Annotated in this window: 54 protein-coding genes, 8 tRNA genes and 1 pseudogene (1 of these 63 running past the window's edge); 43 read left to right on the top strand and 20 right to left on the bottom strand. The window is 40.1% G+C overall.

The window, feature by feature from the left end:
• A protein-coding gene (locus FTU77_RS08275; RefSeq protein ID WP_180055523.1) for an efflux RND transporter periplasmic adaptor subunit crosses the window boundary here: on the bottom strand, positions 1 to 309 show its 5' portion. The gene continues 795 nt to the left of window position 1, outside the view; the window shows 309 of its 1,104 coding nt (coding positions 1–309); the start codon lies at positions 307 to 309; the stop codon falls past the left edge of the window.
• A 46-nt stretch (positions 310 to 355) separates the two neighbouring features.
• Complete coding sequence (locus FTU77_RS08270) at positions 356 to 949, bottom strand: hypothetical protein (protein ID WP_373683064.1); 594 nt, start codon at positions 947 to 949, stop codon at positions 356 to 358.
• A gap of 343 nt (positions 950 to 1,292) precedes the next feature.
• On the opposite strand from FTU77_RS08270, the gene pilG reads away from it, so the two are divergent.
• The 6 genes from pilG (at position 1,293) to FTU77_RS08240 (ending at position 9,885) form a co-directional block, all read left to right on the top strand.
• Positions 1,293 to 1,676, top strand: a complete 384-nt coding sequence (gene pilG / locus FTU77_RS08265; protein WP_078191060.1) for a twitching motility response regulator PilG — start codon at positions 1,293 to 1,295, stop codon at positions 1,674 to 1,676.
• Positions 1,677 to 1,705: 29 nt separating this feature from the next.
• Positions 1,706 to 2,074: a response regulator gene (locus FTU77_RS08260; RefSeq protein ID WP_078191059.1), complete on the top strand. Its 369-nt coding sequence runs from the start codon at positions 1,706 to 1,708 to the stop codon at positions 2,072 to 2,074.
• A gap of 6 nt (positions 2,075 to 2,080) precedes the next feature.
• Entirely contained in the window at positions 2,081 to 2,617 is a 537-nt protein-coding gene (locus tag FTU77_RS08255; protein WP_078191058.1) for a chemotaxis protein CheW, read from the top strand.
• 44 nt (positions 2,618 to 2,661) lie between these two features.
• Positions 2,662 to 4,737, top strand: a complete 2,076-nt coding sequence (locus FTU77_RS08250; RefSeq protein WP_078192256.1) for a methyl-accepting chemotaxis protein — start codon at positions 2,662 to 2,664, stop codon at positions 4,735 to 4,737.
• Positions 4,738 to 4,899: 162 nt separating this feature from the next.
• Positions 4,900 to 9,414 (top strand): Hpt domain-containing protein, encoded by a 4,515-nt coding sequence (locus tag FTU77_RS08245; protein ID WP_180055522.1) that lies wholly within the window; start codon positions 4,900 to 4,902, stop codon positions 9,412 to 9,414.
• Positions 9,415 to 9,417: 3 nt separating this feature from the next.
• Positions 9,418 to 9,885, top strand: a complete 468-nt coding sequence (locus tag FTU77_RS08240; RefSeq protein ID WP_180039701.1) for a hypothetical protein — start codon at positions 9,418 to 9,420, stop codon at positions 9,883 to 9,885.
• 69 nt (positions 9,886 to 9,954) lie between these two features.
• Here the strand turns inward: FTU77_RS08240 and dapE are convergent, their stop codons facing one another.
• From dapE to FTU77_RS08225, 3 genes are all read right to left on the bottom strand, one after another.
• A complete protein-coding gene (dapE, locus tag FTU77_RS08235; RefSeq protein WP_180039703.1) occupies positions 9,955 to 11,088 on the bottom strand; it encodes a succinyl-diaminopimelate desuccinylase in 1,134 nt (377 codons plus the stop codon).
• Positions 11,089 to 11,209: 121 nt separating this feature from the next.
• Positions 11,210 to 11,359 (bottom strand): entericidin A/B family lipoprotein, encoded by a 150-nt coding sequence (locus tag FTU77_RS08230; protein WP_180004989.1) that lies wholly within the window; start codon positions 11,357 to 11,359, stop codon positions 11,210 to 11,212.
• Positions 11,360 to 11,522: 163 nt separating this feature from the next.
• Positions 11,523 to 12,386, bottom strand: a complete 864-nt coding sequence (locus tag FTU77_RS08225) for a DUF1853 family protein (RefSeq protein WP_180055521.1) — start codon at positions 12,384 to 12,386, stop codon at positions 11,523 to 11,525.
• Between the two features lie 88 nt (positions 12,387 to 12,474).
• Here FTU77_RS08225 and FTU77_RS08220 point away from each other — a divergent pair, with 88 nt between their 5' ends.
• The 11 genes from FTU77_RS08220 to FTU77_RS08170 all read left to right on the top strand — a co-directional run bounded on the left by FTU77_RS08220 (position 12,475) and on the right by FTU77_RS08170 (position 15,312).
• Complete coding sequence (locus tag FTU77_RS08220; RefSeq protein ID WP_180039707.1) at positions 12,475 to 12,909, top strand: YbaN family protein; 435 nt, start codon at positions 12,475 to 12,477, stop codon at positions 12,907 to 12,909.
• Positions 12,902 to 13,396, top strand: a complete 495-nt coding sequence (gene elsL / locus FTU77_RS08215; protein ID WP_180039709.1) for a cell wall-recycling L,D-carboxypeptidase ElsL — start codon at positions 12,902 to 12,904, stop codon at positions 13,394 to 13,396. Before FTU77_RS08220 ends, elsL begins: the two co-directional genes overlap by 8 nt.
• Before the next feature lie 462 nt (positions 13,397 to 13,858).
• Positions 13,859 to 13,934: transfer RNA gene (locus FTU77_RS08210), tRNA-Val, on the top strand.
• 29 nt (positions 13,935 to 13,963) lie between these two features.
• Positions 13,964 to 14,040, top strand: a tRNA-Asp gene (locus FTU77_RS08205).
• A gap of 47 nt (positions 14,041 to 14,087) precedes the next feature.
• Positions 14,088 to 14,164: transfer RNA gene (locus FTU77_RS08200), tRNA-Asp, on the top strand.
• A 21-nt stretch (positions 14,165 to 14,185) separates the two neighbouring features.
• Positions 14,186 to 14,261 (top strand) — tRNA-Val (locus FTU77_RS08195).
• Between the two features lie 13 nt (positions 14,262 to 14,274).
• Positions 14,275 to 14,351: transfer RNA gene (locus FTU77_RS08190), tRNA-Asp, on the top strand.
• A 31-nt stretch (positions 14,352 to 14,382) separates the two neighbouring features.
• Positions 14,383 to 14,458: transfer RNA gene (locus tag FTU77_RS08185), tRNA-Val, on the top strand.
• 44 nt (positions 14,459 to 14,502) lie between these two features.
• Positions 14,503 to 14,579 (top strand) — tRNA-Asp (locus FTU77_RS08180).
• Positions 14,580 to 14,677: 98 nt separating this feature from the next.
• Positions 14,678 to 14,753 (top strand) — tRNA-Val (locus FTU77_RS08175).
• A gap of 97 nt (positions 14,754 to 14,850) precedes the next feature.
• Positions 14,851 to 15,312 carry a DUF2750 domain-containing protein gene (locus tag FTU77_RS08170; protein ID WP_180055520.1) on the top strand — a complete coding sequence of 154 codons (462 nt, stop codon included), beginning with the start codon at positions 14,851 to 14,853 and terminating at the stop codon, positions 15,310 to 15,312.
• A gap of 56 nt (positions 15,313 to 15,368) precedes the next feature.
• On the opposite strand, the gene FTU77_RS08165 is transcribed toward FTU77_RS08170, so the two are convergent.
• The 4 genes from FTU77_RS08165 to yccS form a co-directional block, all read right to left on the bottom strand.
• Positions 15,369 to 16,139 (bottom strand): YdcF family protein, encoded by a 771-nt coding sequence (locus FTU77_RS08165; protein WP_180055519.1) that lies wholly within the window; start codon positions 16,137 to 16,139, stop codon positions 15,369 to 15,371.
• 104 nt (positions 16,140 to 16,243) lie between these two features.
• Positions 16,244 to 18,946: a sulfite reductase flavoprotein subunit alpha gene (locus FTU77_RS08160; protein ID WP_180055518.1), complete on the bottom strand. Its 2,703-nt coding sequence runs from the start codon at positions 18,944 to 18,946 to the stop codon at positions 16,244 to 16,246.
• A 189-nt stretch (positions 18,947 to 19,135) separates the two neighbouring features.
• On the bottom strand, positions 19,136 to 19,696 hold the full coding sequence (locus tag FTU77_RS08155; RefSeq protein WP_180055517.1) for a YcxB family protein: 561 nt from the start codon (positions 19,694 to 19,696) through the stop codon (positions 19,136 to 19,138).
• An 85-nt stretch (positions 19,697 to 19,781) separates the two neighbouring features.
• Entirely contained in the window at positions 19,782 to 21,950 is a 2,169-nt protein-coding gene (yccS, locus tag FTU77_RS08150) for a YccS family putative transporter (protein WP_180055516.1), read from the bottom strand.
• Positions 21,951 to 22,085: 135 nt separating this feature from the next.
• On the opposite strand from yccS, the gene FTU77_RS08145 reads away from it, so the two are divergent.
• The 10 genes from FTU77_RS08145 (at position 22,086) to FTU77_RS08100 (ending at position 34,117) form a co-directional block, all read left to right on the top strand.
• Positions 22,086 to 23,312, top strand: a complete 1,227-nt coding sequence (locus FTU77_RS08145; RefSeq protein ID WP_180055515.1) for a multidrug effflux MFS transporter — start codon at positions 22,086 to 22,088, stop codon at positions 23,310 to 23,312.
• A 618-nt stretch (positions 23,313 to 23,930) separates the two neighbouring features.
• On the top strand, positions 23,931 to 25,217 hold the full coding sequence (locus FTU77_RS08140; RefSeq protein WP_180055514.1) for a DcaP family trimeric outer membrane transporter: 1,287 nt from the start codon (positions 23,931 to 23,933) through the stop codon (positions 25,215 to 25,217).
• 633 nt (positions 25,218 to 25,850) lie between these two features.
• Positions 25,851 to 27,092 carry a sodium/glutamate symporter gene (gltS, locus tag FTU77_RS08135; RefSeq protein WP_180055513.1) on the top strand — a complete coding sequence of 414 codons (1,242 nt, stop codon included), beginning with the start codon at positions 25,851 to 25,853 and terminating at the stop codon, positions 27,090 to 27,092.
• 59 nt (positions 27,093 to 27,151) lie between these two features.
• A complete protein-coding gene (locus FTU77_RS08130) occupies positions 27,152 to 28,627 on the top strand; it encodes a sodium:alanine symporter family protein (RefSeq protein WP_180055512.1) in 1,476 nt (491 codons plus the stop codon).
• Between the two features lie 242 nt (positions 28,628 to 28,869).
• Entirely contained in the window at positions 28,870 to 29,862 is a 993-nt protein-coding gene (locus FTU77_RS08125; protein ID WP_180055511.1) for a patatin-like phospholipase family protein, read from the top strand.
• A gap of 387 nt (positions 29,863 to 30,249) precedes the next feature.
• Complete coding sequence (locus FTU77_RS08120) at positions 30,250 to 30,426, top strand: hypothetical protein (protein ID WP_171262670.1); 177 nt, start codon at positions 30,250 to 30,252, stop codon at positions 30,424 to 30,426.
• 281 nt (positions 30,427 to 30,707) lie between these two features.
• Entirely contained in the window at positions 30,708 to 31,229 is a 522-nt protein-coding gene (locus tag FTU77_RS08115; protein ID WP_078191431.1) for an acyl-CoA thioesterase, read from the top strand.
• Between the two features lie 196 nt (positions 31,230 to 31,425).
• The gene (locus FTU77_RS08110; protein ID WP_180021243.1) at positions 31,426 to 32,022 is read left to right on the top strand and encodes a TetR/AcrR family transcriptional regulator; all 597 of its coding nucleotides are present in this window, start codon (positions 31,426 to 31,428) and stop codon (positions 32,020 to 32,022) included.
• Positions 32,019 to 33,224, top strand: coding sequence for an MFS transporter (locus FTU77_RS08105; protein WP_168379282.1), 1,206 nt, complete (start codon positions 32,019 to 32,021; stop codon positions 33,222 to 33,224). Before FTU77_RS08110 ends, FTU77_RS08105 begins: the two co-directional genes overlap by 4 nt.
• A complete protein-coding gene (locus FTU77_RS08100; RefSeq protein WP_180055510.1) occupies positions 33,224 to 34,117 on the top strand; it encodes a LysR substrate-binding domain-containing protein in 894 nt (297 codons plus the stop codon). The genes FTU77_RS08105 and FTU77_RS08100 overlap by 1 nt, the downstream gene beginning before the upstream one ends.
• Positions 34,118 to 34,236: 119 nt before the next feature.
• Here the strand turns inward: FTU77_RS08100 and FTU77_RS08095 are convergent, their stop codons facing one another.
• On the bottom strand, positions 34,237 to 35,145 hold the full coding sequence (locus FTU77_RS08095) for a DUF4349 domain-containing protein (protein WP_180055509.1): 909 nt from the start codon (positions 35,143 to 35,145) through the stop codon (positions 34,237 to 34,239).
• Between the two features lie 215 nt (positions 35,146 to 35,360).
• On the opposite strand from FTU77_RS08095, the gene FTU77_RS08090 reads away from it, so the two are divergent.
• Complete coding sequence (locus tag FTU77_RS08090) at positions 35,361 to 35,969, top strand: glutathione S-transferase family protein (RefSeq protein WP_180055598.1); 609 nt, start codon at positions 35,361 to 35,363, stop codon at positions 35,967 to 35,969.
• A 175-nt stretch (positions 35,970 to 36,144) separates the two neighbouring features.
• Here the strand turns inward: FTU77_RS08090 and FTU77_RS08085 are convergent, their stop codons facing one another.
• From FTU77_RS08085 to FTU77_RS08075, 3 genes are all read right to left on the bottom strand, one after another.
• Complete coding sequence (locus FTU77_RS08085) at positions 36,145 to 36,648, bottom strand: hypothetical protein (protein ID WP_180055508.1); 504 nt, start codon at positions 36,646 to 36,648, stop codon at positions 36,145 to 36,147.
• Between the two features lie 298 nt (positions 36,649 to 36,946).
• A complete protein-coding gene (locus tag FTU77_RS08080; RefSeq protein ID WP_078192235.1) occupies positions 36,947 to 38,551 on the bottom strand; it encodes a bifunctional 3-(3-hydroxy-phenyl)propionate/3-hydroxycinnamic acid hydroxylase in 1,605 nt (534 codons plus the stop codon).
• A 343-nt stretch (positions 38,552 to 38,894) separates the two neighbouring features.
• Positions 38,895 to 39,116 (bottom strand): hypothetical protein, encoded by a 222-nt coding sequence (locus tag FTU77_RS08075; RefSeq protein ID WP_078191424.1) that lies wholly within the window; start codon positions 39,114 to 39,116, stop codon positions 38,895 to 38,897.
• Positions 39,117 to 39,684: 568 nt separating this feature from the next.
• Between FTU77_RS08075 and FTU77_RS08070 the strand changes: the two genes are divergently transcribed.
• From FTU77_RS08070 to FTU77_RS08055, 4 genes are all read left to right on the top strand, one after another.
• Positions 39,685 to 40,698, top strand: coding sequence for a GTP-binding protein (locus tag FTU77_RS08070; protein ID WP_180055507.1), 1,014 nt, complete (start codon positions 39,685 to 39,687; stop codon positions 40,696 to 40,698).
• A 65-nt stretch (positions 40,699 to 40,763) separates the two neighbouring features.
• Positions 40,764 to 41,294, top strand: coding sequence for a YaeQ family protein (locus FTU77_RS08065; RefSeq protein WP_180055506.1), 531 nt, complete (start codon positions 40,764 to 40,766; stop codon positions 41,292 to 41,294).
• 505 nt (positions 41,295 to 41,799) lie between these two features.
• Positions 41,800 to 42,138, top strand: a complete 339-nt coding sequence (locus tag FTU77_RS08060; protein ID WP_180055505.1) for an FKBP-type peptidyl-prolyl cis-trans isomerase — start codon at positions 41,800 to 41,802, stop codon at positions 42,136 to 42,138.
• Positions 42,139 to 42,277: 139 nt separating this feature from the next.
• Complete coding sequence (locus FTU77_RS08055) at positions 42,278 to 44,122, top strand: diguanylate cyclase domain-containing protein (protein ID WP_373685818.1); 1,845 nt, start codon at positions 42,278 to 42,280, stop codon at positions 44,120 to 44,122.
• 126 nt (positions 44,123 to 44,248) lie between these two features.
• On the opposite strand, the gene FTU77_RS08050 is transcribed toward FTU77_RS08055, so the two are convergent.
• A complete protein-coding gene (locus tag FTU77_RS08050; RefSeq protein ID WP_180055504.1) occupies positions 44,249 to 44,695 on the bottom strand; it encodes a GNAT family N-acetyltransferase in 447 nt (148 codons plus the stop codon).
• A gap of 436 nt (positions 44,696 to 45,131) precedes the next feature.
• Here FTU77_RS08050 and FTU77_RS08045 point away from each other — a divergent pair, with 436 nt between their 5' ends.
• Positions 45,132 to 45,620, top strand: coding sequence for a hypothetical protein (locus FTU77_RS08045; protein ID WP_168379275.1), 489 nt, complete (start codon positions 45,132 to 45,134; stop codon positions 45,618 to 45,620).
• Here the strand turns inward: FTU77_RS08045 and FTU77_RS08040 are convergent.
• Genes FTU77_RS08040 through FTU77_RS08030 form a run of 3 tightly spaced genes read right to left on the bottom strand, consistent with a single transcriptional unit; the run spans position 45,602 to position 47,946 of the window.
• Positions 45,602 to 46,165 carry a TetR/AcrR family transcriptional regulator gene (locus FTU77_RS08040; RefSeq protein WP_180055503.1) on the bottom strand — a complete coding sequence of 188 codons (564 nt, stop codon included), beginning with the start codon at positions 46,163 to 46,165 and terminating at the stop codon, positions 45,602 to 45,604. The two genes, FTU77_RS08045 and FTU77_RS08040, sit on opposite strands and share 19 nt — an antisense overlap.
• A gap of 50 nt (positions 46,166 to 46,215) precedes the next feature.
• Positions 46,216 to 47,106, bottom strand: a complete 891-nt coding sequence (locus tag FTU77_RS08035; RefSeq protein ID WP_180055502.1) for an alpha/beta fold hydrolase — start codon at positions 47,104 to 47,106, stop codon at positions 46,216 to 46,218.
• Between the two features lie 54 nt (positions 47,107 to 47,160).
• Entirely contained in the window at positions 47,161 to 47,946 is a 786-nt protein-coding gene (locus FTU77_RS08030) for a crotonase/enoyl-CoA hydratase family protein (RefSeq protein WP_180055501.1), read from the bottom strand.
• A gap of 222 nt (positions 47,947 to 48,168) precedes the next feature.
• Between FTU77_RS08030 and pnuC the strand changes: the two genes are divergently transcribed.
• The 4 genes from pnuC (at position 48,169) to FTU77_RS08010 (ending at position 50,402) form a co-directional block, all read left to right on the top strand.
• Positions 48,169 to 48,753, top strand: coding sequence for a nicotinamide riboside transporter PnuC (pnuC, locus tag FTU77_RS08025; RefSeq protein ID WP_180055500.1), 585 nt, complete (start codon positions 48,169 to 48,171; stop codon positions 48,751 to 48,753).
• A gap of 77 nt (positions 48,754 to 48,830) precedes the next feature.
• Entirely contained in the window at positions 48,831 to 49,130 is a 300-nt protein-coding gene (locus FTU77_RS08020) for a hypothetical protein (protein WP_180007552.1), read from the top strand.
• A 423-nt stretch (positions 49,131 to 49,553) separates the two neighbouring features.
• A complete protein-coding gene (locus FTU77_RS08015; protein ID WP_180011477.1) occupies positions 49,554 to 49,727 on the top strand; it encodes a hypothetical protein in 174 nt (57 codons plus the stop codon).
• Between the two features lie 177 nt (positions 49,728 to 49,904).
• Complete coding sequence (locus FTU77_RS08010; protein WP_078192225.1) at positions 49,905 to 50,402, top strand: DUF2505 family protein; 498 nt, start codon at positions 49,905 to 49,907, stop codon at positions 50,400 to 50,402.
• Positions 50,403 to 50,456: 54 nt separating this feature from the next.
• On the opposite strand, the gene FTU77_RS08005 is transcribed toward FTU77_RS08010, so the two are convergent.
• Positions 50,457 to 51,737, bottom strand: coding sequence for an MFS transporter (locus FTU77_RS08005; RefSeq protein WP_180055499.1), 1,281 nt, complete (start codon positions 51,735 to 51,737; stop codon positions 50,457 to 50,459).
• 742 nt (positions 51,738 to 52,479) lie between these two features.
• On the opposite strand from FTU77_RS08005, the gene def reads away from it, so the two are divergent.
• The 6 genes from def to FTU77_RS07975 all read left to right on the top strand — a co-directional run bounded on the left by def (position 52,480) and on the right by FTU77_RS07975 (position 56,419).
• Positions 52,480 to 52,962, top strand: coding sequence for a peptide deformylase (def, locus tag FTU77_RS08000; RefSeq protein ID WP_180055498.1), 483 nt, complete (start codon positions 52,480 to 52,482; stop codon positions 52,960 to 52,962).
• Between the two features lie 189 nt (positions 52,963 to 53,151).
• Positions 53,152 to 54,363 carry a GGDEF domain-containing protein gene (locus FTU77_RS07995; RefSeq protein WP_180055497.1) on the top strand — a complete coding sequence of 404 codons (1,212 nt, stop codon included), beginning with the start codon at positions 53,152 to 53,154 and terminating at the stop codon, positions 54,361 to 54,363.
• Between the two features lie 17 nt (positions 54,364 to 54,380).
• Positions 54,381 to 54,533 carry a hypothetical protein gene (locus tag FTU77_RS07990; protein WP_180055496.1) on the top strand — a complete coding sequence of 51 codons (153 nt, stop codon included), beginning with the start codon at positions 54,381 to 54,383 and terminating at the stop codon, positions 54,531 to 54,533.
• On the top strand, positions 54,523 to 54,759 hold the full coding sequence (locus tag FTU77_RS07985; RefSeq protein WP_180055495.1) for a hypothetical protein: 237 nt from the start codon (positions 54,523 to 54,525) through the stop codon (positions 54,757 to 54,759). The genes FTU77_RS07990 and FTU77_RS07985 overlap by 11 nt, the downstream gene beginning before the upstream one ends.
• A 90-nt stretch (positions 54,760 to 54,849) precedes the next feature.
• Positions 54,850 to 55,890, top strand: coding sequence for a molecular chaperone DnaJ (locus FTU77_RS07980; protein WP_180055494.1), 1,041 nt, complete (start codon positions 54,850 to 54,852; stop codon positions 55,888 to 55,890).
• A gap of 160 nt (positions 55,891 to 56,050) precedes the next feature.
• Positions 56,051 to 56,419, top strand: a complete 369-nt coding sequence (locus tag FTU77_RS07975) for an endonuclease domain-containing protein (protein WP_180055493.1) — start codon at positions 56,051 to 56,053, stop codon at positions 56,417 to 56,419.
• A 106-nt stretch (positions 56,420 to 56,525) separates the two neighbouring features.
• On the opposite strand, the gene FTU77_RS07970 is transcribed toward FTU77_RS07975, so the two are convergent.
• A complete protein-coding gene (locus tag FTU77_RS07970) occupies positions 56,526 to 57,563 on the bottom strand; it encodes an SIR2 family protein (protein ID WP_180055492.1) in 1,038 nt (345 codons plus the stop codon).
• A 19-nt stretch (positions 57,564 to 57,582) separates the two neighbouring features.
• Positions 57,583 to 57,671 (bottom strand): annotated as a pseudogene (locus FTU77_RS07965) (IS5/IS1182 family transposase); the annotation flags it as partial.

The raw sequence follows: 57,671 nt of genomic DNA, 5'->3' as shown, positions 1-57,671 counted from the left end.
ATTATTTAAATGCACCAATACTTGGCCTTTGCTGACACGTTGTCCGACCTCTGCATTAACATTGGTTGCAGTCGCAGTGACTTGGGCTTGAATACTGCTCTGATTGACCGCCCGAATGGTGCCTGTAAATGCAGTTTTGGAAATTGCGTTGCCTTGTTCGATCGTGACCAGATCTTGTTGAATCAATTCAATCTTATTTTCTAGTTTAACACTTTGCTGCGAATCTTCTTTTTGACATGCAGCCAAAGTCAGGCTTATGCAAAGCAGGCTAAGCTTTAAAAATGGGGATGATTGCTGTGCAGATTGCATAATGGTCCTTATATCAGCGGTCTACAAAAGCAATTGAATAACAAGTTTATTCCATCGCTTTTAAACGCGTAATAATTCTGTCGTATTCAGCTTCTGTATTTCGATAGCGAGTTTGTAACGATTGAATGTATTCTTTTTTCGCTACCATATTTTTTTGATTATTATCCAACATTGTTTTTAATTTTGCCGGAACGGTTTCACCTTTTCGAAAATGTTCACGTTCTTGGCGAACAAATAATACACGATCATTTTGTAATTGTTTTAATTGTTCTTGTTCAAACACGATCTGTTTACGTATACCAGTCAGTGCATCACGCTTTTTAATGGCCGCAGTTCGGCTATTGGTATAGGCTTTTTTAAGTTTGATATCTGAAGCTTGCTGACGTGCTTGGGCAGCACGCTGAGGAGCTTGTCTAACGTCCGCTTCAGCATTGTAGGGGCGGTTACGTTTAATCACTTGCATATTTTGATCAAGTGCTTCATAACCATAGCGGATGTGATTTGGTGTCACATTGGTACTGATGTTTGCTATGCCTTTACTGTCATAGTAACGATACCAAGTCGCCTTTTGTGGTTGCTGCGTATTGGTTGGTGCAGCAAATAAAAGCGGGGTATAAGCCAGTAAACAAGTCGTCAGAATGACTTTTTTTGAGAAATGTTTAAGGCCAATCAAGTGAATTTTTTTTGTAAACGGACTCAACCTTGTACTCCCCAGTTTAAAGTTGACTAAATTACTTATTTTAAAGTAATAATCTTGCTATAATATGCTTAATTAAGACAATTAAATACTATTCCAAGTTAAAAAAAAATCGTTGGTCATCGGAAAGTGTGAAGCAGTTAATAAAAACAAGAAATCTTGTGTGTTTGCGCAGAAAATGTTCATTGAAAACGCAAGTAAAGATATGTTAAAAATGTTCACAACTTGTAAATAATAATGCTGCTAACTTAATTGTTTGTACATCCTCAATGGGTAGGGTCAATAAATGGACGATAAATTCCAAAATCTAAAAGTCATGGTAATTGATGATTCAAAAACCATTCGTCGTACGGCCGAAACGCTGCTTCAGCGTGAAGGATGTGAAGTCGTCACTGCTGTAGATGGTTTTGAAGCACTTTCAAAAATTGCAGATGCGAATCCAGATATCGTATTTGTCGATATTATGATGCCACGTCTTGATGGCTATCAAACTTGTGCCCTGATTAAAAACTCTCAAAATTATCAAAATATTCCTGTGATTATGCTTTCAAGTAAAGACGGTTTATTTGATCAGGCGAAGGGTCGTGTTGTGGGTTCGGATGAATACTTAACGAAGCCATTCAGTAAAGATGAATTGCTGAATGCAATCCGTAATCACGTTACAGCTTAATTAGATTTTTTATTTTTTGGGGAAAAAGCATGGCACGTATCCTAATCGTTGATGATTCACCAACAGAAACATTCCGTTTTAAAGAAATTTTAGGTAAACACGGTTTTGAAGTGATTGAAGCTTCAAATGGGGCAGATGGTGTGACAATGGCTCAAGCTGAGTTACCTGATTTGGTCTTAATGGATGTGGTAATGCCGGGTGTGAATGGATTCCAAGCAACACGTCAAATTGCACGTGGTGCGACCACCAAACATATCCCGATTGTCATTGTAAGTACCAAAGATCAGGCAACTGACCGTGTTTGGGGTAAACGCCAAGGTGCTTCTGATTATCTGACTAAACCTGTAGACGAAAAACAATTAATTGATGTGATTAAGCAACACCTCAATGCAGGATAAAGCTCTATGGCAGCAAATGGATTTATCGAATTACTTCGAATCGCAAAACGAGGAAACAAAAACTACGTTTCCACTGAAAATGAAGTAAACCGATGGTCAGGCATTGCTTTTGAGATGATGGGGCAATATTACGTTGCTCCTTTAGGTGAAGTAGCTGAAGTGATCTACCCACCAAAATATACGCCAGTTCCCAACACCCAACCTTGGGTGATGGGATTAGCCAATATTCGGGGACGCTTACTTTCTTTGTCTGACCTAGCACAATATATAACCGGTCATCGAAGTAGTTTTTCACCCACTCAAAAAGTTTTATGTATTAGTCATAATGACCATTATGTCGGTTTGGTAGTCGATCAAGTTTTGGGTATTCAACACTTTAATAAGAAAAGTTATTTTTCTAAACATAATGAGTTGGATCGAAATTTGCAGGAATATTGTCAGGGGTATTTCCACCAGCATAACCAGCAGTGGAATGTATTTCTCTTCAGTCGTTTACTGCAAAATCCAAAATACATGAACGCATCTATAAAATTTATAAATTAATTGTCGCGCACGAACGAAAGAAGGCGTAATCGGGGAGAAGCTGAATGGGCTTTAAACTTAAAAAGAAAAATACGGGTGAAAGCACCAGTGGTCGTAAAGGCGGTAATGCTTTTCTGGCAAAACTGCAATCACAGACAGATCAATTATCTCGAGTTTTTGGTGATAGTGAAAAATCCAAACCATTTATTTATGGTGCGATTGGTTCATTAGTACTGGCAACGATTATTTTATTATACCTATTCTATAGCGTTCCTCGCGGTAACCAATTAACGCAAAGTTTGGGTGAACTCCGTCTTCTTTCGCAAACAATTTCGCGTCAAGCAACTGAGGCAACTGCTTCAGGTACTGAAGATGCAATGAAAAAATTAATTGCCTCTCAAGATTCGTTCAAAGAAAACTTAGAAACTGTAAAAGACATTCATGCAAATACAGATGCGCTGAAATCTGTAGATACGCAGTGGGCTGAGGTTTCAAAAAGTATTGACTTGATTACTTCGCAACAAAAAATCATTAATAAGTTATATGACACGAACATCGCGATTGGTGAAACCATTCCGGGGATTCAGGCGGAATATAACTTGATGGTCGACCAAATGGCACGTCAAGACATGCCTTCGAACCAGGTGGTGATTGCGAAAAACCAGGTATTCATTGCAGAACGTATTTTACGTTCGATCAGTTCGGTGCTTTCAGGTTCTGATAGCTCACGTGAGTCTGCAGATGACTTCAGTGCCGATACTGAAACCTTCGGTTTGTACTTAAATGCTCAATTGGATGGTAGTACAGAGCTTGGTGTACAACGTATTGAAAGCCCTGAATTACGTGAGTCACTTGAAGGCATTAAAGCTGAATATGACGATGTATTAAAATCAGCGGCTGCGACAATTTTGAAAAACTCAACGCAAATTGTGAACGTACGTAAAGCATCTTCACAAATTTTTGCTGAGTCAGACAAATTGTTGGACAACTTAAATCAATTGTCTTCTAGCACAGGCTTGAAAACCATTTTACCTGCGGTACTGTTGATTCTTGCTTTAACAGCCTTCTTGATCTGTGTGTTCAAACTTCTTTCTTTACGTGGTCAATCGGATAAATTCCGTGTAACCCGTCTTCAAGAAGAATATGACCGTAACCAGAACGCGATTTTACGTTTACTCGATGAAATTGCCGATCTTGCAGACGGTGACTTACGTTCGTATGCGACGGTATCTGAAGACTTTACGGGTGCGATTGCCGACTCGATTAACTTCGCAATCGACCAATTACGTGACCTTGTATCGCGTATTACAGAAACTTCTCAAGAAGTTGCACAATATACGGCGAATACGCAGGGTATTACCAACCAGCTTGCAGAAGCATCTGAGCATCAGGCGCAAGAGATTGCTGGTGCATCTGCCGCGATTAACGAAATGGCAATGTCGATTGACCAAGTATCTTCGAACGCTGAAGAATCAGCTGTCGTAGCAGAACGTTCAGTACAAATTGCTGCAAACGGTGCAGATGTTGTAAACCGTTCAATTGAAGGTATGGACACGATTCGTGAGCAGATTCAAGAAACTTCAAAACGTATTAAACGTTTGGGTGAGTCTTCTCAAGAGATTGGTAACATTGTCGCACTGATTAACGATATTGCCGACCAAACGAACATCTTGGCATTAAACGCAGCAATTCAGGCGTCGATGGCGGGTGAAGCAGGTCGTGGTTTCGCCGTGGTAGCGGATGAGGTACAGCGTCTTGCGGAACGTTCAGCGTCTGCAACCAAACAGATTGAAGGCTTGGTAAAAACCATTCAAACGGATACTAACGAAGCCGTAATTTCAATGGAACAAACGACTTCGGAAGTTGTACGTGGTGCGAACTTGTCTAAGGATGCCGGCGTAGCACTGGATGAAATTCAGTCTGTATCGGGTAACTTGGCGAAACTGATTGCAAACATTTCGGATGCTGCAAAACTTCAGTCTGCTTCAGCAGGTCATATTGCGACAACGATGAACGTTGTACAAGAAATTACCTCGCAAACCACCAGTGCAACATTTGATACTGCACGTTCGGTATCTGAATTGGCGAACATGGCTGAATCATTACGTGAATCTGTATCTGACTTTAAACTCCCAGAGTAAGTCAGGCGCAAACCTGCAGTACCTTAGCTACGGTTAGGGTACTGCACCGATTACAGATAACACATCGATAAGGTGAACTTAACGTCACAGTTAAGTCTTAGGTGATGGTTACAATTAAGTTTGAGCAACCTTCTTGGTGGCAAAACATAAGAAGCCTTAGCTATGAAAGAAATATTAAAAAATTTAGTTGAAACAACTACGCTTCCTGAAGATAGTTATCTTGATCAAGATGCAGAAATTTTAGAGATTTTTGTTGAAGAAATAGAAGAGATCTTTGAAGAGCTGGCGGGTTTATTTACAACTTGGTTGGAAAATCCACAAGATAAAGACACTTTAACGACGATTCGTCGTCATTTCCATACCCTGAAAGGTTCAGGTCGTATGGTCGGGGCAAAATCGGCGGGTGAAACTGCATGGGCAGTGGAAGATACGCTGAATCGTGTTATTGCAGGTTCAGTACAGTTAACGCCAACCGTTCAAAAGTTTGCACAAACAGTTTTAAATGTTTATCAATATAAGCTCTATCCACGGTTTAAAAATGTTGCCGAATTGGATGTTGACTTACGTCCATTGGTTTTAATGGGGCAACAATTACAACAAAATATTAGCCTTGAGCCTGCACTCGAAGAATTATTAAAACTGGCAGATCAATTAAAATCTGAAGATGCTGTCACTGGTTTAGAGCTGACTGAAGTTGAAACTACAGAACATGTGGAAGTAGTTGAAAGCACGATCGATGCAGTGGCCGAATCAGAAACAACTCTTGAGCAAGTGGATGCAGATGCATCACTGGTCGAAGAGACTGTGAGCATTTTTATTGAAGAAGCTGAAGAACATCTACAAACGATTGATCAGTTCCTCCAATCTGATGATAGTAAATCACAAGACTATAATGGCTTGATTCGCGCGCTACACACCTTACGTGGTAGTTCGTCGATGGCACAAATCGAAGAGATTTTTGAAGCCAGTTCAAAAGTTGAAAATTTATTCAAAACCTTATTGCAAGACGAAATCGTATCGAGCTCGAAAGAAGCTGCTTTATTGATTCAATATGCTGAATTTGTTCGTGATTATTTACACGTGCTGCGTTCAGGGGATAAGGCAAATCTTGCATCTATTTATGAAACCTTCAAAGCTGCTTGGGATGATTATGGTTTTGCTAGCCAAGATCAATTGGCGCCTGAAGATAATCCACAAGGTTTGGTTTCTAAACTAATCGAATTAAATATTGATCAGTTATTAGATGCTGAATTTGAGTTTGATAAACGTGCACTTGCTGAATTCCCAGACTATATTCAACAGCTTAGTCAGCAAGCTTTAGAGTTGATTAAACATACGGATAATCGTGCGTCTGTTGGTATTCATGATTTCACAACTCAACTGTGTGCAGCGTATCAGTCTTTAGTTGAAAAGCCTGAATTGCTCCATGCTGATTATGGCTATGAGTTATTTGCGCAAGCACATCAAGAGTTCATTCACTTATTTGACACTTTAGCTGCGGGTCAGCGTGTAGTGTTAAGTGAAGAGGTTCAGCGTTTCTTAAATGAGCTGACTGCATTTGTTCAACAAGACATTGAAGCAGTTGCAGCGACGACTACACCAGAAGCTCATGTAGTTGCTGAACCTGTTGCCACAGTAGAAGATAAAGCCGCTGTTGCAAATACAACAGCAGTAGACTTTGCACAATTAAGTCAGCGTATTCAACTTGATCATCAACAGATGCAAGCGGCTGATGCGAATAATGACTTTGATGAAGATCTTTTAGGGATCTTTATTGAAGAGGCAGAAGAATTATTGGTGGGGATTGACCAAGACCTCAGTACTTGGACACGTGATCAGACCAATACTTCAGCTTTGAATAATTTAATGCGCTATTTGCATACCCTAAAAGGTGGTGCAAATATGATTGCCGCGTCTCATGTGGGTTTAATTTCGCATGAATTAGAGTCGATTTATGAGCGCATTATTCGTCAGCAAATTTCGATTACGCCTGCGTTAATTCAAATTATTCGTTTAGTGCAGGATGATATTTCAGATCGTATTCAAACCATTCGTGACCAAGGGATCGACTACCCAGCGAATAATGTGATCGATATTCTCAAGAATATTCAGTCAATTGTGGCAGGAGAGCGTTCAGAAGCTGTTGCATTGGCTTCGGCCCCTATTTCTGCTGAAACTGAACAAACAGCAGTAGAACCAGATGTATCGGTGTCAGAGCCGATGGATGTTGCTGAAGACACTGCAGAAGCAGTGGTTGAAGCTCAAACGACGGCTCACACTGAGTCTGCTGTTGAACATCTTGAACATGCGGTTGCTGAACATGTTGAGCATCCAGATGACGATCTACGTTCTGTCATGGAAGAAACCTTCCTTGAAGAGTCTGAGGAAATTCTTGAACAAGCCGTTCAATTATTAAATCAATGGACTGAACAACGTAGTGACCGTAACGTATTGCTTCAATTACAACGTGCTGCCCACAGTATTAAGGGTGGTGCGCGTATGGTTGAAAATGAACCTGTTGCCGCAATTGCGTATCAACTTGAGACGACGTTTGAGCATTTCGCGGTTCATCATTTCAACTCAAATGCATATGACGGCTTACTCAAAACGACGTTGGCATGGTTAAAAGAAGCGATCTTCAACCACGACTATAGTAATTTTGACAGCATCAAATTGAGCCTAGAATCCATTCAGTATGTGGATGTTACGGTTCAATTGCCAAACCGTGTTGCAGAATTAGAACAAGGTATTGTCAGTAAAGGCTTTGAATTTATTCAAGGTGATGGTGTTGAACCTCCATCTATGTTGGGTGAATGGTCTGAAGCCAATTCGTCTGATAACAGCAATGAGATGATTCGTATCTCGGCTGATCTCGTCGAGAAGATGATTGACTTATCAGGCGAAAACTCGATTAACCGTTCACGTATTGAGATGGACTTAGGTCAGCTAGGCAATACCTTGAATGAAATGGAGTTAGCAATTAAGCGACTTGCTGACCAGTTACGTCGAATGGATGGTGAGCTTGAGTCACAAATTATTGCCAAACATGGTTCTGAAAATTCACGCTATGCGGATTTCGACCCATTGGAGATGGACCAATATTCATCGATTAACCAATTGTCAAAATCTCTAGCCGAATCTGCGTCGGATTTGGTTGACTTCAAGAGCACCTTGGCAGAAAAAATCCGTGATGCGGAAGGTTTGTTATTACAACAATCACGTATTCAGTCAGAAATTCAAGAAAGTCTGATGCGTACCCGTTTGGTGCCATTTGATCGTTTGTTACCACGTTTACAACGTATTGTGCGTCAAACCTCTTCGACCTTGAACCGTCCTGCAGAATTGATTGTTCAAAATACAGAAGGTGAATTGGACCGCACGATCTTAGAGCGTTTGGTGACACCATTTGAACATATGCTGCGTAATGCGGTCGACCATGGTTTAGAAGATCCTGCTGACCGTTTGGCTTTGAAAAAGCCAGAAGTAGGTAGCATCGTCTTGAACATTAGTCGTCAGGGTACTGATGTGCTGGTGTCTTTCAGTGATGATGGTAAAGGGATTGATGAAACCAAAATTAAAGACAAAGCCTTAAAACTTGGTTTAATCAAAGCGGATCAGTTCCTCGATAAACAAGAAATCTTGCAATTGATCTTCCATCCAGGTTTCTCAACGGCACAAGCGGTAACGCAAATTTCGGGTCGTGGTGTTGGTCTGGATGTGGTGCAAAGTGAAATTAAAGCCTTGGGTGGTCATGTTTCCGTTGAGTCTGAGTTAGGTAAAGGGACGACCTTTACCATTCGTGTACCAACCACAGTAGCGGTCAGCGATGCCTTGATGGTGAAAGCGGGCGATCAGCAATATGCGATTTCATTAGCGCAAATTGAACGTATTGTCCGTATTGCACCTACGGCACTTGAAACTTACTTCAATAGTAAGGATGACGTGTTTAAAATTGACAACACCAATTACAAACTACGTTATCTATCAGAGTTTGTGGGTAATCAGCCAATTCCACGTTTAAATAATGTCGGCCATTCATTGCCTGTATTGCTAATAAAAGGCAACAGTGGTCAAACCATTGCTTTATTGGTCGATCAGCTGGTGGGATCACGTTCTCAAATCGTGGTGAAACCAATTGGTCAACAATTTACCAGTGTGGCCGCGATTGCAGGTGCCACGATTCTAGGTGATGGTCATGTATGTTTGATTTTGGATGGGCAAAATATTGCACGTCAAATTCAAACTACACAGCGTGTTAAACATTCAGCTGAGCAGCGTGATTTGGGCCGTCAAGCCAATGCGCGTCGTTTAGTGATGATTGTCGATGACTCGGTGACAGTACGTAAGGTGACTTCACGCTTACTTGAACGTCAAGGTTATGACATCGTGACAGCGAAAGATGGTGTGGATGCAATTGAACAGCTTGAAAATGTCCGTCCAGACTTGATGCTACTTGATATTGAGATGCCACGTATGGATGGTTTCGAAGTGACTAACTTAGTCCGTCACCACGACATTCACCGTGACTTGCCAATCATTATGATTACATCGCGTACAGGTGAAAAACATCGTGAGCGTGCATTTAGCTTAGGTGTGACTCACTATATGGGTAAACCATTCCAAGAAGCTGAATTGCTTGCCAATATTGAAGCTTTAATTGCAGAAAAGCAGGGGTAATCTATGAGCCAAAATACTGTTTCTCAGGTTGTCAGCGATAAAATTGATCAACAGGAACTGCAACATCTTATTACGGTTTCTACCGGTTTTATAGATGCGTATATCATTGATTGTCATGGTAAAGAGCCAATGTTGTTGCCACAAAATATTGTGCTTTCAGCGCTCGATAGTGCAACCAAGGTTCCTTTTGTTGAATGGCATGAATTGAAATTGCCTGTTTTCTCGGTCAATGATCCTGCAAAAAATCAGGGCGTGGCTTTGGTGATTGAAGGTGATGATGTTGGACAGCGTTTTGCACTGATGTGTAATGAAATGCCGAAAACCATTCGTCTGCGTATTTCTGAAGTGGTTGATGAAGAAAAAGCTGTGAAAGACGCCAATATTTTCCAATATGTACGCCTGGCCGATCAGGTATTTCATATTCCAAATTTAGCCAATATTCAAAACAGTATTGGGCTTCAAGCGGCTTAATATTTGCAAAACGCGATATAAAAAAAGGAACTCAATGGAGTTCCTTTTTTTTGACTATGCAGGGAATATTTAAGCCAACAGGTTTTCTAAAATCTTTTCGTAAATTTCAGAAAGTGGCTCCAGTTCTGCCACATTGACGTGTTCATTGATTTGGTGAATCGTGGCATTTAAAACACCCAATTCAAGCACCTGCGCACCTGTAGGTGCAATGAATCGACCATCAGAAGTACCACCACTGGTCGAAAGTTCTGTTTCAGTCCCTGTAACATCTCGAATGGCATCACGTGCGGCATTCACTAACTCACCGACAGGGGTGAGGAATGGAAGACCAGATAACGTCCAAGAGATATCATATTCAACGCCATGACGATCTAGAATTTCCAAGGTGCGTGCTTTGAGTTCGTCCGCCGTCACTTCTGTTGAATAGCGGAAGTTAAAGAGTAAATTCATCGTGCCCGGAACAACGTTGGTTGCGCCTGTACCGGCATTGATATTGGAAATTTGAAAAGATGTTGCGGGGAAGTATTCGTTGCCATTATCCCACACGGTATCGCAAAGTTCAGCCAGTGCCTTTGATGCTGTATGGATTGGATTGACCGCTAGATGTGGGTAAGCAACGTGCCCTTGTTTACCCTTAACCGTTAAATTCGCATTTAGCGAACCACGACGACCATTTTTAACAATATCGCCAAGTGTGTTGGTGCTAGATGGTTCACCCACCAAACACCAAGTCATTTTTTCATTACGCGCTTCTAAAGTTTCAACAACTTTGACAGTCCCGTTGATCGAAGGACCCTCTTCGTCAGAGGTAATAAGAAATGCAATCGAACCTTTATGATTTGGATGCTTTGCAACAAAACGTTCTGAAGCAACAACCATAGCTGCCAACGCGGTTTTCATATCTGCGCTGCCACGACCATACAGTTTACCGTCGCGAATTTCAGGAAGAAATGGGTCAGAACCCCATGCATCCAAGTTACCCGTAGGTACTACATCCGTATGACCTGCAAAGCAAAATACTGGTGCTTCAGTCCCTTTACGTGCCCAAAGATTATCTACATCATCAAAACGCATATTTTCAATGTTAAAGCCAATTTTGGCTAAACGATCCGCCATAATGTTCTGGCAGGTATGGTCAATCGGTGTCACCGACGGTTGGCGCAGTAGTTCTAGGCTGAGATCAAGAGTTGCTGTTGAGGTCATGCTAAATACAGAAGTCAAAAATGTCGCAATATAATAGGCGAATCAACAAGCGAAGGGAAATTTAGACGTAAAAAACCCTATTAAAAAAATAGGGCTCTTTTATAAAATCTTGGGAAATAAATTAATTGCGGCGAATTTCTTCCGAAGTTTTCTCAGCAGTATTGGTTACAGCATCTCCAGCTTTAGATACGTCTTGACCCATACCCTTTACTGTATTACAACCTGTCAGTATAAAAGCGACCATAAGTGATGCAGCTAGAATTTTTTTCATTGACTGTATTCTCCATTATGAAAGAATAATTTTTAGAGGAATAAATTATTCTGATGTGAGATTTAGATTAAAAAATGGCCGTATTAAACAGTAGGTGGTTTTTATGGTGATTAAGTAAATTAATGTAATTTCTACTAAACTACAAATTTCGCCTTCCGTTATTTTAAGTGATTTGCGGTAAAACCAAGCGTGGTTGTCTATACATATAATAGCTTTCATCACTGCTTTTTTTATACAGGCCATCTGTCCACCAATGAGCGGTTTCACTTGTGGGTTGCTGCTGCACGCAGATCCATTCATGTCGTTGTAAGCGATAATAGCCTTGACTTGTGGATGGAATAGCGTGTCCCCATTGACCTATTCTGCGCGCAGGATTGACCCAGTTTGGCAATGTGTTGGTACGCTGAATAGGTAAATATAATTGACCTTTTAAAACACAATAGCGCTGTTGAATCTGCTGCCCAAGTGCTTCATCAAATTGGAATTGTTTTTGGGTAAAATGATTAAGCTTACGAGCCAAAGTATCACTACGATTTAAGCCATACCAATAGGGTAATTGAAAATCGCGCTCGGCTAGATAATATTTTAAAGCCACTTCCCAATGTTCAATTTCATCACTTTCGGTATTTTTTAAAACAAAATCCAGTTCACCAACTGTACGAGGGCCGTCAATTTTTTGAATGCTATGTCCGAGTAACTGGTATGGATGGTATGGGTGATCGAGAAGCCAAAACCATATAAACATTTCGAAACGTAAACCAAGGCGAGTACTTTTTAATTTTTGTAAAAATTCTACTAATTCACTTGGGTGTTGTTCGAGTTGTTTTAAACGGGGAAGATAGGCTTCAAAATATTTATGCCAAAGCTCGTTTGGATGAAAATGAAAGGGATAGCGGATTTCGAGTTCATTGGGAATTTGCTGCAGAATATTTGGGCTAGCAATACAGAAAGCCAATTGGCGAACTAAGGGCTGTTTAAATTGCAACCATGGCTCAAAATAAGACGACGTTGTCGGGGTTACAGCCATATTGAAACCTTTCGAATAATGCAGAATAACAACGGATAATTGTTAAAAACATCTTATACTACCTGAATTGAAAGTTCAGGGTAGCGGTATGAAGACGTTGTTTTGGCGAAGCTTAGTGGTTGTCTTTGTCATTTTAGGCTTTATAGGGGCTTTATTGCCGGGAATGCCCACGACAGTCTTCTTAATATTAGCAGCATGGGCAGCTTCAAAAGGCTGGCCACAAATGGATGCGTGGTTATTGAATCATCCTAAATACGGCCCAACCCTACGCGCTTGGCGCGAAAATGGCACCGTCCCCCGCAAAGCAAAATGGTTTGCATCGATCATGATGTTTGTGAGTGGTCTGATTATGCTTTTTACTTCTGCACCGATTGCCGTCAAGATTTTCACGGACTTAACCATGTTGATCGTTGGTATTTGGTTATGGACACGACCTGAGCCAAATCAGATGCGGACTATTGAACAATCGCCGCAGACTAAACAAGAAGATAAAGATAAGCAGAAAGAGCAAGAGCATGTCTGAATATACCCAAGATCAAGCCGATATCCTGATTAACTTGAAAGATCAAACTTTAACTTTGCCGAAGCTGAATAAGTTTTACCTGATTTCATCGGGTAAAAATGGCATTGGTGAGCAGGAAAATAGTGGTAAGACCCCACGAGGCTGGCATCAAGTCGCTGAAAAGTTTGGTGGACAACAACCTCAAAATGCAGTTTTTAAAGCACGTCAGTGGACCGGAGAGGTTTACGACGAGCAACTTGCTGCATCACACCCTGATCGGGATTGGATTTTATCTCGAATATTATGGCTCAGTGGTTTAGAACCCGGCTTTAATGCAGGTGAGGGCTGTGATACTTATAAACGTTATATTTATATTCATGGCACACCAGATCGCGAGCCTATGGGTATACCGATGTCACATGGTTGTATTCGCATGCGAAACAGCGATGTTGTAGAACTTTATCAATTGATTCCATTAAATGCGCTGGTTTACATCACTGAACATTGAACACGTCGTTAAAAGCACAAGCCATGAAAAACGAAGTTCATGGCATCAAAACAAAGATTTGAAAAATTAAAGTGAGTTTGAAAGGCGTTTTTTTGTCAGGACTTTTGTCAGGACTAATGCTCGCAAACTAACAGAAAATCGTGTTTGAATGTATTTTGTACACTGTGGTGTTTTAGAATGTAGTGTATGTGATGAATTAATCGTCGGTTCGCTGAATGATTAGTTATGAGTCCACGCGAAAAACTGTTTTTTATGTGAATGATGCAGAATATAAGTCATATTTTTAGTAATAAATTTACAGGTTTATAGCTAAAAAATGTTCAAAAATACTGATTTTTCCGCAATATAACTTATTTTTTAATCACTCAAACAGAAAAAGTGGAAAAGAGTTAGAAAAGCGTTTGACAGACCGTGAGGATTCTCTATAATGCACCTCATCAAACGATGAACATGTTTTGAAAAGGGCGCTTAGCTCAGTTGGTAGAGCGTCTGCCTTACAAGCAGAATGTCGGCGGTTCGATCCCGTCAGCGCCCACCAAGCCTTTTCAGTGTTAAGATATTTAGAGTGCAGCGGTAGTTCAGTTGGTTAGAATACCGGCCTGTCACGCCGGGGGTCGCGGGTTCGAGTCCCGTCCGCTGCGCCACTTTAAATCTTAATTCGTTTGAACCACAATAGCGACATTGTGTAAGTGCAGCGGTAGTTCAGTTGGTTAGAATACCGGCCTGTCACGCCGGGGGTCGCGGGTTCGAGTCCCGTCCGCTGCGCCATTTACATGATAGACCTTTTGAGGGCGCTTAGCTCAGTTGGTAGAGCGTCTGCCTTACAAGCAGAATGTCGGCGGTTCGATCCCGTCAGCGCCCACCATATTTTTTGCGATGCAGCGGTAGTTCAGTTGGTTAGAATACCGGCCTGTCACGCCGGGGGTCGCGGGTTCGAGTCCCGTCCGCTGCGCCATTTCAAAGAATATAATTGTTGTACCCTTTAAGGGCGCTTAGCTCAGTTGGTAGAGCGTCTGCCTTACAAGCAGAATGTCGGCGGTTCGATCCCGTCAGCGCCCACCATATCTTTTAAGATATAGGTTGTGTTTCGAAAGAAACTACGTGATGCAGCGGTAGTTCAGTTGGTTAGAATACCGGCCTGTCACGCCGGGGGTCGCGGGTTCGAGTCCCGTCCGCTGCGCCATTTATCTTAAAAATCTCTGTTCAAGAGAATGCCTTTAGAAAAATCTTGGATTTTTCTCTTGCGCTCAGACAAAGCTTCGCTTTGTTACTCTTCGCTCAGGGCGCTTAGCTCAGTTGGTAGAGCGTCTGCCTTACAAGCAGAATGTCGGCGGTTCGATCCCGTCAGCGCCCACCATATTCTTCTATAGAAACTTCTTTATCCAAAAGCTTGCCTAAATTTTCTGATTTACATAAAATCCGCTCTATAATAATTTTAATATTGTATGTGATCTATGAGAAATCCATATCAGCGCAAGGCAGCGTCTAAAACTCAAACTACAAATTACAATCCTCAACAAACCTATAAACAATTTATTGAAAATATGGTCGCTCAAGGTGGCGTGATTGCGTTATATCAAGATGGTTGGGCACTTTGTGCGACACCTACAGGTCAGCGTTCCTTCGCCATTTGGCAAAATCGTGGTTTGGCACGTTTATTAATTAAAGACAATTGGTCCAATTATGAAATTCAGGAAATTTCATTAAAAGACTTTATCGAAAAAGTCATTCCGTTTTTACGCAGCGAGAGCACTACAGTATCTTTAGATTTAACCCCAGAAGGGCAAAATATTTTGGTTGCGCCAGAAAAGATGCTATTAGATATTAAAAATTATTTATATCAAGTCTATCAACAGCGCCCAGAAATTTTTGAAAACCTTAAAATTCCTTTGCCACGTAGTATTCGTTTAAATTAATGGTTTATTTACAACATAAAAAAAGCCCTTGTTTACTGATTAAACAAGGGCTTTTTTTAATATTCGTTAAGTACAAAACCGCTCAAAAAGGCAAAATATTCACGTAACCAAGAGTTGTAGCGGATGTACAGCGGTGTAGGTGCTGCAATGGTATACACTTGTGTATAGCCTAACTTTCGTGCAATTGCTTTTGCACGTGGGAGGTGAAAGTCACTACTGGCAATTGCAATGGGGGCATCAAGAGAAATCTGATGTTGTTTTAAAATCATTTTACTGTTGATCAGGTTGAGTTCTGTACTGGTACTTTTACTTTCTTCATATATGCCTGCCGCTGAAATGTCATAGTGTTGAAGTAAATAGCGTTTCATGACGGAAGATTCGGTCATTTTTTCATTAAAGCCTAAACCACCGGTCATGATCACAATAGTATTGGGTTGTTGCAAGGCATACGGTGCTGCGGCATCGAGACGCGCCTTTAAGGTCGGAGAGGGTTGACCATTTTCAATACCACTACCCAAAACGATGATGGCTTGGACGGAAGTAAATGGCTTGGATTGCTGGCTATTGAAGTGTAAATACGCAAAAAACAGTAAAAGGCTCAATAGCCAAAGCCAAAACAACCACCATGCCGCACACCAGAGCCTTTTGAGTTTAGGGTATTGATCTAAAATATTGTGGATTTGCGTTGCAAATAGTCCAGATAAAAGAAAAATACACCCAATGACTAAGGGTAAAAGGATGCCTAAATGAATTTTATCTAATGTAAGTAACCAAATGGCATCTACGCAGAGCAGCAAGCCTACACAAAGCAGTAGTATTCTTTTCATTCAAAAAATTAAAGCAGTATCCGTATTTGGCCTAAGTATAGCGAAAAAAAAACCAGACACGAGGTCTGGTTTTTATTTGGGACTATTTATGAGTAAACATCTTATTAGTAAACATCACGACGGTAACGCCCAGCTTGACGCAGTTCAGCAACAACGTCTTCACCTAATATATCAATCAATGCGTGGTCAACGTCAGTTGCCATACCATTGATACTACCACAGACGTAAATCACGGCACCTTGTTCTACCCATGATTTTAATAAGGTCGCATGGTCACGTAGCTCATGATGCACATAGCGTTTCTCCGCTTGATCACGAGAGAAGGTGAGGTCTATGCGTTGAACTAAGCCTGTGTTTTGCCATGCTTCAATGATGTCTTGATAAAAGAAATCATATGCGCGTTGACGCTCACCAAAAATCAGCCAGTTTTGCGTATAGTCTTGACGAACGCGTGCATGTAAAAGACTGAGTAAACCTGCAATACCTGTACCGTTACCAATACAAATCACAGGACGATTATCTGCAATCAGATGGAATGATTCATTGGTACGAATACGCAGTTGTAGTGTGCTATTGATCGCTGCATGTTGTGTTAACCAACCAGAGCCTAAACCAAGCTCACCATCCGCATTGGATTGCTGACGCACCACTAAGCGTAATACTTGCTGACTTGGAATACTGGCAATCGAGTATTCACGAGTTGGAAGCGGTGGAAGCTGTTCAAGCAAATGATCAAGGTTGGCAAAGGGTTCAACATCCGTATTTAGGTTACGATCCCATAATGCATCTTCAATGCGTTGCTGAGTAGAATCAACCACTTGCTGACTTTGAATTTGGTACTTTTGCATGAAGTTTGCAATACGTTCAGCACTATTACCTGGTTGAATCTCTGCAATATCACCCGCTTGCCAATTGGCTTCATGTTGCGGTTTTAACTCAATATTAAATGCAGGTGCACCTAAACTGTTCGGGTTGAGTAAATCACGTTTGGTCAATGTCCATGCATCAAAAGTTTTTTCAATTTGCATGTGCTGAAGTTCAAGTTTAGTCGCTTTGGCTAAAGCGCTATTCCATGCTTGAATGGCTTGGGTGTCGCCATTATTGACTTCAATTGTGTCAAACAGGGGCTTCGCAGCATTACTCTGCATCCAACGATGAATCGCATGACCAAAGCTACAGAAAGTATCAGGATATTCTTTAGAACCTAAAGCTAATACGGCAAACTGAACATGACTCAAATCGAGGCCTTGTGCCATCAGTTTACGTTCAAAGCTTGAAGCGAGGTCAGGTGCTTCCCCAGTGCCATAGGTACTTGCAACAAATAAAACCTGAGCGGCTTGCGTTAAGTCATCTGCTGAAAGTTGCTGAACAGCTTTCACTGTGACAGGCTGACGAGCCTCTTGTAAGCTTGTTGCTGTACGCCATGCCAATTGTTCAGACTGACCTGTTTGTGATGCATAGCAAATTAACCAAGGCTGTGCATTTGGGTCGATGGTAACTGGTGCTAAGCTTTGACGGGCATGCTGTGTCAGTTTTTTCTGTTTACGACGTTTGAGATAGAGCATCCATCCTGTGACAAAGAACAGCGGCATCATGAGGGATGCAATAACCACAAAGAACTGATAAATCGGTCCGAAGAAACTACCGCGATGTACAGGCAACATGCTGGTCATGATTTTTTCATTTAGCTTTTTATCTTCGTATAACTCGATATCGGTGAGAGCAGACGTTTTGTAGTTATAAGTCGCTTTGTTGCGAGCACGTTCATGTTGAGGGACGGCATCCACAAAGTTAATTTCTAATTCACCATTGGCTTTTTTCGGAATATTAAAAGTGACACTTGAGTATTCACGACCAATATTTTGATTAAAGCCATTCCAACTTTGCGTAAGGGCAATATTCACTTGTTCTGGTTTTAGACCACGTTTTTCTCCGCGACCTTCAGCACCATGTTTATTTTCTTGAGCGCCGTGTTCAGAGGGACTCGACGTTGCAGGATTTCTTTCAGAACGTGCTTGGTGTTCGCCATGAGTTTGTTTTGCCTCAGTGGCTTGTTTTTCACCACCTTGCTTTGCACCCGCTTGTTCAGCAGGTTGTCCATTCGGTTTTGGACCTTCTTGTAACTGGGGCTGTGGACGTTCAACGCCCATGACTTTAAACATGCCATTACGCCACCAATCATAAGACCAGTACAGACCTGTACATGCCAAAATGAGATAAAAAACAATCACCCATGTGCCGACGACTGCATGTAAATCCCATAGGAAATTACGTCCTTTGAGTTTCGGTTTTACTGCAAGCCATTGTTTTACAGAATGTCTTTTTGGCCAACGCAGATACAAACCACTCAATACAAAATAAATCAGCATCAGTGTACATGCGCCGGTAATTTGTTTACCTACAGGGCCAACAGTTAAATTACGGTGTAGTTGCTGTACAAACTGGAAGAATTTTTGACCTTTGATTTCAGGTAAAACTTCGGCTGTATAGGGGTTAACCATCATGTTATAGCCACGACGAGCACCTTCCTTGACAATATTCACGGTACTTGAGGCGGTAGCATCTGAGGCAATAGAGATGCTGTTAATTTTCATGTCAGGATCAGACTGACTAAAGTGCTCATAAAGCTCAGCAGGGGTTAGTTTAGGCTGCTGTTGAACCTGAACTACATAACTGTCCTGATTGATTGCTTTAAGTATTTGCTGTTCATAGGAATAAATGGCACCTGTAACCCCCATGAGCGAGAGTATTAAGCCGGCACTAATCCCCAAGAACCAGTGAATCTGGAAAAGGGTTTTCTTAAACATGATGGATTTAATATTGATAAAAGGTTGCTGAATTGCGACGAATTATAAACGATGATGTAGTAGAGAATGTGGAAAAAGTAAGTAATATTCATTCTCATTATTGTAATTATCAATGATCATTCGAAAATTAAACAGATAAAAAAACCTCCAAAAAGTGGAGGTTTTTTTATACATAAATGTCTGTTTGGCTTAAATTACTTTAGCTGGGCCTACAGTTTCATTTAAGTGCTTACGAATGGTCGAAAATGGAAACTTCTTGCTATCCATACGTTTAGGCAAGATGTATGCACCGTCTTGACCCTTCACTTTAAAGTTTAAAAGGATGAAGTCTTTGGTGTCATACCATTCATGAATGTCTTTCCAACCGACAGTCATCGTCCCCATGTTTGCGCCCATACGTTGCTGCATTGAGATCCCATGCGGCTGAACACCCATACGAATGCCTTTAATTTCTTGTACAGGGACTTCGTTCAGTTTGCGTTTCGCATACCACTCGATACCGAATTTACGCACAAGGAAGTAAATCACAACACAGACAATAGCTACCCAGCAAAATACTGTTGAATAGTTCTTAATAAAGATAAGGCCCAAGAGTGCCAGTGCAAGAATTGCACCCATAATTAGCCATGCTTTTTTGCCAATTTTGAAGTTACTGCGAGACAGAACAAGTTGAGCATAACGTTGTTCTTCTTCAGAAATTTCATAAGCCACTGGCTCTAGCGTGTAGGCATATAAATTTTTTGCGGTCATAGTGAAAGTAACAGATTTAAAACTGTAAAAAGTTTAGCATTATTTATACCAATTCAGTGAGTATATTGTTCCAAAATCATCCAAATTATAGCGAAGCCAGTTCAGTCGATGCCTGATCATGCTCATGACTTAGATTTTGTTTCAATTGGCTAAATTGGTTCAACACATTAAACATCAAGGAAAGCTGTTGTAGCACGATCAAGGATTTCTGATCTTCCTCACTATTTTGTGACAAACGCTGACGGATTTCTTGCAACATATTTTGCGCCGTTAAGTCCGGTACTTCGTCACGTAGTAATGCACCTTGAATGTCATCCGTAGCTTTATCCAATAAGGTTAAGACTTGTTGATCTTGAATTTTTTCACGATGCGCACCTAAGGCTGCGATATAACTAATAAAGGTATGATTGAGACACAAAAACTCAAAGGCCAAAGCTTTTTGAGTCGGATCGGTATCGGGTTCGGTGGCTAAAGTGGAAATCAGTGAAGCCACTTCTGCATCGGTATTATGGGCTGCACGACGGACCACACGATAATTCAACCCGTTATTACGACCAGATTTATATTGTTCAACCACTTCGGCCAAATAATCACACTGCGCTTGAATCGAACGGCTGATGGTCCGAGGTAGGCGACGGAACTTCCAGTCTGGGAAAATGAAACTCATACCAAACCATGCCAAGGCACAACCAATCAGTGTATCAATCATACGCGGCATAGCTGCGGCAAAACCCATGCCATCTAAGTTAAAGTTGATCAGCGCCAAAATGGTAATAAATGCAGTGGCTTGTGCATATTGCTTACTGCGTAATTCAAAAAACAGCACGCCACTTAAAATGAGTAGCAGTAACTGACCTTCGACAGAAGGAACAAAATATAAAATCGCATAACCTAAAATAATTCCGACCAAGGTGCCAATGATACGTAAATAGAGGCGGCGCTTGGTGGCGTTAAAGTTTGGCTGGCTGACAAACAGGGCAGTCAATAAAATCCAATAGCCATAACTGATATTGGTCACTTGGACAAAAATATAACCAATAAATAAGACAGTCGATAAACGCACAGCATGACGGAACAGCACCGATTCAGGGCTCAAATGTTGTTTGAATCGAATGACGATGTCGTCCCAACCTTTTAAATCATCATCTTTTAAACGATTTTCAATCAGGGCTTGTCGGTCAATATAACGCTCGGTTTCGACATTACGTAATTGCGCATCGATGCCTTTTAGGTTTTGGTATAAAGCAAATAAAGAGTTGATCCAGACTTCATCGTATTTTTGTTCTTCACGCAGCTTTTCGAGTGACAATTTTAGATTGTGGAATGCATGTTTAAAACGTTGATTATGATGATAAGGTTTTCGCTGTAAGATACTGATACTCAAATCTTTACAAGCTTTACCTTGAATCGAAAGCACGCGTTGAAAGCGAAATAAAATATCACTATGTTCAAAAATACGGGTCAATTTTTGATAATCAATATGCGCGGAATCGGCACGTTCATGAATGTCTTGCGCGACAAAATAATATTGCAGGCTACGACGCGTATCTTTTTGTCCACGGTCACCTTTTAAACGCGTTAATAAGGCCGTTTTCATATCGTTGAAAATGCCAATCAATTTGCCATTTTCTAGCGATAGCTCAATCAAACTTTGCTGATAACTTTCCGGTGTCATATCGACATCAAACAAGTTAGATTTTGCAAATAAGAAGTCACCCAGAGACGAATAGCTTTGCGCCAATTTGTCCTGAACTTGGCGTACAGGAAACAGTAGAAAGCTCAAGGTAGAGAGCAGTCCATACCAGATCGCACCGATGACCAATAAACCTGCTTGTGTATACCAATTTTCAAAAAGTTCGACCCCAAGCATGGAATACACGGAGATCACCAAACAGCCATAAGAAATGGTGGCATAGCGACGACCCAATGAACCCAAAAGAATCCAACCGATACAAGAAACGATCAGCCCCAATGCAAATAAAATCGGATGCGGGAACAACAGATAAATGGATACCGCAGTAACAAAGAACCCAATATAGGTATAAATTTGATTGAGCACGCGGACTGAAAAGCGGTCATCGATATCACTTAGACCTGCGGCAACCACACCCAAAGTGAGGGGAATGGTCATCAATTGCTGATCTAAAAAATATGGGACAAAGGCTGTTCCTGCGAAGGCAATGACCATGCGCAAGTTATACATAAAGGTCGTGTTATAGGTTGCTTGTTTCAGTCGTGCGAGCCAGGCGTTCAAAATTTTTCCTTTGCTAAAGCGATGGGACAGTAAGCAATGTGTATCGTGTGAATTTTCACATTGAAGCCAAGAAATAATACTATGTGCAGTGTAAACTTGTCTGCAAAACTTGCTTGCGATAAATGAATTATTCTTATGAAAAGCGTCGAATCACAAAAGGAATTTTCTCAACGCTGGATCGTCTTGTTGGCGTTGCTGACTGCTTTAGGTCCACTTTCAATCGACATGTATTTGCCGGCTTTACCTCAAATGGCCGACGATTTTGGTGTGACAACGCAACAAGTGGCCAATAGTCTTCCAGCGTATTTCTTGGGTTTGGCGATTGGGCAGTTAATTTATGGGCCAGTCAGCGACCGTATTGGGCGTAAAACACCGCTATATTTCGGTTTGGTTTTATATATTTGTGCCAGTTTTCTGTGTGTCTTTGCCAATAGTGAATGGAGCTTGATCGCTGCTCGTGTTTTGCAAGCGTTGGGTGGCTGTGTCGGTGTAGTGATTGCCCGTGCTGCAATTCGTGATCGCTTAAGTATGCAAGCTTCTGCTCAAGCCTTTGCCAGCATGATGATCGTGACAACAATTGCACCAATCATTGCACCTACTTTAGGCGCATGGGTTTTGCAGGTGTTTGAATGGCAATACATATTTGCGGTATTGGCGCTTGTCGGTATTTTTTGTCTTTTCTGCGTACATTTTTTCTTTCAAGAAACCCTACCTGTTGAGCGGCGCTTAAACTTAAGTTTGAAACAAGTCTTAGGTTTATATAGTGCCATTTTGCAGGATGCAAGTTTCCGCAAGCCGATGCTCACAGGCTGTTTTTCTGGCGCGATTTTATTTTGTTATATCAGTGGTTCTTCTGCCATTTTGATGGATGGTTATGGTCTGAGCCAACAGCAATTTGCTTATGTATTTGGTGCGAATGCTTTAGGGATTATGGTGTTTTCGACCCTCAACAAGAAACTTGCCAATCGACTGGAGGTTCGACATCGTTTGCAATTGGGTAATGCACTTCAATTGTGTGGTGTGCTGATCTTATTGGCGGCAGGATTATTTAATCTTTCATCTATCGTTGTTGTAATGTTGGGCATGTTCTTATGTGTTGCATCAATCGGCTTCACTGGTCCAAATGCAATGGCTTTGGCGATGTCTGAACAAGGCTCACGAGCTGGCACAGCCAGTGCAATCATGGGAAGTATGCAATTTGCCTGTGGTCTATTGGCCGGAGTGTTTTTGAACTTTTTAGTATGGTCAGCGCTCATCAATATGGCTCTGATTATGTTGCTGTTTGTGGTTGTTGCAATGATTACTATGCGTAGTTTAAAAGCTTCAACGATGGGTGAGCTGAATGCAGGTGATGATGTTTAGGTCATTTGACTTAAACGTCGGTCATCAACGTACGTGTATTATTGATCAAGTATCCGCGTCACTCATTATAAATGTTCATCATCCATAACGATGAATGAGGGCGCTATTTTCCCATTATGAATTCTATTGCTGTTTACTCGAAACTTATATCTAAACAATCATCCACTTGGAAATAATTAGTGATACGGTGGATCGCTGTTGTCCCACTCGAATGAAATAGAGCAACTGATAAATAAGTATTATTTGCATTAAACACAGTGCTTTATGCTGGATAAATCCATATTGAATGTCTCTATCGGCAATATGTCGGATTTTGTAGTTTTTATTACATACCCTTAAGGTATGAGTTTTTACCTTTGAGGTATGGGTGTTGAACTTTTTTGCCATCTGAATCGGCTAAGTCTGAATTTTAACTAAATATTTCAGTCTATTTTCAGTGATGGATTCAGCGTTTTTGCTTTTTGCTTTCAAGTATTTCGTTATTGGGGGCAACAAGTTGGGGCTTTAATGCGACTAAAGCACGGATATGCAGCTTGAAATTTGTCCGCTCAAATAGGCGAATAACAAAGCGCCCAGAGTTAGGGCATACAACAATGACAGGACAATAGAGAGCTTAGGATGAAAACTCAAACTGTATTCCACCCAATGAAAACCCTTGTTGTTGCCATGAGTTTGGCAACGGTCTCAATGGCTCATGCAGGCAGCAATACTTCTGAAATTGAACAATTACGTGCAGAAGTTGCAGAACTGAAAAGTTTGATTAAAGCGCAGCAGCAAGTTCAACAACAGCAACAAACAGAGATTCAGCAAGTTAAAGCGCGTCCTGTTGCACCGCCACCAGCTACTCCAGCTGCAAGCTTAAAATCTAAAACAGGTGCAGATGTAAGTCTTTACGGTTTTGTTCGTGGTGATGCGAACTATATTATTGAAGGTGCGGATAACGACTTCAACAACGTACATACGTCTAAAGAAGAAGCACGAGATAAACTTCGCGCAACTGCAAAAACCACACGTTTTGGTTTAGATTTTACAGCACCTGTCGGTGGTGATAATAAAGTGGGCGGTAAAATTGAAGTCGACTTTGCAGATGCAAGTGGTTCAAATGATGGACTTCGCTTACGTCACGGTTACTTAACCTTTAATAACTGGTTATTTGGTCAAACGACATCTAACTTTTTGTCTAGCCATGCACCAGAAATGATTGATTTCAATACAAACGTCGGTGGTGGTACTACACGTATTCCTCAAGTTCGTTATAACTACAAATTAGCTCCAGATACTCAATTATTTGTTTCTGCGGAAGAAGGGGATAGTAAAGGGACTGTTGCTGCAGATCCGACGTATCGCCTTCCAAACTTAACTGCCAAAGTGACTCAAGGTTATGCGGATGGTAAGGGGAATGCATCTGCACGTGCGCTTGTGGAACATCATAAAGTTCAAGGCGGTAATGATGATGAATTAGGGTGGGGTTTGGCAGCTGGTACAACGTTTGATGTGACGAAACAGCTAAAAATTAATGGTGATGTATCTTATGTAGAAGGGAACAGCAACTATTTATATGGCTCAAATACCGCATATGTTGTTGATGCTAATGGGGATATTGAGCAGAATAAATTTACCGCAGTACAAATCGGTGCAACCTATAAGTTTAATGAAAAGTTGCGTTCAACTTTAGCTTATGGTGCATTATTTGCTGATGAAGATACAGATTATGCAAAAGCATTTAAAGATGTTGGAAATAACTCTGCAAACAAAGAAGTACAGCAAGCTTGGTTAAATGTGATTTATACACCAGTGAAACCAATTGATTTAGGTGTTGAATATGTGAATGGTAAACGTGAAGCGTTTACAGGGAAAACATATAAAGATAACCGCGTTGGCTTAATGGCTAAATATAGCTTCTAAGCTCAAATTCCGATTCTAATCGATCAAAAAAGCCTGACTCAGTTCAGGCTTTTTTTGTTTAAAAAGGTGGATGTTTCAACGCAAATGAACTCACAGTACTAAGTAGATGGATTCACGAAATCGCCTGAGTCATGATGTCGTACTGGTTAAGGCAGGCGTTGAACCACGTACAGTGTATAGATCACGCTTAAATGTTTAATATTTTATATAGATAAAAAATACGAATGCATTTAAATAAAAACAATTGGATATAACTTTAAATTATAGAAAAATTAACTTTTTGTAATAAAAAGTACTGAAATTTTATTGTTCAGGCTGCATAATGTGCGACTTTTCAGAAATAGTGCGAAACAGTACAGACATACACAATGTTCTGTCATTAAATTTGCTTCATTTGAGGCTGTTTCTCAATTTAAAACTTTTAGCGATTTGTTAGTCATTTTGAGTTGATTTTTAAAGCTCAGACTTACTTATTTGAATCAGATGATGAATATTTTTCAAACTCTTTAGCTTGAGTCGTTTAATTGCATTATTGATTTGAAATTACAAAATGTAGTTGTATTTCAGACCATAAAGGCAGCTAATGCTGATAGAAGAGCTTTAAAAATATTCAAATAATTTTGGACAAATTATATGGAATTTAGTTTTAATGCGTTTTATACCTTAATCGCAGCGGTAATTGTGCTTTTGTTGGGACGGTTTCTTGTTAATCGTATTGGTTTTTTAGGCCGATATAACATTCCAGAGCCTGTTGCCGGTGGTTTAGTTGCAGCGATTATTTCTTTAGTAGTACACAGTCTTTGGGGCTATAGCATTACAACGAGTAGTGAATTACAAACGAGTTTCATGCTGATTTTCTTCGCTTCTATTGGCTTAAGTGCAAACTTTGCCAAATTAAAAGAGGGCGGAATCGGCTTGGTCATCTTTATCGTCGCTGTTGCTTCATTCATCATGGTGCAGAACCTCGTAGGTATCAGTCTTGCGACGGTGCTAGGTATTGACCCTCTTATTGGTTTGATTGCAGGTTCTATTACCCTTACCGGTGGTCATGGTACTGCAGGCGCATGGGGTGAAATTTTAGAAGTTCAACATGGCATTCAAGGTGCATTAGCCTTAGGTATGGCAAGTGCGACATTTGGTTTGATTATTGGCGGTATTATCGGTGGTCCACTGGCTAAGCTATTAATTAACCGCTATCAACTTGCAACGCCTCGTACTCATGAACAAATTGAAAAAAGTGATAACACTCCTCTAGCAGATATTAATTCAACAGAATATGTGCCGTTTGAATATCCGCATCGAGTTCGTCTCATTACAGCAGATAATGCGATTACCACATTAGGTTTATTTGCAGGGTGTTTAGCATTTGCGGACTTCATGACCGATTTTAGTAAAGGTACTGTATTTGAATTACCGACATTTGTTTGGGCACTGGCTGGTGGTGTAATTTTGCGAAATGTACTGGAAGGTATTTTCCGTGTACAAATTTTCGACCGCGCTATCGATGTATTTGGTAATGCTTCATTATCACTGTACTTAGCAATGGCACTATTATCGTTGAAACTATGGCAGCTATCAGATCTTGCAGGACCATTAGTTGTGATTTTGGGAGCCCAAACATTAACAATGGCACTATATGCTGCGTTTATCACTTTCCGTGTAATGGGCAAAAATTATGATGCTGCGGTTTTAGCGGCGGGTCATTGTGGTTTTGGTATGGGGGCAACACCTACCGCAGTGGCAAATATGCAAGCGATTACCAATATGTATGGTCCTTCACATAAGGCATTTTTAATTGTACCGCTATGTGGTGCATTCTTTGTTGACTTAATTAATGCGACGGTTATTCAGTTAATTCTCAAATTTTTCGCTTAATTCTACAAAGGCTCTAAATTAGAGCCTTTGTTTTTGTATTCGCATTTTAGGTATTGATTATGGATGAACAATTAAATGCAACTCTCATGGGCTGGGTCAAAGTTTTTAATGATCCACTTTGGGATTTCTTAGTCGTATTTTTAGTGGCTGTTGGTATTTTCTATACCTTAATCACTGGCGCAGTTCAGATTCGTCTATTTTTTCATAGTATTCAAGTGATGAAATCTAGCCGTAAAGAAGGCGATGATGAACATGGGATTACACCATTCCAAGCCTTTGTGACAGGGTTAGCCAGTCGTGTCGGTGTAGGTAACGTTGCAGGTGTTGCAATTGCGATTGCGATTGGTGGGCCTGGTGCGGTGTTCTGGATGTGGTTTACCGCATTTTTAGGGATGAGTTCAGCATTTGTGGAATCTTCACTTGCACAGCTTTTTAAAGTGCGTGATACGCAAAATCAGCAATTTCGTGGTGGTCCAGCGTACTACATCACGCAAGGCTTGAAGCAAAAGTGGTTGGGTGTGGTTTTTGCCATCGCGCTGATTTCAACTTACGGTTTTGTCTTTAATGCGGTGCAAGCCAATGCGATTACAGGTGCGACCTCACATGCGTGGGGCTGGGATAAAGCCAATATCATTTTAGACTTAGGTGGTTTCGGTTTCGAAATCTCTTGGGTGGGCTTATTCTTGGTGTTTATTACCGCGCTGATTATTTTTGGCGGGATTAAACGAATCGCCAAAGTTGCAGAAAGATTTGTACCCTTTATGGCGTTGCTTTATCTCGCAGTTGCTTTCTATGTTGCATTTGCTAACTTTGCGATTCTCCCAGATATTTTCCAGTTAATTTTCAGTAAAGCCTTTGAATTTGATGCAGCAGCAGGTGGTTTTTTCGGTGCCATGGTTTCTATGGCAATGATGCAAGGGATTAAACGTGGTTTATTCTCCAATGAAGCCGGTATGGGTTCTGCACCCAATGCTGCGGCAGCATCAGATGTTAAACACCCGGTCAATCAAGGCCTGGTTCAGATGCTCGGTGTATTTGTCGATACATTTGTGGTGTGTACTTGTACGGCGATCATTATTTTGGCATCTGGCTTGTATGAAAATGCAGGCTTTGAAGGCGTTGCTTTGACGCAAATGGCGCTTGAAAGCCAGATTGGCGCATGGGGAGATGACTTCCTTGCTATTATCTTGTTCTTATTCGCTTATTCTTCAGTAATCGGTAACTATGCTTATGCTGAAGGTAATGTGCAGTTTATCAATAACAATCCTAAGGTCATGTTTGTATTCCGCGTATTCGTCCTCATGATGGTGTACTTTGGTTCAATCATGAGTGTGCCTCTGATTTGGAACTTAGCGGATCTCTTCATGGGCGTGATGGCGAGTATTAACCTTTTTGCGATTTTATTGCTGACTCCATTCTTATTGATGTTGATGAAAGACTACACCTCACAGTTAAAACGTGGTGTAAAAGAGCCAGTGTTTAAGATGGATGAACATCCAAAATATAAGGATCGTGTTAATTCCGATATTTGGTAAAGTCAAAAATTAACTTTAAAAAGCTCCGTTGTCGGGGCTTTTTTTGCTAGATAAGAGCTTAAATCCTGATGTGGAAATTCTGCTAGACATTGAAATTTTGACAGCCAATGACTTTCTAGGTTGTATGTCAATATAATGTGCATCGGTCAGAGGCATTAACGAATAATAACAGTGACGTGAATGCGGACTGATTAGACTACTTTTTCTCTTCAAATCTCGAGTTGCATTTGGAATATCTCTCAATGAAAAGCATAACTGTTTTGATGACTGCATTCGCAATCAGCCTTGTGGGTTGTCAAAGTGTGGGCTCAAAAACGGTCAGCGCTGAAACAACCTCACAAATTCGGACTTATACCGCAGCACCTGCTCAAGTGGCGAATAACCGCATTGACTTTAAAAAAGTGAAAAAGCAGGAAAAGCGTCCGATTGTTGCTTTGGTTTTAGGGAGTGGTGGGGCACGTGGTTATGCGCACATTGGCGCCATTCAGATACTTGAACAGCAGGGAATACACCCTGATTTTATTGTCGGAACCAGTGCGGGCAGTATTGTGGGTTCAATCTATGCATCAGGTAAAAGTGCCAATGAGTTAAGAGATATCGCTTTGAATATGAAAGCCAATGATGTTCGAGAAATACGTTTGGACAAAAAAGGCTTTTTTGACGGTAAAAAAGTTGAAGATTATATCAATGAGCAAGTTGATGACGTGCCTTTAGAGTTGCTAAAAACCCCAATGTATGTTGTGGCAACCGAGTTAAAGGATGGCAAAAAAGTCGTGTTCAACTATGGCAATACGGGGCAGGCTGTTCGTGCTTCGGTGTCGATTCCGAGCATGTTTATTCCAACGATTATTGAAGACACAGAATATGTCGATGGTGGCTTGGTCAGCCCTGTTCCTGTGGACGTTGCACGCGATTTAGGGGCGGATATTATTATTGCGGTGGATATTTTGGCACGACCGATTCATACCGAAACGTCGAATGTTTGGGGCTTGTTTAACCAAAATATCAATATTATGCAAAATCGTTTAGCTCAAGAAGAACTCAAGCGAGCAGACATTGTGATTCAACCTGATTTACGTGAAAAAGCACATATATTTGATGTAAAAGGTCGTGAAGCGACGATGCTTGCAGGTGAAGAGGCAACCTTAGAAAAACTTGGAGAGATTTCTCGGGTTTATGCTGAACATCAATATAGCAAGGGACATCATATTCCTTATTTAGCAGCCAAAGACTAGGTTGGTACGATTCGCAAATTTAAACGCATCCTGTTCACGTAATAGGGTGCATTTTTTATTTCAGCAAAGCATTTTAATTTTTGTTCTCAGCTTTTCCCATGCTCTATAGCATCCAGTAATCATTAATATATTGGGTAATGATTGGTTTTAGGTCTTAATCAAAAGATTTGCCAAATATAAAAATCGTAATAATAAGAAAATATACAGTTAATTATTTGAAATTAATTAAGAAAATCATATTAATTGGTTTTACGTAGATTTTAAGAGTATATACCTATATTAGCGTTTTTATTCATGTGCTTACGTTTACCAATACTGTTGAAGTGTTTAGAATATCATCAGGTTATTAATACTTAAAACCAATAAATATTTTAAAGGTGGCTGTAGATGAAAACGCTTGATGTAGGACAAAAAGTAAAGCTTGCGATGATGGAAGAGAGCGTGTTTATTGTCACTCATGTGCATGTAGATAATTCTTACACGCTAGAAAGTACCAATGATGGTGGACAAAAAACCAGCTATGACAACGTATCTTTCGAGATGTTAAAAGTCTTAGAAGATTAAGTTTAATGCCGTGCTATGTTGAATCGATGGAGCAACGCGTTTTAATGAATATGTTTTAAATATAAAACACAGCATAGCTTGGATTAAAAAATTGATAGATAGCGCGATAAATACTTGTTTATCGGGTGTATATCGTTATCGATATATATTTTACTGAATGATGGTATGATCACTATAAATAATAATGATGGTTTTTTTGCCGATTTGAACATTTAATCTTGATTAAAATCTATATAATAATCACATTAATCATTGTTATATCACGAGTCTAGAGAAACAAGATGTCCCCATTAGATCAAATTGCGAATGCACTAGACGACCAGTCAGAATTATCGATGTCAGTTTTAATGACTCCTGACATGGCGAATTTTTCGGGTAATGTGCATGGTGGAACGATTCTAAAATTGTTAGACCAAGTCGCGTATGCTTGTGCAAGTCGCTATTCTGGTAGCTACGTGGTGACACTATCAGTTGATAAAGTAAATTTTAAAGAACCAATTCACGTGGGTGAGTTAGTGACTTTCCTTGCAAGTGTGAACCATGTAGGTCGTACTTCTATGGAAATTGGTATTCGTGTTGAAGCGCAGAACATTCAAAAACGTACAGTGCGTCATACCAATAGTTGCTATTTCACAATGGTCGCAGTTGATGATCAAGGTAAACCGAAACAAATTCCGGCATTGAATCTAGATAATGACTGGAAACGTTGTCGTTTCGAAGCTGCGGAACATCGTAAAGTGGCACGTTTACAGGAAAATCATCATCCTTCTTGCAGTATTTATAAAAAGTCGACACAAAGCTAATCGCTTTGGTGGCTGAATATTTGAAAAGATCGCTTTGGCGATCTTTTTTTTATTCTGAAATTCGTCTGGAGAGTGCAGTTGGGATTTGAATTCCGAGTGTGCGACTAAAGTTTATTCTTCACAGCTCAGTTAATGATAGTCATTCAGTCCAATACTGTTTAATATAAAACGATACGTAGCGTTTCGTTTTTAAATTATGAGTGAAACTGAAAAAACTTCTCGGCGTAAGCAATGTATCTTACAAGCGGTCACAGATGCTTTGGCGGAAAGTGATTATCGAAGCATGACCATTGAAGATATTGCCGCTCGCGCAGGCGTTGGAAAATCGACGATTTACCGTTGGTGGAAGCATAAGTCCGATCTGGTTTTCGATGCTTTTAAAGCGCACACCGCCTCGGTGTTTGAACTCGATTTATCACAAAGTTTAGAGTTCAATCTAAATCAACAATTGCTCAAATTATCACGGGCTTTAAATCAGCACGTGGGTCGAGCATTGCTAGTGGTTTTGGCAGAGCATCGTGAAGCAGCAGGTGAGTTTTTTAAACAGTATTTGTTACCTCGACGTGAAGCGACACGTGAGCTGATCCAATTGGCCATTCAACGAGGCGAAATTCGCGCGGATTATCCTTTCGAACTCATGTTGGATATGTTGTATGGCCCGATTCATTATCAGATCATTTTCTTTAACACTCAGCCAGATGAAGACTATATCAAGCGACTGGTGCAGTTGGCGCTAAACCCGATTTTTACGCAGTCCCAAGCCACGCGTAGCAGCGAGGCAATGACCTCATGACTACTCAACATCAGGCATCGTTATGGAACAAGTCTTTTGTTTTTTGTCTGTGTAATAACTTGTTTTTATTTAGCTATTACTTTGCGCTGCTGACCATATTACCCATTTATATTATGAAAGAATTGGGTGGTTCGATTCAGCAAGCGGGTATGGCTTTAACGCTGTTTTTGGTGTCATCCATTGCGATTCGTCCCTTTTCCGGCATGATCATTGAGCGTTTTGGTAAAGCCAATTCTGTACGTATTTCAGGCTTTATTTTTGTCGTTTTTGCGCTGAGTTATTTGTGGATTGACAGCATGTGGTCGTTGTTGGTCATTCGTTTTTTACATGGTTTTTGGTTCAGTATATTAACCACGGTCAATGTTCCCATCGTAAATGATTACATCCCAGATCATCGAAAGGGCGAAGGCATGGGCTACTTTGTCATGTCGACCAACTTAGGCGTGGTGATCGGGCCATTTTTAGCGCTGAGTATGATTCAATTCAGCAGTTTTAGTACCTTATTTGCAGTATTAGCCTTATTGGTTGCAGTGGGCTATATTTTTACGTGGTTAGTTCAAATACAAGAATACGTACAGCATAAATCAAGTGATCAAGCGAGCCAATCCGCAGCCATCCAATGGCGTGATGTGATTGAAACACGAGTACTTGCCATCAGTTTTGTGGCACTACTAACTGCGTTTGCATATTCGAGTGTGATGAGTTTTATCACCGCTTATGCAGAGTTGAAGCATTTACTCGCTTATACCAGTATCTTTTTTATTGTCTTTGCTGTGTCGATGTTGATCGTCCGTCCTTGGGTTGGCAAAGTTTATGATCGCAAAGGCCCGAGTGCAGTCATCTATCCATCCTTTATTTGCTTTGCCATTGGTTTGGTGATTGTTAGTTTTCTCACGAATCAATGGCTGCTTTGGATATCGGCCGTTTTTATGGGCATCGGCTACGGTTCAGTTTTCCCATGCCTGCAAACGGTCGCGATTCAAACGGTAGAAAAAGCCCGAATGGGACATGCAATATCCACCTTTTTTGCCTTGTTTGATATTGGCCTTGCTGTCGGTTCGGTCATTATGGGTGTGCTGATTGCATACTTTGGATTTCAGGCAACCTATTTATTTTGTGCAGTGATGGTGCTGTTCACTTTGTGGATGTATCGTCTATTCGTGGCAAACCAATTTAAACGCAGTGCTTTAGGAGCTGAATAATGGAATTACGACATCTACGATATTTTGTTGCGGTTGCCGAAGAGCTAAATTTTACCAAGGCTGCGCAGCGAATGTGTACTGTGCAACCTTCTTTAAGTCAGCAAATTAAAGACCTAGAACAGGAAGTTGGGGTGCAATTATTGATGCGAACCAACCGAAAAGTTGAGCTGACTGCAGAAGGTCAGGCCTTTTTAAAAGAAGCGCGTTTGAGTTTAGAGCATGCTGAAAAAGCCATGATAGATGCGCGTCAAATTGCGCAGCTCAGTAAAGAACAACTGAATATCGGCTTTGTTCCTGTGGCTGAAATGAAGGTCTTTCCTTATATCATGCCAAATATTCGAGTTCAGTTTCCTGAGTTGAAAATTCATTTTCATAGTTTAATGGATGTCGATCAAATCAGTGCAGTGCGTAAAGGAGAGATTGATATTGCCTTTACCCGTTATGTCGAAGAAAGCCCTGATATAGAATCTGTTCAGATCTTTACTGAGCCTTTGGCGCTGATTGTACCGAAAAATTCGCCTGTTGCAGAACAGCGGCATATCAGCATTAAAAACATGAATAATCAGGATTTTATTATTAGTGATGAACATTCATCACCTGAGCTATACCGAATTATTCAAGATTTCTTTAAGCAAAATAAACTGAATGTGAACTTGGTACAGCATTCGACCAATATTTTGTTAAATGTCAATTTGGTCGGTATGGGTGTGGGGTGGAGTTTGGTGCCGTCTTATGTCATTCCATTGCTCGGTGATAAAATATTGGTTAAAAGTACCGTTGAACCTTTGCCGACCATTGGTTTGTATGCGAGCTATCGAAAAGATCGTAAAAATGATGCAATCGAATTGATTTTAAAAGTCTTAAAAGAGCAGTTCTATATGGGCTTTTTCTAAGCCTTTAAATATTGCCCTAAGATTTAAATAAAAAAATCCTGAATTAAGCGCTTCGGGATTTTTTATTTATCGTATTTTTAATCAAAGACTCAATGATAAGTTGCCTTTATCGCTCTGATTTATTTAAACCATTTTTGTAAATAGGGTTTCATCACGCGGTAGGCAATCAAACCGATAAAAATAATCAGATAGAGTGGCCAAATCGTAATGAGAATAACCAGTAGGTTCAACACAAATTGCCACCCTTTTTGTATACCGTACCATGCTCTTTGCCAGAAACTATCGCCATTTAATTGCGCAACAGCATCAAGGTTAATATCGATATGTTCACGGACAGTGGCAGGTTGAATAAATCCAATCACAATCGTGCTATAGCGGACACGATCTTGAACTTCTAAGCGGGTCAGTCGTGAGATTTCATTGACTTGCGCAGTTGCAACATGGTCGGGCACGACCTGTGTTTGTGACATTTTTTCTTCGAGTAGTTTTAGCTCATAGCGTTTTGCCGAATATTGCTGACGGTTCAAAAAATGCATAAGCGGCAACAGTTGATTGACGAAATGTGCAGCTTTTTCACTTGGCACACGAATGATCATTTCCGCTTGCGGATTTATTTTTTCAAAGATTTTAATTTTGCCGTCAGCAATCGGGTAGGATTGACTCTCTTGCACCACAAAGTCGATATTTTTCTGTTCAATAAAGCCACCTAAACTTAGCGTGAGTTTTTCAATTTCTAAGGCCGTTTTAACCACATCTTTCGACTCAAAACTGACATTGGCTTCTCGAACCATTTTACGAGAGGCTTCGGCTGGGTTGACCTGCTCATTTAAAATAGTTTCAGGTTTTTGTGTTGTTGCAGGCGTGGTAGACGGCTCATTGGAAGTGCTTTCCGCTGCTTGATCTTGCTGTGTACTGACTTGAGCAGGTTGTGCATCTGCGCTGGCTTCAGTTGCCATTTCTTCGGTTTTCTTGGAACAGCCTGAAATTAAAATCACCGTTAACATGACAATTAAATATTTATTTTTCATCGATGTAGAACTCAATTGTTTGATTATCAGAAAGTCTGGGTAAATATTTTTTGCTTTAAATATAAATTCAAATTTAGCGTAATTATTAGTCGGGCGTATTGTATCGGAAAGTGTTTAAAGCAGGGATGAACGCAACATAATTCTACATAAAGCCGCGTATAGTCATAGATAGAACAACAAGGATGAAAATAAGGATATCTACAATGAACCCAACAATGAAACTCTACAGCAATCCACGCTCACGCAGTAATACTATTCTGCCTTTATTGAAAGAATTAGACATCGAGTCAGAAGTTGAGATTATTGAAGTGCCATATGAAGAGATGCACCAAGCGGCATATCTCAAGATTAATCCCATGGGCAAAGTTCCCTGCTTGGTCGATGGTATTGTCGTGATCAGTGAGACCGCAGCCATCTTTAGTTATTTAGCCGATAAATTCAGTGACAAAGGTTTGGCACCCGCCTTGGATGATCCCAAACGTGGTGAATATTTGAAATGGATGTTTTTCTGTCATGGTCCGCTGACTGAATACATGGACATGAAAAATGTCGGCATTAGCACTGAGTTGATGGATGAGAAACGTGGCAGTTTGAGTTTTGGTAATGAAAAAATACTTTTAGATTTTATTAAAACAGGGCTTGCGCAGGCCCAGCCATATCTGTTGGGGGATAAAATTAGCGCAGCAGATTTATATTTGGCTTATTGGATGGTGTATGCCATTTCATTCAAAATATTGCCATATTTAGAGGAATTTAAACCTTTTATTCAGCAGATTCAGCAACGTGAATCGGTAAAAGATGTGCATTGGTTTCAGTCGGTTTAACTTGGATGCTTATTTGATTGTTGGCTGAACGTGGTATTGCTATATGTCTATTCATATAACTCTTTCTTTGAGAACTACAAAGAAAGAGTTTTAAATATCAATCACTAAGATGATAAAGCGATTTTAATTATTGCCTAGATAATGTATGGCATATATTGCGCTAAATTAAATAGACTCAATCGTTGTTGGGTCTATTTAAAAAATCATCGGCTTCATCATCAGATAGAGGTGGGCCTAAATCTCTTTCAAGTTTGGCATATATTTCAAGCAGTCTTTTTTGATGTGGATCCATATCTAAGGCACGATGCTGCTGATATGTTAATTGATCATTAATCCAATCATAATCCTGAATCGTAGACCCGGCGAAACTGGTTTTCAAATGGAGTTTGTAATAACCATAAAAGTTGTGTTTCTTGGTATCTAGACAGAGATAGGCGAAGGTAGACCAACCACTTTCGGGAAATTTAAGGCGAGTTCGGCAGGGCTTCTTTTCTAGTGTAAATGTGGGTGAATAGACTTGGCCTTTTAGAATGATATTTTTATCTTGACCAAAATATTGAGTTTGTAATGCAAATAAAGCAAGAATCACTGTGGTGAGAAAAAAGCTGGCAATGACTGCATAAAAAAATGAAATGTATAAATGGAAGGACAAAAAATTAGATTCTTCGTTTTTGTTCACATCTTTTTCTAAGCGTAATAAATAGCAATTCAAAGAAATAAGAAAACAGAGGCAAAAAACGAAAATAGCTAACCAACTATTGGCATGAAAATGATGTATCTCTACGAAAATGAGTGAACAGATAAAAATAAAGCCCAACAAACTATAAATGAATAATTTCTGAAATCTTTTTTGCATTTTGCGAAGCTTATAATTATGTATTGAACGATTATAGCATGCGATGTTTATAGTGATTATAGAAAAAATCACCATGCTTTATGCATGGTGATTTTTAATTCTTGCAGATCTATTTAGATTATTAAGCATGCAATTTTGCAAACAATTGTTGGCTCACGCTGTCTAAAGTTTGTGGAATTGCAATCGCTGCAACAAAACGGTCTGGGCGAAGAATCGTAACAGATTCAGTGGTTTTACCAAACCAACCACGAATATCGGTACCAATATCACCAATCGTAATCACATTGTCGTACTTGGTGCGATTTTCATTGCTAAGCTGAACAGCAGGCAATACTTGGATAAATTTAACGCCCAATTTTTGCCATTTTTTCATGGTCGCATCTGACAGACCCCATTTCGGATCGACGCCCCAAGCAATGATTGCAAAGTCGTTACCGATGACTTCATCAAGTAGGACTTTTTCGCCAGATTCAAGTTGAACATGTGGCTGAATGAACATTTTACCTACAGGTGAGTCTTTAACACCGTTATTGATCAATGCACCGTCGTTGTACTTCGGCATTGGCTTGAAGCGCATTTCCAATAGATATTGCTTGATCGGTTTGATGTAATTGAGTGCATAGGCAATACCATCACGGACGAAACCTTGCCATTTTTTCGGTGGAGCAAGGACATGACCCGCCATTACAGAAAGATCAATCATCGCTTTTGCATGATCTTTACGTTCAACTTGGTACGTATCTAAAAGTGCAGGGCCAGCTTTACCTTGTACAACCATTGCAACTTTCCACGCAAGGTTGAATGCATCACGCATACCACTGTTATACCCTTGACCTTGCCATACTGGCATGATGTGCGCAGCATCACCTGCAAGTAAAATACGGTCTACACGGAATTTATCTGCAATACGCGCATTGTGGGTATAAACACGCTGACGAATCACTTCAATACCATCGGTCGTTGGAAGTACTTTCGACAAAAGTTTGGCAATGTTTTCAGGTTTGCTTAATTCTTCTTGAGTCTCCCCAGGCATCACCATAAATTCGAAACGACGAATACCGTGTGGAAGCGCAGCAGATACATAAGGACGCACAGGGTCACAGCATAGGTAAATGTGTGGCGTTGCAAGTGGGTCATTATTGATGTCGATCACGATCCATTGGTTCGGTGCAGTTTTACCATCGAAGCCGATGTTGAGGGTACGACGGACCACTGAGTTACCACCATCACAAGCAATCAAATACTGCGCTTGAATTTTTTCAGCTTCACCGTCTTTATTTTGAATATTGAGCGTTACACCATTGGCATCTTGGCTAAAATCAGACAATTGACGAGAGAATAAAACATTTGTGGTTTCGTACTGTTTTAAACCTTGTAGTAGTACATTATCGACTTGCGGTTGAATAAAGGCATTACGACGTGAGAAACCAAATTCACGAGTGAGCGGTTGAATGTCAGCGAAACAACGACCTTTAGGGGTTAAGAAACGCATCGCGTGGTTCGGTGTTGTATGTGGTAATACTTGATCCACTAAACCTAATGATTGGATGGTACGTAATGATTCATCATCAATACCAATCGCACGTGGGTAGTCAATCAGGCTGTCCAGTTGTTCAATCACAGTGACATTGACGCCTTGCTTACTTAAGTAGTTTGCAATGGTTAAGCCGACAGGACCTGCGCCCAGAATGGCAACTTCCGTTGTGTAATTTGCTTTATTGCTCATGCGTAAACATCCAATCACTTCACATATGCCACTATTAAGTTCTAAACAGAGACTTTCAACAAGCTAGGCATAAGTCGAAACGATGAATCGAATTGTCGTGTTTTTTGCAGGGTTTTATTTTAAGTGGATGATATATATTTATTTATATGAAAATCATCAATCATTTTGAATGATTTATCGATCATTAAAATCTATTAATCAGTGGCTTTGAGCATAAAAAAGCCGAACCATTTTTCAATGATCCGGCGACTTTAATTCATTTAGCACAACATTTTATTAGTGAGGGATAAATGTTGAGCAGCAGACTAAATGAATTTAGCGTGTGGAGTACGCTATCCGTCTATTACTGAGCAGGTTGAGCTGGTGCAGAACCTTCAGCATTTGCTTCTGAAGCAGGTTGAGCAGCAGTACCTTCAGCAGCAGTTGTTTCAGTCGCTGGCTGTTCTTGAGTGCTAACCACGACTTTTTCTTGTTCAGGCGCTTCTTGTTTATCTTTGCTCGCAGCAAAACTTGTTGCAGCTGCAGCAGCTAGAGTAGAAGCAAGTAAAATTTGAGTTAATTTCATTTTGAGCATCCTTATATATTTTAGTAAGTCCTGAAAAGATCATCACGTCCATCAGGAGAGAGCTCATGCTAAATCGAGAAAACCGAGTGATCAATGCGAGCAACAAAGTGAAACAGACTGGTTAACTGGATGAATACATAACCGTCCATCCTGTGTTTTAAATGTAAAAAAAATATCGGAATCTTCATTTAACTTTGCAAGAAAAAATGACCAAATCGACTTTATGATTCATTCATTGTTTACATGATGATTACATCGATGTCCTAAATAAGCAGAATCCAGAAATTTCGATAAAATCCAAATGTAAGGATTCTTTTCGATATGACCATTTTTTTTAATATAAGGGTTAACTTTGCCAATAAAGTGTGACCAGATATGTCATGCATTCATGCAAATGGAATAACAGGCTGTTTAACAGCCAGATCATCATTCAATGCCTCGGATACTAGGCTGATCTATGCTTTAGAAAAATGAAGACAGAGAAATGAACACTAAGCTTGCAGCATTTTTTTGAAATCATTATGGTAAAGGCCATTAATCATTGGCTATTTATTTGAGTGACTCACTTTTGAAATTAGTTTCTACCCACGGTGCGATTCCTGTTCATATTATTTCTGGCTTTTTAGGTGCGGGTAAAACCACAGTTTTACAGCAGTTATTGAAGCAAAAGCCAGCGGGCGAAACTTGGGCCGTACTGATGAACGAGTTTGGACAAATCGGGGTCGATCAACAGATGTTGCCGCAAGATCAGGGCTTTGCGGTCAAGGAATTATTGGGTGGTTGTCTATGTTGTAGCAGTCAACTGCCGATGCAAATTGCGTTGTCACGATTATTGTCAGAGGTGAAACCCGACCGACTGTTTATTGAGCCGACAGGTTTAGGGCATCCGGGACAACTTTTGGAGCAATTGACCGAGCCACATTGGCATCCGCATTTAGCCATGCGAGCATTGGTGACCGTGGTCGATGGCTCACGCTTACATGATCAAGATTGGACGTCACAAAACCTGTATGCCGATCAACTCAAAGTGGCACAAATCGTTGTGGTGTCTCATGTCGATTGTATGAGTGATGCCGATCAAGCTGGTTTGGAACGACTCAAACAAGCATATTTACCGTATCAGCAGCAATGGATCAATGTTGTAAAAGGTGATTTAAAACTGGCAAATATTGATCTCGCCTATGTGGGAAGTCCGCGTAAAATTCAGCCTTTATTGGCGATACAAAAGCAAATGCTGGTCGATGTGCCCACAGAAATTAAACAGTTGCCTTATCATTATGTTGAATCCGCTCAGGGCTATAGTGTCGCAGGTTGGAAACTCCCAAAACGATGGACCTTCGACTTTTTTGAGTTGTTAGATTTACTCTGTGAGCAGCAAGATTGGCTACGGATCAAAGGTATTTTTCAGACAGACCAAGGTTGGAAAACCTTTAACTTTAATCCCGATCAGTTTAATTATCAGTCGAGCGAGGAAAGTATCGATAATCGTGTCGAAATTATTTACCAAACTGAACGTGAATGGCTCGAATTTGAAGATCGCTTAATGCAGTGTCGTATCGATGCCGAGAAAGCTGAGAAATAAGTAAATCAGCGCAGCAAAAGCTTGCTAAATCTTATATGCTAGGCGCCAAATTTGAGGACTTTACCATGGCGCTAAAAGCTACAATTTATAAAGCAGATTTGAACATTGCCAATATGGATGTACACCAATATGGTGATTATCAATTGACGATGGCTTTGCATCCTTCTGAAACGATTGAACGTTTGATGGTACGTGTCTTGGCATATGCACGCTATGCAGATGAAGCATTAGAATTTACCAAAGATCTTTTCGAAACAGACGAACCAGCGCTGTGGGAAAAAGATTTAACAGGTCAATTGGTGAAATGGATTGAAGTCGGTTGCCCTGACGAAGACAAAGTCAAAAAAGCCAGTGCACGTTGCCCACACGTTGCTGTGATTAGCTATGGTTCTTCAGTAGACGAATGGTACAAACGCAACAGCAAACTGAAAACCCTGAAGAATGTTGAAATTTGGCAATTATCTGAAGCGAGTACAGCTGCCATTCAAGAGTTATGCGAACGAACCATGTCTTTACAATTAAATGTGATGGATGGCGAATGGACTTTGATTGGTGATAAAGCTCAAGCGGTGATTGAATGGACACAATTGCAATAAGCATTTGATGTGATTTAACTCATCACGATGGATGTGAGTTCAGGCTTGCATCCTTGTTGCTATAACTATTTTTCAGCTAATACAATTCTGTTAATTTAAAAGTTGATTTGAAACTCAGTCAATCTAAAACCAAAATAAAAATTTAATTCGGGAAAATTTCCAGGCCTCAATTTATGTAATGCTCATGGATGAATCCTCTTTATTATCATTGTAAATAGCGTTGTTTTTACCGCATAAACGTCTTCATTCAATGAACGTTCAAACTTTTAGAGCGCTTTAAATTTTTTATTCGTTTCTTACCAATGCATCTTAGTGATAACGGAATACTCCTAAATGTTTCAAGACATGTGAGCTTTACTAGTAAATGTTTATTTGCATGCTGATCTAAATCATTGTGTTCTCAACTTTGAATCGGTAAGTTCTAACGCATTCAAGGGCATCATGTTCAGACTGATTCTGTTTATAATAGGGCTTTATTTTGATTGCGGCATTTGAGGTTGAGAGCATGAGCACGGAATTAGAAATTATTGACTTAGTGGTAGGCGAAGGTAAAGTGGCGGTTAAAGGTGCTTTGATTACAACTCACTATACTGGTTGGTTAGAAGATGGTACTAAATTTGATTCATCATTGGATCGTGGTAATTATTTTGAAACGGTGATTGGTACAGGCCGTGTAATTAAAGGTTGGGATCAGGGCATCATGGGGATGAAAGTCGGTGGTAAACGTAAGTTAATCGTACCATCACATTTGGCTTATGGTGAGCGTAAAATGGGTAATGTAATTCCTGCCAATTCAAATCTTATTTTTGAGATTGAATTGTATGACGTAAAAACTCGCGATTAATAGATCAATAGTTTTAGATCAATGACATGGACGTTATTGATCAATTGGATAAAATAGATGTTGTTATTTTTGTCTTTTACCGTAGATTAGAATAATTACTCGAGTATAAACGCAGGAATCAAAGCCATTGTATTTACAGTTGCCTTGTACCAGATTGTTCTGGGTTTTTACCTTTATTATTTTTACATTGGCATTCACTGTATCGACTGTTCAAGCACAGTATGAAACTGCGCCTAAATCATTTTATTTAAAGCATCAAAACGAAGTTAACCAAATCTACTTCACAGAAGATACCAGTAGCCTATTGCAAGGCAAATGGTTGTTTTATCCAAATCAATTTTTAACTTCTCCAAGTTCAGTTCTGGTCGGTCAAACGGTCTATCTTCCCGTATCATTTAAAGACATCACAGGGGATAGTAAAGGCTTTGGGACATTTACTGGACATTTCCAAATCCCCAAACAATTTATTGGCCGTCGTATCGCAATATTGATTCCAAATCAGTACGGTGCGTATCGGGTATTTTTAAATGGTGATGTGATCGTCCGTTTGGGTGAAGTGGGACAAACTGAAGCAGAACAAAAAACGGAAAATGCGCCGCGAATTGCCTATTTCGTCGCTCAAGATGAATATTTCACCTTAACCATTCAAGCTTCGAGTTTTAACAGTATGCATGGCGGTTTTGAAAACCCAATGCGCATTGGTATTGCCAAGACGGTAAACCGCCAGTTCCAACGACAAATGATGAGTATTGGGATGGTATCGGGAGCTGTATTGGGTGTTGGATTATTTACGATTCTATTTTCTGTTTTCCGAGGTTTACGCGGTCGCAATAGCCGAAGTAACTTGGTGTTTGGCTTATTTATTGTCTTTTTAGCACTCCATAATTTATTTTCAGCACCTTATGCCTATACCACTTTTACCGATATCAATTGGTTGTGGGGCACGCGATTAGAATACTTATTTACCTATTTGGCATCGATTTTCTTTTTAAGTTATATCCACTTGCTCAGTCGTCGCTATTTATTTACCTTAAATTATCAGATCGCGATTTTGCTGTTGTCGTTGAATATTTCAGTGACTTTTGTTTCGACGCCTGAAATTTTTCAACCTTTGGCAACTTACAGTTTTGCCTATGTGATCGTTGTTCTAAGTAATTTTGCTTATGGTTTTTACCTAACACTGAAAAAGAAAGAACCGTATTCAAAATTAAATTTAATCGCGGTTATTTTCCTGTGCATTACCTTTTTAAACGACTTTTTGCTGATGATGAATTTGATTGATTCAGTCAATTTATCGTTCATTTCAACCAGTTTGTATGCCTTGTTGATCATGTTTCAGCAATCGCACCATTATGCACAGCAGTCGATGCATACGGAACAGTTGAATAATAGTTTGCTTGAGCTAAACAGTTCACTCGATCAGAAAGTCAAAGAGCGCACCTTACAGCTCCATGAGCTGAATAAAAAATTAGAGCTACAAATTCGTATTGATGCCTTAACGGGGGCATTCAACCGCCGTGCACTGAATGCTGAAATTCAACGCTTATATTCGGAGGTCCGTTTTCATAGCCATCGAACATTGGTCTTTGCCATGTTAGATGTCGATTATTTTAAAAATTATAATGACCACTATGGACATCTCAAAGGCGATGAGGTGTTACAGCAGATCGTGAAAACCATGCAAAACACTCTGCCAAGTTCAGCCTATGTGGCTCGCTACGGGGGAGAGGAGTTTGCCATATTGATGCATGATGTTCCGTATGCGATTGCCCAAGAGCAATTACAATTGGTACTCGAAGCCATGCGTAATGAACAGCTTGAACATGTTAATCGGGGTGATGACAAAAATTACGTCACACTGAGTTTGGGGATGGCATGGATGGATAAGCAGAATGACTTCGACAGTATCGAAGCCTTAATGAAGCATGCAGACCATTATTTATATATGGCCAAACAGGCAGGACGCGATCAACTTAAGCCTTGATACTCCGTTGTAAACGGTGAAAACTTTGCGGTGCTATTGTTAGTACCATTGCCAATACTCATTTAAATTCATCTCTCAAATTCATGCTGTTTGAAAATCTATCCTTCTATGAACTTTATCTCTCTACTAACAGAGCTGTTTAACCAATTTGAGCGGAACATCAGCAGGCTCAAAATCCTGATGTGTGACAAAGCCATATTTTTGGTAAAAGGCGAGTGCCGTATGGGTACTTTCTAGACTGATCTCGGTAATATTCTTTTTCCGGACACAGTGCATCATGTTTAATAATAACGCCTTACCAATGCCTTGGTACTGACGTTCAGGGCAAATATAGTTCAGTAAAATTTGTCCCTGATCACTGACTAAAATAAAGCCGACCACTCGATTGTCACTGACGTAGACCCAACTATCGTTGTAAAGCATCCACATTAAGATATTTGATTGATTTGCCTCCTCAAGCCAAGTTTGAATCACACTTTCATTACGTTGATGGTCCTGGATACATGAACGAATGCTGTTGTGAATCACGTTAATAATTTCGGGTATGTCCTGGATTTGTGCTTCGCGTATCATAATTTTTTCTTTTTATAAAAAAACTCCAACAGCCTGCCATTTCAGAAGATATCGCCCTGTGCTTAAAGAGGCTTATTGTTGCGTTTTATGTTTTTTTGCTGCCATTGCGCCGTTGGGTTGGGTTTTTATTTCAAAATTGTTGCAAAATTTACAAATGTATATTTATAAATTAATCATTAAATATGGATAAATAACCACATAAATGCATCTAACTATACTGTTTTTAAAGTAATAATAGATCTTTTAGAAATGTATACATACTCAATGATTTCAGCAGGTGTAATAGTTTGAAATAAATTAGCAAAGAAAATAGGCCAAATTTCAGCTTTAAAATAATTTTGTATGAATTTTAAACGTTATCGTGCGTTATATTAGTCCATAAAAATATTCGATGATTCAAGATGTGCATGCGCGTCATCGGCAGTAGGTTGTTATTATGGTTAATTTTCTCATTGTGATATGTATTCTGATCGCGTTGTCTGCAGCGGGCATTGTGGTCAAAAAAATCCTAAAAACAGAAAAATATCGTCAAAAATATACGCGCTACCAAGCACCAGAAAAATCTAACAGTATCTCTTTAGCATCGAATGATGATGCTATACGCCAAGTCGATCAGGTCATTGAAGTTGATGAATATGAACAGCAACTTTTTGATGATATTGCGGAAATTTTCTTTCAACAACAATACAAATTAGATTCGCTACAGGCAGCCGAGCAGTTACAAGAAGTCTTTTTACGTCGCATGCCAGTGAATTGTAAAACTCAAATTCGCCAATTAGATTTGAATGAATGGTCGATTTATTGGAATTTTTACAATCAATCACTCGAGTATTATTTAGGCCGATACGGTGAGTTTTATACACATGTCGACCGTTTTGGCGAAGAACATAAAATTGAATATCGCTATCAAGACTCCGCAAGTTGAAGCAAAATGCGATCTTGGACTAAATCGAGATAACTCAAATCATCGGTTATTCGGGCCATTAAAATAGCGCCTTCATAATCCGCCAAGCTGACTTTGGCAAGTTGAGCGGCGTGTTCGATGGTCATGCATCGCTTAAAAAACACTTCAAAGGCGAGTTGCCACTCGTGAAAGATGGACTGCAATTTTGCAAAAATCTCGGTAGGCAAATGTTGCCGTTCCATACTTAATATCCCGACTAAACAACCTAATCCACCTTGGCTAAAAAACTGGATGGCGAGTTGATGGATGTGCGAGAAAGCCTGTTGAGGGGATTTAGTAGTTTGCTGTAATTGCTGAAAAATACTGTGTTGTAACTTTATATGCGTCAGGTTTAAAATTTCCATCAGTAAAGCGTCTTTATTCGGATAGTCATAATAAAACGCAGCTTTTGAGAGTCCACAGGCTTCAGCCAATTTCCCCATACTGCAGCCTATATAGCCATAGCGTTTAAAGGCGTGTGCTGACTGTAGTAATAGATGTTCTGAGGTATTTTTCCGTGGACGCATGTATCTCTCTATCCGAATAAATCAATGTGATGTGTATGAAGTAAATTGGTCTAGGCGACTAATAGTTCATCAAACCTTCCAATCACTTCCTGCCATAAGAGTTCAGCACCTTTGCGGAAATATCCCATATGACCAATCTGTTTTAGACCATAATCTTGCGCTTCAATATTGATATAGTGCATTGATGCTTGCGCATAATGTTGCATAAAAGCATGTCGTGAATTAGGTAATGCCCAGTCATCATCAAGTGCAGCGACCGCATAAATCGGCGTTTGAACTGCAGCATATTGTTGAGATAGCTCACTCAGCTCAGGGTCGGCAAAGAAATAGGTTGGGTTTTTACACCAACGGCGCCATTGTTTATAGACATCGACAGGAAGGTCAGCGCCCATATTGAGTTTGCTCCAAGGCAAATACCCTTTGATGGCAACCATCGGCGGAAAAACGATATTCCACATCACATGAACTTTCATTTTTTCTTTAAAGGGCATATAGCCATGCCAACCTGCGCCAGTGCCAAAACAATACATGGCACGTATCTGATCATGATTTGAGGTAAGTCCTAGTGCTTGGCCGCCATAGGAGTGTCCCACTAGAAAAGTTTCCTGACCGTGTTGTTGCATATAAGCTATGGCACCAGAAAGGTCATAACGTCCCCAGTCAAGATAAGACATCTTAAAGCCTTTAAGTTTTGACGGTGCAGAACGTCCTATACCACGATAATCAAAAGTCAGTACTTGATAACCGAGTCCTGCGGCATACTCGGCAAAACGACGGTAAAATTGTTGAGGTACACCTGTCGCACTTGAAATAATAATATTGGCCTTAGCGGCAGTATTAGGCCGATATTCAACGCCTGAAAGCGTATAACCATCGGTTGCAGGGAAACTCACGGGTGTACTATGTATTTCTTGCGCTGCTGGTTCTAAATCCGTTGACATAATTTTTCTCTTGATAGGCAGGACGTAAAGGGTTTATTCAGTTTAAATAAAGGGTTATTTGCCCTGAAAATTGGCTGCGCGACGTTGTAGCATGGCCATCACACCGTCTTGTACATCTTGTGTTTTTAGTAGTGGTTGTAAGTGCTGATCCAATTGAGCAAAGGCAGCATCGGCTCCCAAATGCACCCCTTGCTGTGCTGCAGCGAGTGTTGCCTGAACCGCCAGTGGTGCAGCCTGTGCAATTTGTTCTGCAAGTTCTATTGCACGAGATAAGGGCGCTTGCTCAGTGATTTCAGTCACCAAGTTCATGTCATATGCCGTTTGCGCATTGAAACGTTCACCTGTGAGTAAATAGCGCATGGCTTTATTCCAACCCGCTGCTTGCACAAAGCGAACTGTTGCGCCACCAAAGGGAAGAATGCCACGTTGCACTTCCATTTGAGCAAACTCCGTGTGACGCTGTGCGATCACGATATCGGCATTCAGCATGAGTTCAATACCCGCTGTAAAACAGAACCCTTGTACCGCGACCACAACTGGTTTTTTTCGTTGTCGTGAGTTGGTTCCCCACGGATTAATTTGCTGATCAGGAAAATTAAACAGTCCACTGCCAAGTTTGGGTTGTAGTTCGACCAAGTCTAGACCTGCAGTAAAATGATCACCATGAGCAAAAATCACTGCACAGCGTAAATTTGGATCATCTTCATATTCAGTGAGCGCCAGTGAAAGGTCATGAATTAAATGACTGTCAAACGCATTTCGTTTATCTGCACGGTCCAAACCGATTAAATAAAGATGACCATGGATTTCTCGACTTACACGACCTTGTTGTTCTGACATTTGGATGATTCCTTCTGATTATTCTTTAGGCATACCTAAGTTTTTAAACGATTGTTAGAAAACTGTCAAAACTGATGCGTTCAATACATCAAAATCAAAGTAAGTTGGATGAATGGTTTGATTTAAAATTTACAGAGTTGATATGAAATAGTGTGGGGTAGAGCTTGCCTTTGGGCTGATTTTTTCCATAATAGCTGCAGCTTTTTTAAGGCCCAATCAACCATGTCAAACTTAGAAATTTTTGCAGTCATTATTAGCTTAATCGGGGTGACTTTAACCATTAAGCGAAATATGTGGTGTTGGTGGTTTAACTTTGCAGCTTTTTTGCTGTATGCCTACCTGTTTTATACCTACAAACTTTATGGCGAAACCATTTTGCAGTTTTTCTTTGTAGTGGTGAACTTCTATGGTTTTTATCATTGGTTGAAGGGCAAACAACAAGACCACGACATTCGTATTGAACCGATTGCGACCAAAATTGTGATCGTTCAAATGCTCTTAGCTGCGGTGGGCGGTTTGATTTTTGGTTTAAGCCTGCACTATTTTACCGATGCAGCCGTGCCGATTTTGGATGCACAATTGGCCGCATTTAGCTTACTTGCAACGTATTGGACCAGTCGGAAACATATTGCCACTTGGGTGCTTTGGGTATTTGTCGATATTATCTATGTGGGTATGTTTATATACAAAGACCTGTATCTCACTGCGGCGTTGTATGCTGGTTTTGTGGGCTTGGCGGCATTTGGTTGGTGGCAATGGACACAAGTCAAAAATAAACAGCAGCAACAGGCGATGAAAGCTTTATAAGGATCATTGGGTGATGGCAAAGCTACTTTTAATAGCCGATTCCGAACCCGATGAATAAGTAAAGAGCGTGCAGAGTCATGATTATCGACTTTCAACTTGAGCAGCAACTGCGTTTTGATCGACAAGCTGGGTTTCTATTGCAGCAAAAAGCGAGCTTTTTTCAGTTTGAACAAATAGCAGATGTGTATAACGCTGAATGGCTCAATGCATTTCCACAAGGCACGCAATGTAGCATCAGCGGTTTGGATGATGGTGCAGATGAATACGGCATCCAAATCAGTTACAAACACCAAAGCGTTTTGATCGATTATTCACAAGTAATCAAATTGGTACACCGTGATCGGGATGGTGTGGTGCATAGCATGATCTTAAATTAACAACTGATGTTACGCACGTAAAAGTACTTATGCACTTTTAAAATGATTTTTAAGTCTATTCGACGGAGTCTTACATCTAAAGATTGAATAAAGGGATTAGCCTTCGGCTGGAGGTACTCTTACGGAACATTGTTTCTCATTCGGCAAAATGAGAAGCGTGCTTCGTAAAGAAACCATCTTGCGGTGCAATCACCTCACCGACAAAACTCGTTCACTACCGTCAAATTATTCAAAGCATCGCAAAAACATTTTTGATTAGAAGTAGTCCTGTCTCAAACACTTGCGGATGACCTTACCGCGTATCGTTCTTTTATTTGAAGTAAATTGCGCTTTGATGGTTACTGCATAACATCAGTTAATCAGCTATGTATTGAACTTTTTCATCATTATGGCTCGCACTGCACGTCTTATGAACCCAGCGCTTTGATACATGCAAAACCAATACAACAGCTGCCTGAACAAGCCAGCTTTGATATTTTTAGCCTCGGCTTCGGTCATTGGTACGCAAAGTTGTCCTATGCAGGGATGTATTTAAAAATCGATGCGGGCTGGGAATTTCAGCTCGAGTTTAAAGATAAGCATGGGCAAATCTATTAAAAAGTCCTTTAAGGCAGAGTCCAATGAGTTGCTGTATGGCAATTCTGTTTTTCTAGCTTGGTTTCAGGTCAATGACAGCCATAACGCTTTTCGATTTAATTAAAAGCACAGTTTTAGCAACTGTAGACTGGGCGAAATAAAACAATAAAACCAATATTGACCTTAAGGATTACGAGAATGGCACATCAATTTACCGTCAATGCCACAATTCATGGCGTTTCACTTGAAGATTTTAAACGACTAGCCGCAGATATCAGCTTGCATGAAGCGGTGTGCAAACGCATACCGGGTGAAAATCTAGAAATTTTAGAATCAAAAAAAACAGGCGATATGTATACCTTAAAACGTGCCTATAACCTTGATGTAAATATTCCAGATATTGCCAAGAAGTTTTTAAAAGATGCGTTTCGTCTGAAACGTACGGATATTAGTAATTTGGCGGCATTAACATCTGACGTCAAACTAGATCCGAACCTACCGCTCGAAGCCAGTTGTAAACGAAGTGTCAGTGGTGATGCAACACAAGTGAGTTTCAATTTGGACTGGACGGTGAAAGTCAAAGTTCCACTGATTGGTGGATTACTTGAAAAACATGCAGAAGGTGAAATTCGTCGTTTTAGTCAGCTTGAGATTGAAATTGTAGAAGATGAATTGCGTAAAAATTTAAAAGCCTGAATTGATTTGAAAGAGATTTAAAAAAAGCGGTCATTGACCGCTTTTTTTATTATTTTAATGAGATGTTTTTTCAAAACGTTGACGATAGAGCATCGCAGTAAAGAAGGTCACCAAACAGACGGTCCAAATATAATACATGGCGCCAATGTTGCTGTATAAACTCAACCATTGAACCAATGGCAAGGTGATACCACCCGCGATGGCATAGGCCAAATTGTATGAAAATGAAATGCCCGAGAAACGAATCTGTGCAGGGAACATTTTCACCATACTATAAGACACCATACCAACCGTACCTGATGCCAAACCGAGCAGCATATAGAGCGCAAACACGGTCGATGCTGCCACATGACCCAAGCTGTTATAGAACACGCCCGCGATTATTGCGACAAGGAGTGAACCGAACAGCATCACTTTACCCGCACCGAAGCGATCTGCCAAAAGACCTGCCAAGATACAACCGACCATTTGCATCACAATAGCGGCACTTTGCATTTTAAAGGCATCGGCACGCTCAAAACCAAAGGCGCCCGTGAGTAAATTTGGCATCGCTAAAATCAGCACAACAACACAGCCGGTTAAGAACCATGTAAACAGCATACCAATCACAACGCCTGTTTTGTGTTGTTGCAGCACTTGTTTTACTGGAAGCTCTTTAGCCAATTGTTTCTTTTCTTGCATGGCTTTAAATACAGGCGTTTCTTTTAAATAACTGCGGAGATAGAGCGCAACAAAACCAAAGATCCCGCCTAGAATAAATGGAATCCGCCATGCCCAGTCATGGATTTCTGACTCTGTAAATTGTAATGAAATAAACAATGACATCAGTGCGCCCAATAGGATACCCAAAGATAAGCCGGCAGTGAGTAGACCATTGGCAATCCCAATTTTTTGCTCAGGCACATGCTCTGAAACAAAAGTCCATGCCGCAGGGATTTCACCACCAATCGCGATGCCTTGAATCACACGCATCAGTAGGAGCAAAAGTGGTGCTGCATAGCCAATACTTTCAAAAGTTGGCATCACACCGATCATCAGTGTAGGCAGAGCCATGAGTAAAATAGACAAACTAAATAAACGCTTACGACCAATCAAATCGCCAAAATGCGCCATCACCACACCACCCAATGGGCGGAAAAAATATCCGGCTGCAAAAATACCGTAAGTATTCAGCATCGCCCAAAATGGACTGAGTCCAGTGGGGAAAAACAGTTCCGAAATAATTTTGGCGTAAAACACATAAATGACAAAGTCATAAAACTCGAGTGCGCCACCGAGGGATGACAGTCCGAGGGTACGTTTATCTTGACGAGTCAGGCGTGGCTGAGCTTCCATGCAAATATTTTCCAGCAGCAAATAGCATTTGAGGATTTTAGTGATTCAAATTTTTATTGAATAATCAAACTTTGTTGCCTTATTAAAAACTTATAGTTATGAAAATATCGTGAATTAAGAACAAAATAATATAGATAAAGTCGCATTAACTTAAAGAATGATTGGTGATGGATGGCGTTAAATCTTGGAATATAAATGATAAATATCAATAGTATAGGGTGGTGTGATCTGCTATTTTACTTTGTGCTCTATATAAACCATAAAAGATTCAAAGCCATAGCATGCCGTTGTTTTATACTCAGAACCGATAATAATGCATATTGCATGGTTGTTTTTTTTTAAATAACTGATGTTACGCAGTAACATCAGAAGCGTAATTTGATTCAAATGAAAGAATGATAAGCGGTAACGTCATCCGCAAGTGTTTGAGACAGGACTCCTTCTAATCAAAAAAGTTTTTGCGATACTTTGAATAATTTGATACTAGTGAACGAGTTTTGTCGGTGAGGTGCATTGCACCGCAAGATGGTTTCCTTGCGAAGCTTTGCTTCTCATTTTGCCGAATGAGAAACAACGTTTCGTAAGAGTACCTCCAGCCGAAGGCTAATCCCTTTATTTAAATCCTAGATGTAAGACTCCGTCGAATAAACTTAAATATCATTTTAAAATTGTGAAATTACTTTTACGTGCGTTACATCAGTTAAATAATTTAAGCCCGCTAGACTTAAAAAAGGATAAATACATGAGTCATATTGCTGCTGTTGCGCAGCGTGGAGAAGCGATTTTGACGCTAACTGCCGCAGAGGTGCAAGCGTCTGAAATAGGTTCTGCATGGTTAATTGCATTGAGCGAAACACTGCATGCCACCATGCTTGAGCGTCAAGGCGTAGGCATTGCGGCGCCGCAAATTTATGTTTCTAAGCGGGTGATTATCGTGGCTTCACGTGCAAATTTACGCTATCCCGATGCGCCTGAAATGGAGGCGATCGTGATGGTCAATCCAGTGATTACATCTCGATCTACGACCACGGTTTTGGGTGAAGAAGGCTGCTTAAGTGTGCCGAATGCACGAGGACAAGTCCCGAGAGCCGAGCAAATTCACGTGCGATATTTGACGCTTCAAGGTGAAGTCAAAGAGAAAACCCTGAATGGTTTTCCCGCACGGATCGTACAGCATGAGGTCGATCATCTGAATGGGATTTTATTCACCGAGCGTTTAGAATAATAAACCATGTTATTTCAAAATATAAAAATGACCAATTGAGCTAAAAAAATAGCGGAAAAGTAATTTGAATAGTGTTGCAAGTGAAGTTTAAAGGCTTCAAATGTTGCACTTATAACTGTGAAATAGGCTTTCTTTTTGAAGCTAAAACCTTGTATAACTAGCGAAATAATAAAATAAAAAAGAAGATTAATGGGGAAAAATTGGGGCAATGCTGTCTGTACGAAATGGGGCGTACAATGGCGTAAGTTGAAGCATCTTTTGTTTGAATCGGACTATCTCATTATCAATTGGTCTGACTACGATAAAGGGCGTTTACTTCTCATCTTTGGCATGCTGAGTCAAGTTAGCGTGTTGAAGTGGTGCATCATGAATTTTTATTATTCGACCAATCGGATTTGGTTTAATCCGAGTGAACTCAAGTTCAGGATCATCGTCGCTTGTATAGTCCTACTCAGTTATGGCGTATTGGCAGTACTCAGTCTTTATTTCAAAAAATATTTAAATTTTAGACTGTTTTTTAGCTATTTTGCGCCCGTCCTGTTTGGGATCGGCATGATCTATGGTGGCTATATGATCGGGATCTATAGTCCTGCCACCATGGCGGGAACAGTCAATTTGTTGATGGTCGGTTTAGTTTTTTATCGTCCTGCAATTATGCTCAGTATTACATTTCCGATCACACTGTTTATTGGCTACATTTGCTATCAAACTTCGATTGACCATCTAGAATATGCACCGATTTTCAGCCCGGCTTTAAAACAGAGTGAGTTTTACGACAATGCCTTTTGGCTCATGAGTATGGCGGAGTTGTATTTACCCATATTGATTGTGAGTGCAGTGTTTTTTCAGATTTTGCTTTTACAGTGGCGACACCGTGAACAAAAGATGGAAGTCCTCAGCCGTGTCGATGGCCTGACCAATGTGTTTAACCGTCGTTATGTCAGTCATGAACTTGATACGCTCAGCAAACAGACACGGCCTGAATTTGCAGTCGTTTTGCTTGATCTCGACCATTTTAAATTGATCAATGACCAATATGGACATGATGCAGGAGATGCCGTTTTACAACGTGTTGCTCAAATTTTAAATGACAATACTCGTGTACAAGATGTGGTTGGGCGTTATGGCGGTGAAGAATTCATTTTAATTCTAAAAAATCAGAGTTTAGAGCAGGCGATAGAGGTCGCTGAACGCTGTCGATTGGCCATTTCTGAAGCTGAAACTATGATAGCCAACCATCAAATGTTGAAGATTAGTGCAAGTTTCGGTGTAGCAACTGCGATTGAGGGGACACCGTCTGCTGTGGTCACGCGTATGGCCGATCAAGCGCTGTACATGGCAAAGCAACAAGGACGTAACCAAGTGCGTAGCTTTCGTGAGTTAAACTTGGCAGAAGATTAAAAACTTAAAAGATAGCGATGCAGCAATTACAATTTCAGCTCGGATTAGCGCAGCTCCACTTTCAGACTGAGCAACGGAATATTCATTTTGATCATGGCTTAGCGGCGTGGGTACAAAAATGTGTTCAACAGCGCTTCATCTGTAATGAGGCAGCGACTATTGCAGAATGAACCTGTTGCGAAGAACCATATCGTTTTAGACCTGACCAATATTTCTTTGATACACGATGTTGGTGTTCGAATGCTCTTTGAAGGCGTAGATCGTTTAATTGCAGATGGTCATCGCGTGGCAGTGATCGACTCAGAGCATCTCTTGGAGCAAAGTCGAAGTCATGCAGGACATGAGGTGGTTGTTCGAGAAGAGTTGAGTCAATATTTACAACGGTTTGAGCGTTAATGGATAAAAGTCCATTGTTGATTTATACAAGGTGCTCATAAGTTTAGTGCTTAGATCGGCTATAATTTTCTTTTTGCGTTAAATTTGCTTATGTCTTTTGAGCTAAAAGTCAGTCTACTCCCGAGTGCTGAAGCTTTATCCCCACAGCATAAAAAGCTGAATAAACTGATTGAGCAAATTGAACAGCAAAAACAAGATTTAACGCTTTGGAAAAATGCCAAAAGTGAAATTCAGAGTTATATTCAACTCAAACTTGTGCCGATCTATCGTGATTTGCATGTAGTCTACTTTCGTCAGCTTGGGCAGCTTTGGCAGCATCTACAGCAAGAAGACTTTGCTAAAGCGGATTTAGCTCAGCTCGATGTGAAGCTTGCGAAATTGGCAAAGCAGTTGAAAAAATCCAATTACTTAAATACAGCCGAACTTGAAAAAGTCACTGAAGTAGATGCTTTTTATCAGCAGCATCATGCACATAATCAAAAGCCAAATAAAAAGGGCAAGTCAGCACAAGCAGAACAGCTAAACACAAATAGTCATGTTGATATAGAACTGGACGCTGCAGAACAACATGAGTCTTATGAAGAATGGGACAGCGAACAATATCAACGTGAGAAAAAAGAGCATCAGCGTAAACGACTTGCGCAAAAACGTGAGCAAGCTGAAAAGTTAGTGAACCAATCACTGAAAACTGTGTATTTAAAAATCACTGCCATGATTCACCCTGACCGTGAGCCTGATGAAGCTAAAAAAGCAGAAAAAACAGAGTTGCTGCAAGTGGTGAACCAAGCTCATGAAGCACAGGATTTGTTTTATTTATTAAAGCTGCAATTACAGCTTGAAACCAATAAAGGCAAAAGCCCTAAAGCCTTAACTGATGAACATTTAAAGTTTTATCAAATGGCGCTAGAAGCACAAAGCCAACGCCTAGCCAGTCAGATTGATGACATCACGGATAGCTTTCACTGGAGTGAAAAACCGAAGCCGAAAAATATGCAGGTGAAAGATGTGTATAAGGTGATTGATGGCGATGTTTCGGTATTGAAAGAGCAAGTGAAATGGGAAAAGGAACGTTTGAAATATATGGAGAAGGTGAAAGGGTTGGAGGTGTTGTTGGAGAATGGGGTGCTTTAGATTTTGCTTTTCTCCCTCTCCCTTTGGGAGAGGGACGGGGTGAGGGTTGAAGTTATAATGAAAAATATTTAAAAGCACCTCTCCCTAGCCCTCTCCTGGAAGGAGAGGGAATTTCTTTGCGTATCACATATTCACAATATAATTAAGAGAAAAATAAAAAATGAAAATAGACCCTGCATTATTAGAATTCGCCAAAACCATGCGCCATACCGCCACCGATGCAGAAAACCTGTTGTGGCAAATACTCCGTGCCAAGCGTTTTATGAATCTTAAATTCCGCCGTCAGCATGTGATCAAACCTTATATTGTGGATTTTTACTGTCATGAAATTGGTTTAGTGATTGAGTTGGATGGCAGTCAGCATGGAATGGATGATGCGATTGAATATGATGCTGAACGTACTAAGTTTTTAGAGGCTTTGGGGTTAAAGGTGATTCGGTATTGGAACCATGATGTGTTGGGTGGGACGGATATGGTGTTGGATGATTTGTGGCGGAGATGTTCTGAATTAAAACAAACCTCTCCCTAACCCTCTCCTAAAAGGAGAGGGAATATTCATTACTAAACTCATGCAAATATAAGTTCAAGTGACGCTCCCTCATTGGATGAGAAGCACTGCTTCGCAAGGAGGTAAGTTAATTTAAAAGTTGATTCAGAAGTTCAGGCAGTTCTTCAAATTTCTCAAACCAAATAATATTTACTCCTAGTTCAGAGAACATTAATTCCTGTAAATTATGATGTCTTTCGAGAAATGATGATTCTAATGGTGATGAACTCTTAGTTTTTTTTGAAATTTCAGAAATGCTAATACGTTTTAAAAAGGCAAAATGTTGAATGTTTTCATTGCCTGCTTGTGCAATTTCGAGTAATCGTCTTAGATTTGGGTCATCCATTGATAAGCCAATCATCATACATGTATTTTCTTTTAATATTGATAATTGGATTAAATTTGACCAATGATAGGGGTTGGAGTACATGCGGTGATAACCTTCTTCTGAAAAAATTAGATCCATTTTTTCGAATGAGTCATCATTTTCTAATTCTATATTCTCTGGAATAAATCCATGAACATGGTATATGGGTAATTGTTCATTACTATATTTATCGTTATCAAGATAGATTGATTTATATTTTAAATTAATATTATATAAATGTTGTTCAACTAAGTTGTCAAAATTATAAGTAATAATAGATTTAACTTTTGCACCAGTTCTAGTCGGAATGCACAATTTTCCGATTGTACTAATTAATTCAGATTGTTTTCTTTCTTTATTATAAAGAGTTCTTTGTAATTCCTTCATAAAGCTTTTTGAATCTTGATTCTGAGTAGAGAATCCTGTGCGTAAATATCGAGCTGAAAGTAAAGCAGATTTTAAATATTTTTCTGAAAAGGTTTTACTTATATGTTTAATGATTTCAACATATTCACCTGCACGCATAGTGCTTAATTCTTTATTATCACTACTACTATTAACTAAGTAGGTGATAAATAAACTTGAAATTAACTCATCCCAACTTGGTAGATTAGCACTACACGAAACCCCAGCTCCAAGTAAAAGAGAAACTTTTCCACTGTCTTTATATAGATCTTTTAAATCAACGATTAGTTCATTTCTTTTTATGATCCAATCTTCCTTTTTTTCAAAAACTAAATTATTAGGGTGTGTTGACATTTACAGCCGATAAATTGAGCTAAAGAGGCAACCATATAAATATACAAGCTAAAGCAACAGCGCTTTGATAGTTACGTTTTAGCTTATCGTATCTTGTGGCAATTCCTC

Origin of the sequence: Acinetobacter sp. YH12142 (assembly GCF_013418435.1) — a bacterium.
Lineage (GTDB): Bacteria > Pseudomonadota > Gammaproteobacteria > Pseudomonadales > Moraxellaceae > Acinetobacter > Acinetobacter amyesii.
The sequence above is the reverse complement of the archived record's forward strand: the minus strand, read 5'-3'. Positions and strand labels throughout refer to the sequence as shown.

Bases quoted from the DNA above. Each gene is read 5' to 3' on its own strand.
- pilG (WP_078191060.1), top strand. From the start codon at position 1,293: ATGGACGATAAATTCCAAAATCTAAAAGTCATGGTAATTGATGATTCA.
- FTU77_RS08260 (WP_078191059.1), top strand. From the start codon at position 1,706: ATGGCACGTATCCTAATCGTTGATGATTCACCAACAGAAACATTCCGT.
- FTU77_RS08255 (WP_078191058.1), top strand. From the start codon at position 2,081: ATGGCAGCAAATGGATTTATCGAATTACTTCGAATCGCAAAACGAGGA.
- FTU77_RS08250 (WP_078192256.1), top strand. From the start codon at position 2,662: ATGGGCTTTAAACTTAAAAAGAAAAATACGGGTGAAAGCACCAGTGGT.
- FTU77_RS08245 (WP_180055522.1), top strand. From the start codon at position 4,900: ATGAAAGAAATATTAAAAAATTTAGTTGAAACAACTACGCTTCCTGAA.
- FTU77_RS08240 (WP_180039701.1), top strand. From the start codon at position 9,418: ATGAGCCAAAATACTGTTTCTCAGGTTGTCAGCGATAAAATTGATCAA.
- dapE (WP_180039703.1), bottom strand. From the start codon at position 11,088: ATGACCTCAACAGCAACTCTTGATCTCAGCCTAGAACTACTGCGCCAA.
- FTU77_RS08230 (WP_180004989.1), bottom strand. From the start codon at position 11,359: ATGAAAAAAATTCTAGCTGCATCACTTATGGTCGCTTTTATACTGACA.
- FTU77_RS08225 (WP_180055521.1), bottom strand. From the start codon at position 12,386: ATGGCTGTAACCCCGACAACGTCGTCTTATTTTGAGCCATGGTTGCAA.
- FTU77_RS08220 (WP_180039707.1), top strand. From the start codon at position 12,475: ATGAAGACGTTGTTTTGGCGAAGCTTAGTGGTTGTCTTTGTCATTTTA.
- elsL (WP_180039709.1), top strand. From the start codon at position 12,902: ATGTCTGAATATACCCAAGATCAAGCCGATATCCTGATTAACTTGAAA.
- FTU77_RS08170 (WP_180055520.1), top strand. From the start codon at position 14,851: ATGAGAAATCCATATCAGCGCAAGGCAGCGTCTAAAACTCAAACTACA.
- FTU77_RS08165 (WP_180055519.1), bottom strand. From the start codon at position 16,139: ATGAAAAGAATACTACTGCTTTGTGTAGGCTTGCTGCTCTGCGTAGAT.
- FTU77_RS08160 (WP_180055518.1), bottom strand. From the start codon at position 18,946: ATGTTTAAGAAAACCCTTTTCCAGATTCACTGGTTCTTGGGGATTAGT.
- FTU77_RS08155 (WP_180055517.1), bottom strand. From the start codon at position 19,696: ATGACCGCAAAAAATTTATATGCCTACACGCTAGAGCCAGTGGCTTAT.
- FTU77_RS08145 (WP_180055515.1), top strand. From the start codon at position 22,086: ATGAAAAGCGTCGAATCACAAAAGGAATTTTCTCAACGCTGGATCGTC.
- FTU77_RS08140 (WP_180055514.1), top strand. From the start codon at position 23,931: ATGAAAACTCAAACTGTATTCCACCCAATGAAAACCCTTGTTGTTGCC.
- gltS (WP_180055513.1), top strand. From the start codon at position 25,851: ATGGAATTTAGTTTTAATGCGTTTTATACCTTAATCGCAGCGGTAATT.
- FTU77_RS08130 (WP_180055512.1), top strand. From the start codon at position 27,152: ATGGATGAACAATTAAATGCAACTCTCATGGGCTGGGTCAAAGTTTTT.
- FTU77_RS08125 (WP_180055511.1), top strand. From the start codon at position 28,870: ATGAAAAGCATAACTGTTTTGATGACTGCATTCGCAATCAGCCTTGTG.
- FTU77_RS08120 (WP_171262670.1), top strand. From the start codon at position 30,250: ATGAAAACGCTTGATGTAGGACAAAAAGTAAAGCTTGCGATGATGGAA.
- FTU77_RS08115 (WP_078191431.1), top strand. From the start codon at position 30,708: ATGTCCCCATTAGATCAAATTGCGAATGCACTAGACGACCAGTCAGAA.
- FTU77_RS08110 (WP_180021243.1), top strand. From the start codon at position 31,426: ATGAGTGAAACTGAAAAAACTTCTCGGCGTAAGCAATGTATCTTACAA.
- FTU77_RS08105 (WP_168379282.1), top strand. From the start codon at position 32,019: ATGACTACTCAACATCAGGCATCGTTATGGAACAAGTCTTTTGTTTTT.
- FTU77_RS08100 (WP_180055510.1), top strand. From the start codon at position 33,224: ATGGAATTACGACATCTACGATATTTTGTTGCGGTTGCCGAAGAGCTA.
- FTU77_RS08095 (WP_180055509.1), bottom strand. From the start codon at position 35,145: ATGAAAAATAAATATTTAATTGTCATGTTAACGGTGATTTTAATTTCA.
- FTU77_RS08090 (WP_180055598.1), top strand. From the start codon at position 35,361: ATGAAACTCTACAGCAATCCACGCTCACGCAGTAATACTATTCTGCCT.
- FTU77_RS08080 (WP_078192235.1), bottom strand. From the start codon at position 38,551: ATGAGCAATAAAGCAAATTACACAACGGAAGTTGCCATTCTGGGCGCA.
- FTU77_RS08075 (WP_078191424.1), bottom strand. From the start codon at position 39,116: ATGAAATTAACTCAAATTTTACTTGCTTCTACTCTAGCTGCTGCAGCT.
- FTU77_RS08065 (WP_180055506.1), top strand. From the start codon at position 40,764: ATGGCGCTAAAAGCTACAATTTATAAAGCAGATTTGAACATTGCCAAT.
- FTU77_RS08060 (WP_180055505.1), top strand. From the start codon at position 41,800: ATGAGCACGGAATTAGAAATTATTGACTTAGTGGTAGGCGAAGGTAAA.
- FTU77_RS08050 (WP_180055504.1), bottom strand. From the start codon at position 44,695: ATGATACGCGAAGCACAAATCCAGGACATACCCGAAATTATTAACGTG.
- FTU77_RS08045 (WP_168379275.1), top strand. From the start codon at position 45,132: ATGGTTAATTTTCTCATTGTGATATGTATTCTGATCGCGTTGTCTGCA.
- FTU77_RS08040 (WP_180055503.1), bottom strand. From the start codon at position 46,165: ATGCGTCCACGGAAAAATACCTCAGAACATCTATTACTACAGTCAGCA.
- FTU77_RS08035 (WP_180055502.1), bottom strand. From the start codon at position 47,106: ATGTCAACGGATTTAGAACCAGCAGCGCAAGAAATACATAGTACACCC.
- FTU77_RS08030 (WP_180055501.1), bottom strand. From the start codon at position 47,946: ATGTCAGAACAACAAGGTCGTGTAAGTCGAGAAATCCATGGTCATCTT.
- pnuC (WP_180055500.1), top strand. From the start codon at position 48,169: ATGTCAAACTTAGAAATTTTTGCAGTCATTATTAGCTTAATCGGGGTG.
- FTU77_RS08020 (WP_180007552.1), top strand. From the start codon at position 48,831: ATGATTATCGACTTTCAACTTGAGCAGCAACTGCGTTTTGATCGACAA.
- FTU77_RS08010 (WP_078192225.1), top strand. From the start codon at position 49,905: ATGGCACATCAATTTACCGTCAATGCCACAATTCATGGCGTTTCACTT.
- FTU77_RS08005 (WP_180055499.1), bottom strand. From the start codon at position 51,737: ATGGAAGCTCAGCCACGCCTGACTCGTCAAGATAAACGTACCCTCGGA.
- def (WP_180055498.1), top strand. From the start codon at position 52,480: ATGAGTCATATTGCTGCTGTTGCGCAGCGTGGAGAAGCGATTTTGACG.
- FTU77_RS07995 (WP_180055497.1), top strand. From the start codon at position 53,152: ATGGGGAAAAATTGGGGCAATGCTGTCTGTACGAAATGGGGCGTACAA.
- FTU77_RS07990 (WP_180055496.1), top strand. From the start codon at position 54,381: ATGCAGCAATTACAATTTCAGCTCGGATTAGCGCAGCTCCACTTTCAG.
- FTU77_RS07980 (WP_180055494.1), top strand. From the start codon at position 54,850: ATGTCTTTTGAGCTAAAAGTCAGTCTACTCCCGAGTGCTGAAGCTTTA.
- FTU77_RS07975 (WP_180055493.1), top strand. From the start codon at position 56,051: ATGAAAATAGACCCTGCATTATTAGAATTCGCCAAAACCATGCGCCAT.
- FTU77_RS07970 (WP_180055492.1), bottom strand. From the start codon at position 57,563: ATGTCAACACACCCTAATAATTTAGTTTTTGAAAAAAAGGAAGATTGG.